A 53,468-nucleotide genomic window follows, 5' to 3' on the forward strand; every position below is an offset into this window, starting at 1 on the left:
GCCAGGGCATCGTCGATGCCGGTGTCTAGGTCCAGGATCAGCTTCGTGGTCATGCACCGAGAATATCGCGAGTGGTGTCCACATCGCGCGCCATGTGCTCAAGTAATTCCTCAACGGAGTCAAACTTGACCATGTCGCGAACCTTGCCCACGAACTCCACTCGGGCCATCCGCCCGTACAGGTCAGCGTCGCGGTCGAGCACAAACGACTCAACGCTGCGCCGGTTGTCGCCAAACGTGGGGTTCGTCCCCACGGAGATCGCCGCTGGGTAGCGCACGCCGGGTTCCATGTCGCCGTCGATGGGGGCGTCGTCGATGATGGTGAGCCAGCCCGCGTAGACACCGTCAGCCGGGATCGCAGCCGCATCGGATGCGTACTGGTTGGCCGTCGGGTATCCCAGTTCCTTGCCGCCACGGCCGGCACCACGTTCAATCGGTGCGATCACAGAGAACGGCCGTCCCATGTAGTCGGTCGCCGTTTGTACGTTTCCGCCGGAGAGTTCGTCGCGGATGGCGGTGGAGCAGACCTTGACGCCGCCGTCGGAAAGCAATCGCACAATCGTCACGTCGATGCCTGCGCGCTCCCCTAGCTGCGCCATGGTTGTAGCGGTACCTGCGGCATCTTTGCCAAAGGTGAAATTCTCCCCCACCAGCACGTGGCGGGCGCGCAGTTTGCCAACGAGGACATCCTCCACGTACCCCTCGGGCGAAACCCCGCCGAGCTCGTGCCGGAAATCAATGACAAGCAAGTAGTCCACGCCCAACTCAGCGATGTGGCGGGCGCGCTCCTCAAGCGACATCAGCGCCGCAGGCGTGTGACCTGGTGCGAATACCGTCACGGGGTGCGGGTCAAAGGTCATGACCACGCTCGGCACACCGAGTTCACGTGCGGTATCCACGGCCTTCGAGATCAGCAGTTGGTGGCCTCTGTGCACACCGTCAAAGACGCCGATAGTGACGACGGTGCCACCAGGCTCGCCAAATGTTTCCGGCACTGCGTCGAGGCCACGCAAAATATCCACGGAGGACACAGTACGGCATACTTCAAAAGCATGAACGATCCCCTCGAAAAGTCCGGCATTGTTGTCGTCGATAAGCCTCAGGGCTTGACGAGTCATGACGTGGTGGCGCGACTGCGCCGCTTCTTTGGCACGCGCAAGGTTGGCCACGCTGGCACGCTCGACCCGATGGCCACGGGCGTGCTTGTCGCAGGCATTGAGCGCGGCACGAAGCTGCTGGCGCACCTGGTCGCAGAGGACAAGGTCTACGAAACGACGATCCGCCTCGGTGCGTCCACGACCACAGACGATGCGGAGGGCGAGATCACCGAAACGCACGACGCGTCCGCGGTTACCGACGACGCGATCCACGAGCAGATCGCACTGCTGACCGGCGATATCATGCAGGTTCCGTCGAAGGTGTCCGCGATCAAGATCGATGGGCGCCGAGCCCACGAACTGGTGCGCGCCGGTGAGGAGGTCACCATTCCTCCCCGCCCCGTGACCGTCCACGCTTTCGATGTCAGCGAGATCCGCCACCACGATGGCGTCGTCGACATCGACGCCCGCGTGCATTGTTCCTCCGGCACCTATATCCGCTCGCTCGGCCGCGACCTCGGCGCGGCGTTGGGGGTTGGCGGGCATTTGATTGCTTTGCGACGAACCTCCGTCGGCCCGTTCTCCATCGACGACGCTCACACCCTCGACGCGTTGGAAGACAATGCTGTGTTGTCACTGACCATGGATGAGACACTGACCCGCTCGTGGCCGGTGCTTGATGTCAATACTGATGAATACGCGGCGCTCTCCATGGGCAAATGGCTCGAGCCGCGCGGTTTGAAGGGCGTGCACGCCGCCGTCGGACCAGACGGCAAAGCAGTCGCCCTAGTGAAAGAGCAGGGCAAGCGCCTAGCCACGGTGTTTGTGGCGCGGCCATCCACGCTTTAGCTCTTAGCGCACGTACGTGGAAGCCACCGCGTAGCCACCACGGACCACCCAGCGGCCCTCAAACACCGGCACCGGCGCGGGACGGGCGAGGAGCTGCGAGACAAACGTGCCGTCGGCGCGCAACTCAATTTCGGCTTCGTCGAAATCTAGCCAACGCCGTGTCATCGGAAACCAGCACTTGTAGGTCGCTTCCTTGGCGCAAAACAGCAGCCGGTCGGCCCATTGCTGCCCCTGCTCACGCATACCGTTGACCATCGCGATCTCAGTATCACTGGCGATCGACTCCAGCACCCCGTCTGGCAGCGATTCTGCCGGCTCCGCATCGAGCCCCATCGACAGTACGTACCGGGTTGGTGCTGCGACAGCGGCGCGCAGGCCATCGGTATGGGTCAGCGAGCCGGTAAACCCCTCTGGCCACAACGGCATACCGCGTTCCCCGCGCAGGATTGCGCCTGCAGATTCCACGCCCAGTTCGCGCAGTGCCTGGTGTGCGCACCAGCGGGCATCGCCGAACTCTCCCTTGCGCAGGTCCACCGCAGTCTTTACTTCCTGGCGCTCCGCCGGGTGGAGGTGGTCGTAGCGGGTGAGGTCGCCGGCGTCGTCGGTAAGTAAAAAGACGCAGCGTGCTTCTGGAGGAAACAGCGAAATATCTTGCATCACTATTCAACCTCCATGACCGGGTACGGGAATTGCCGCGTGGACGGGTGGTGGCGCCACTCGCGCGGATAGCCCAGGGAGACCTCAATGTGGTCGACGCCATCGACCTTGGTCACCCCCGGCATGTGCAGGTGACCGTACACCACTGCCTGCGCGTTGTAGCGCTTGGGCCATGTCCTGGTGTGCCGGGTCCCGCACCACAGGGCGATTTCGGACCACATCATGCGCTGCACCGGCTCCTGCACCAGCGGCCAGTGGTTGACCAGAATCGTCGGCCCGCTAATGCGGGATAAGCGTTTGGTGGTGTAGGCCAAACGGTCCCAGCACCAGCCACGGATATCCACAAATGGTGCGATGGCAAACTCGTCTGTCATCACCACGTTGTTGTCGTGGGCGGCCTGCAGGGCTTCGTCGACAGTCATTTCCCTGCTGCGGAACGAATAGTCGTACAGCGTAAATAGCGGCGCGATGGTCACTCCGCCGAACACCGGATAGCGATCTTCCGGGGTAATCACACCGATAGCGCGCATCGCTTGAACCAGCATGGCGTACTTTTCTCGGCCGCGGTACCTGTCCGCAGAACGGCAAAATAGCTCGTGGTTGCCGGGCACCCAGATGACGGTGTCGAACCGACTGGCCAGTTCTGTCATCACTTCAACGATGAGTTCGAACCGTTCGGCCACGTCGCCAGCGACGATGAGCCAGTCAGACGGGTCAGTAGGCTGGATGTCGTCGATTTTTGGGCCGTTGAGCTTCACTGCGGCGTGCAGGTCGCTGACTGCCCAGAGTGTCGTGGTCATGCGTCATTCCTACCATCACCGCTTGTCACTGCCCATCGCATGGAACGGAACCTGTGCACTACACCTACGAGGCGCACAAGGACTTGGCCGAGTTGTCCGACCCAAATACCGGTCAGGCCCCAGCCAAAGAAACCGGAAGCGATGATGATCGGCAGCGCAACCCCGAGCAGCGAAAACAGTGTCAGGTTGCGCAGGTACGCCGCATCCGCCGCACCAAGCAGCACCCCGTCGAGCGCAAACACTGCTCCTCCGGCGATGATCATGGCGATAAACAACAGCCACGGAAGCCGCAGCGTATCGACGACCGCCTGATCCTGCGTAAACAAACCCAGAATCGGCTCACGGAACAACGCGAACACCACGGCCAGCACGACCGCGAAGACCATCGAGTACTTCAGTGCGTGCTCACCAACGGCGCGTGCGTCCTGCGCCCCTGCCCGCCCCAAAGCCGAGCCGGTCAGGGTCTGCGCCGCAATAGCCAGCGAATCAAGCACGAGTGTGAGGAAGTTCCACAGCTGCAGCATCAACTGGTGAGCAGCAAGCGCAACCACGCCGAAGCGACCAGCAACTGCAGCAGCGGTCAGCAACGAGACTTGAAACGATAACGACCGCAAAATCAGGTCGCGGCCTAACACGAGCTGCTTGGAAATCACCGACCACTGCGGCGCCCAGCCCCGGCCCGACGTCCGGTGCTCCCTGATAAGAAACACCACGAACAACGTCGACGTGATCCCCATGCCAATCACGTTGGATATCGCGGAGCCCACAAGCCCGTACTGGTTCACCAATAACGGCAACGAGATCGCGCCGGGAATGAGGCCACACAACGTTAAGTAAAACGGCAATCGCGTATTTTGCACGCCGCGCATCCAGCCATTTCCGGCCATGACGATCAGCGTCATCGGGATGGCGAATGCGGATACACGCATCCAGGACGCAGCGCGCACACTCGTGTCAACGTCACCTGCAAGCGCCATCGCCAACGGCTGGGCGAACACCCACACAATCAGCGCCAAGATCGCGCCCACCCCGAGCGCTACCCAGGTAGCTTGTACACCTTCCTCGACTGCCTGATCGCGTTTTCCGGCACCATAAAACCGCGAGCTTCGCGCCGTCGTGCCATAGGACAAAAACGTTAATTGGGTTGTCACGGTCGACTGAATGGCAGCGCCTGCAGCGAGTGCAGCCAGCTGCGCGGTGCCGAGCCTGCCAACGACAGCGGTATCCAGCAGGAGATACAGCGGGTTGGCTGCCAGCACGCCGAGCGCGGGCAGCGCGAGCATCAAGATATCCCGCGCGGTTGGTGTGCGGGCAGCGTCCGCGCCCCTCATCGGTCGGCGGGTTCTGGCAACGCGTCGAGCAGGTCGCGGACGACCTCAGAGCGCGAACCGGTGGCCGAGTACCCCGCTGCTGCCTTGTGTCCGCCACCGCCAAGAGAGCGCGCGACGGTTGAAACGTTCAGCACCGTAGAACGCAGCGACATCGCCCAGTGCTTGCTGCTGTACTGCTTCAACACCACACCAACGTCGGTGCCTTCAAGGGCACGGGCGTAGTCGATGATCGCCTCGACCGTTGGCTGACTCATGCGCGCTAACAACCCCGTGGGGATGGTGAGCACTGCAACGGAGAGCCCCTTGACCGGAATGATCTGGGTTTCCGCCAACACCGCGCCCATGAGCTGGAGGTCAGTCGCACTCATCGTGTCCATCAGGTCCAGCGCAATCTGGCGAGTATTCAGGCCGTAGCCCATCAGCTCCGCGGCCAAACGGTGCATCCTCGGTGTGCCCCACCGGAAGCTGCCGGTGTCGGTGACCAAGCCCGCGTACAGGCAGTACGCGATGTCCTCGTCAAGCTCCACCCCAAGATGATCAAGCAACTCGCGGATCATCGTTGTGGTCGATTCGGACTCGACGATCAAATTCATGTCGCCGAAACCGGGGTTGGTGTTGTGGTGATCGATGACAACAACGCGCGACGGGTTATCCGTAACATCGACCAGGAATGCTCCTGTGCGATCTGCGGAGGCACAATCCACGGTGACAACAAGGCCATCCTCCGGCAAAGTTTCGCCGTAGATGATCTCATCGACTCCCGGGATAGTGCGCATATTCGCCGGGTGCGGCAACGGCTGGCCAATGTAAACGTCGTTGTCGATACCAAGCGCCGTGAGCCCCTTTGCGAGCGCACACGCCGACCCGATCGCATCCGCATCGGGGTTGATGTGTGCGACCACGTTGACGCGGTCCGCGGCGCGGATACGCTCGGCAACCTCGGCAAATAGCGGAGCATGCTCCGCAAACAGCTGGCTGTTCAGGGCACTACTCCCCTTCACCGGAGCGCTTGTACGGGTCAGCATCGCCAGCCGGCTTCGCATTTGCGCGCAGCTTTGCTAGCTCCTCATCACGCGCGCGTGCACGGTTGAGCAACTCCTCCATGTGCGCGGAAGCTTCCGGCACGGTATCGCGCTCAAACGAGATGGTCGGCGTGAACCGAACCGAAAGCTGATCTCCCACGATCTTGCGGATCTGCCCGCGAGCACGGTTGAGCGCCTCAGCGGCCTGCTCGTAGTCAGGTTCGTCGTCGATCTCTTGGCCACGCACTGTGTAATAAATGGTGGCGTCATGAAGGTCCCCGGTGACTCGGGTGTCGGTCACAGTGACCAACTCCAGCCGGCGGTCCTTAATCTCCCGCTCAATCGCGGAAGCAACAATCGTCTGAATCTGCTTCGCCAACCGCTGGGCGCGGGTGTTATCAGCCATGTCACTCCTCCTCAAAACTTCTGCATAGTGTAACCCCCGCCGAGCACGTGCGTGCGGGGCGGGGGTTTCGTCGATAAGCAATTGCTTTGCGACGACTAGTCGCGCGGGACCTCGACCATCTCGTAGGTCTGAATGATGTCGCCCACCTGGATATCCGGGTAGGACAGCACCATGCCGCACTCGTAGCCCTTGGCTACCTCGTTGACGTCGTCCTTCTCACGGCGCAGCGAATCGATCGACGCATCCGGAGTAATGACGTTGCCGTCGCGGACCAAGCGCAGCTTCGCACCGCGCTTGACCTTGCCCTCGGTAACCATGCAACCTGCGATGAGGCCGACTGCGGAAGCCTTGAAGATCTGACGGATCTCGGCTTCGCCCAGGTCGCGCTCTTCGTAGATCGGCTTGAGCATGCCCTTGAGCGCCTGCTCCACATCCTCGATCGCCTGGTAGATGACCGAGTAGTAGCGGATCTCCACGCCTTCGGCATTCGCCTCTTCCGTGGCCTTGCCGTCCGCGCGGACGTTGAAGCCAATGATGATGGCGTCGGATGCCGCCGCGAGGGTGACGTTGGTCTGGGTCACAGCACCGACGCCACGGTCGATGATGTTGACCTGCACCTCGTCGTCGACCTCGATCTTGAGCAGCGCCTCCTCGAGGGCTTCCACCGAACCGGCGTTGTCGCCCTTGAGGATGAGGTTGAGCTGGCTGCGCTCCTTGAGAGCCTGATCCAGGTTCTCCAAAGAGACACGCTTCTTACGACGTGCCTGCATCGCCGCACGCTGACGAGCGTCACGCTGCGCAGCAATCTGGCGAGCCACACGGTCATCCTCAACCACGAGCAAGTTGTCGCCCGGGCCAGGAACACCGTTGAGGCCCTGGACCTGAACCGGACGGGACGGGCCTGCCTCTTCCACGTCCTCGCCCCACTCGTCGACCATGCGACGCACGCGACCGAAGTTGCCGCCGACGACAATCGAGTCACCGACACGCAGGGTGCCGCGCTGCACGATGACGGTGGACACCGGGCCACGGCCACGGTCCAGGTGGGACTCGATGGCAATACCTTGTGCGTCCATGTCTGGGTTCGCCGTGAGCTCAAGCGCCGCATCTGCGGTCAGGAGCACAGCCTCCAGCAGGTTGTCGATACCGGTGCCCTGCTTCGCGGAGATGTCAATGAACATGGTGTCGCCGCCGTACTCTTCCGGCACGAGGCCGTACTCGGTGAGCTGACCACGGATCTTCTCCGGGGAAGCCTCCGGCTTATCCACCTTGTTCACTGCAACCACGATCGGCAGTTCCGCAGCCTTGGCGTGGTTAATCGCCTCAACGGTCTGCGGCATGACGCCGTCGTCCGCTGCCACCACGAGGATGGCCAAGTCGGTCGACTTCGCACCACGGGCACGCATGGCGGTAAACGCCTCGTGGCCCGGGGTATCCAGGAACGTGATCTTACGCGGGTGGCCGTCGAGGGTGACCTCGGTCTGGTATGCACCAATGCCCTGGGTAATACCGCCGGCCTCGCCACGACCCACGTTTGCCTTGCGGATGGAGTCCAACAGGCGGGTCTTACCGTGGTCGACGTGACCCATGACGGAGACCACTGGAGGACGCTGCTCGAGCTCCTCTTCGCCGCCTTCGTCCTCACCGAACTGCAGGTCGAAGGATTCGAGCAGTTCACGGTCCTCGTCCTCCGGCGAGACGATCTGGACCTCGTAGTTGATCTCAGCGCCGAGCAGCTGCAGGGTGTCCTCAGACACGGACTGCGTTGCCGTCACCATCTCACCGAGGTTGAACAGCGCCTGCACCAGCGACGATGCATCGGTGTTGATCTTCTCAGCGAGGTCAGACAGGGTCGCGCCTTGGCGCAAGCGAACGGTCTTGCCGCCGCCGTCGGGGAGACGAACGCCACCGATGACGTTCGGCTTGTGCATCTCCTCGTACTCAGCCCTCTTCTGGCCCTTGGACTTGCGGCGCTTGCCGGGTGCACCACCCGGACGGCCGAATGCACCTGCGGTACCGCCGCGACGTCCGCCGCGACCGCGGAAACCGCCACCCGGTCCGCCGAAACCGCCACGCTGTGGCCCGTTCTGGCCACCACGACCACGACCACGGCCACCGCCGCGGCCACCGGCCGGTGCAGCCTTCGCAGGCATTTGTGTCGGCGACGGACCTGCCGGCATATCCGCCGGGGACGGACGGTTGCCGCCACCCTGACGGGCACCACCCGGGCGTGGGCCGCCCTGGCCCTGGCCACCGCGACCCTGCCCCGGACGTCCACCCGGACGCGGCGGGCGCTGCCCACCGCCGGTGTTGGACGAGAACGGGTTGTTAGCAACGCGCGGGCGTCCACCAGGCTTCGGCATCGGGCGAGGCATACCGCCCGGAGTCGGGCCGTCCTTCTTCGCAGCAGCCGGCTTCGGCGCTGCAGGCTTTGGAGCTGCGGGTTTAGGTGCGCCCGGCTTTGGTGCGGAACCGGCAGGCTTCGGCGCTGCAGGCTTCGGCGCACCTGGTTTCGGTGCGCCCGGCTTCGGTGCCGACGCACCAGCAGGCTTCGCAGCCGGTGCCTTCGGAGCAGCCGGAGCCGGCTTCGGCTTCGCAGCCTCGCCCGGCTTTGGTGCGGAACCGGCGGGCTTCGGCGCTGCAGGCTTGGCACGGTTCTGGCCAGGCTTCTTCAGCGGCGGTTTCGCCGGAGTCGGTGCTTCCTTCTTTTCGTTGTCGTCTGCGCCACCGCCATTGAGCTTGGCGTAGTGCGCCTTCATCTTCTTGATGACAGGCGGCTCAATGGTCGACGACGCCGTCTTCACAAACTCACCCTGTTCTTTCAGGGTTGCGAGTAATTCCTTACTTGTTACGCCGAGCTGCTTAGCCAACTCGTGTACGCGTAGCTTTCCGGACACATGTCTCCTTGTTGTTCATGCTAGGAGCCCAGTGCCCTTCGGCTACCGGCCCCTAGACGTGGTCAGTGACTTTCATCGCTGATGCTGCTTCATGGTTGCGTACTCATCAGTGTTCGGTCTTTCCTTCATTCTCTGGGTCGACCGCCTCGGCGCTTCTGCTTTGCGACGAGGCGAGGTACGTACGTACATGACCTAGGTCTACTTTCGCAGACAGACGGAGCGCTCGCCCAAAGGCTCGGCGTTGTTCCGCCAGCTCGACTGCGTCCAACGACGGGGTAATCCATGCTCCCCGACCAGGCAGTTTCCGGTCCGGGTCGGCGAGGATCTTCCCCGGCACGTCCGGATCGGCGACCACGCGCAACAGTTCGACGTCGGGGTGAGTTTTTCGGGTAGCAATACAGGTACGTGTGCGGATGGGGTGCTTACGCATTCCGCTCATTCGCATCCTTCCCGCAACCTATCTGCCGTCTAACACTGTGCCGTTATGTCTCACACCGGCGCACTCGTGTGCGTGGTGGGCCGCCGCACCCAACGTGCGGACGCAAAGCCGTTAAACACTGTACGCGAAAACCCGCAGAATCTGTACTTCCTGCGGGTTTCATAAACGTTGGCAAAGACCTTATTCGTCGTCGGCGATATCAGCGTCGGAGCGGATGTCGATCTTCCAGCCGGTCAGGCGGGCGGCCAGGCGGGCGTTTTGGCCTTCCTTGCCGATAGCCAAGGAGAGCTGGTAGTCCGGCACCGTCACACGAGCCGCTTGCATATCCGCATCGAGCACCGTGACATCCACCACTTTCGAGGGGGCCAGGGAGTTACCGACGTACTTCGCCGGGTCCGCATCCCAATCGATGATGTCGATCTTCTCGCCGCCGAGCTGCTGCATGATGTTGGTCACGCGCGCTCCTCGAGGCCCGATGCACGCGCCCTTGGCGTTGACACCCTTGACGGTTGCACGCACCGCAACCTTGGAGCGGTGGCCTGCCTCGCGCGCGATGCTGACAATCTCTACCGAACCGTCGGCTACCTCCGGCACCTCGAGTGCGAACAGGCCTCGAACCAACTCGGGGTGCGTGCGCGACAGGTTGACCTGCACGCGCTTGTCGCCCTTGTTCACACCCACCACGTAAGCCTTGATGCGATCGCCGTGGCGCAACACTTCGCCCGGGATCTTCTCTGCCGGCAGCAGGATGCCGTCCTGCGGGTCTGCCTCCGTACCGAGCTGGACGATGCTGATGCCGCGCGCCTCTGCGTGGGCATCGCGCTGGATCAGCCCAGAGACAATCTGGCCCTCGAGTTCGGCGTACTCGCCGTAAACGCGGCCAGCCTCCGCTTGGCGCAGACGGCCCTTGATCGCGTCACGCACGGCGACGGAACCAATTCGGGAGAAGTTCACCGGCGTGTCGTCGTATTCGGAGATGACTTCGCCTTCGGCGTCGAGCTCGCTGACGATAACGGCAACGTCGCCCGTTTCGGTGTCAATGTCCACACGCGCCTTGGAACGCTCCGTACCGCTTTCCTCCTTGAACTCGCGGTATGAAAACAGCAACGCGTTTGCGATGGTGGTCAGCAGATCCTCCATCGAAATGCCTTGCTGCTCTTCGATGGTTTTCAGCGCGTTCAAGTCGATATTCACTTGTTTCCTTCCTGTGCCGCCGCTGCGGCTTCGAGCTCTGCAAACGTCTGATCCGCCAGCTCAACTTCTGCTGCTGGCGGCGCGTTGAACTCAATTTCTACCACTGCACCAGCAATTTCTGAAACCGGTGCAATTCGCACCTCATCGCCCTTTTTCGACGAACGCACCAGCGCAACATGCTCCTGCGCCTCATCCAGTGCGGCGATGCGCCACTTCTGCTCACCCGCCTTAATCAGACGGCCCTGGTTGCGACGGAAGTGTCGCGGCTGCGTCAGCGGCATATCCACACCAGGGGTGGTCAGTTCAAGCGTGTATCCGGCGCCGAAGTTGACTTCCCCGCGCTGCTCGAGGTCGTCGAAAAGCGTTGATAGCTCATTGGACACTTCCTCCAACTCATCCAGCGTCGGGTGCGTATCCGAGTCGAGCGCAATAACGACCTGCGATTTCTTCCCCGCCTTGACGGTGCGAATGTTCTCAATGTCCATCGCGTACGCCTTCACGACAGGGGCGACCAATTGTTCAAGTTCGTTATTTGTGGGAAATGCCATGCGTCAAACCTAGCGTGTAACGTGCAGCGGGTGAAGAAACTGCTTGTTTTGCCAGCTGTACTGCTCCTGACCAGTTGCACAGTGATGGATGTTGTCGGCCCTCGCGCCAACGGCGAGATCATGTCGCTGGCCAAGCAAGCCTCCGCTGATTGGGTGTTCGGGGAGCACCCCGAGTGGGCGGAACTGCGCAAGTTCCAGAGCGAGCAGCTTCAAGACGAAGCACTGCGCCTGTGCGGCACGGACGAAACTGGACAGACCCCGCAGTCCTGCAACGTCGGGTATGGCGACACCGACCTTCCGGCAGCCGCGGACGGCGCAGCCCTTTTGGAGCACACCGTCACCGCCGCCGACAAGGTGCCTGACGATTCGGTTGACCTCGTAGTAGCCCAAGCCATCGATGCGCTTGCGCTCACTCCAGTCGAGATCACTCTCGAGGGCCCGCTTGACGACGACGCCGCGACCCAATCCGCCGCCGACCTCCTCGCCCGCGAAAACGCGATGTATTACGGCCTCGGCCTCGCGCTCGCCCATGCCGACGAGGCTTTGCGCACCCGCATTAGCGAACTGCGCGAGGCATCCCACGAACGCACCGAGGCGCTTACGGAACTGCTCGGCGACACAGACGGCCAATCGTTAGTTCCCGCCGCCGGATACACCCTCGCGGACGGCTACAACGACCCCCAGACAACGCAAGAGGCCACCGCGCTCGTCGAAACGATGCACGGTGACCTTGTCAAACAGTGGCGCTACGCCGCCGCTCACGCAGAGACCAAGCAGTGGCGCAAGGCGGCAATCCAACTCGCCGCCCACGCCCAGCGGGCCTAGCCTTCACACCCAGATTTATCGCCTAGCCGCGGCGCTCTGCGACCAGCTCCTGGACCTTCGCCACGATCTCGTCGGCAGGGACTTCGAGAGTCTCACCACCGCGGATACGCAGCTCGACGATGCCGTCTGCGAATGCGCGGCCCAGGATCACGATGAACGGCATGCCGAGCAGTTCCGCATCCTTGAACTTGACGCCTGGGGAGACCTTCGGGCGGTCGTCGAAAAGCACCTCGAGCCCGGCGTCGGAGAGTTCTGCAGCGATGCGGTCGCCTGCCTCGAGCGCAGCAGCGTCCTTGTTCGCCACAGCCACATGCACCTGGTACGGGGCGATCTCCACCGGCCAGACCAGGCCCTTGTCGTCGTGGCGCTGCTCCGCCACCACAGCGAGCATGCGAGAGATACCGATGCCGTAGGAACCCATGGTCGGCACGGCACGCTTGCCGTTTTCGTCCAGGATCTGCACGTCCATGGCTTCGGTGTACTTGCGGCCCAGCTGGAAGATGTGGCCAAGCTCGATGCCGCGGGCGAGTTTCACGGTGCCGTTGCCGGACGGCGACGGGTCGCCTTCCTTGATCTCGGCGGCCTCGATGTAGCCGTCGACGGTGAAGTCGCGACCAGCGACCAGTCCGACGACGTGCTTCTGCGGAGCGTCCGCACCGGTGATCCACGCGGAGCCGTCAACCACACGCGGGTCCGCGAGGACACGCACACCGTTGGCCTGGAGCGCACGCGGGCCAACGTAGCCCTTGACCAGGAAATCACTCTTGGCAAAGTCCTCGTCGCTAGCCAACTCGAAGGTCGCCGGCTCGAGCGATGATTCCAGGCGCTTCTCGTCCAGTTCGCGGTCACCCGGGATGAGCACGCCGACCAACTGTGGGCCGACCGGCTTGCCGTCCTCATCCACGGCGCGCGGATCGTTGACCTTGATCATCATGCACTTGAGGGTGTCGGAGGCTTCGGCAGGGCGGTCGTCGATAAGCACTCCTGCGCTCTGCGCCCACTTAACGAGTGCTGCGATGGTCTCGGAATTCGGGGTGTCGTGCTCGACAGCCTCAGGCAGCCCTTCGACCGCACGGGCTTCCGGAGCAACCGTGGTCACAGCCTCAACGTTGGCTGCATAATCGCCCGCGGTGGAAACGACAAAAGTGTCCTCGCCGTTGTCGGAGTACGCGAGGAACTCCTCGGATGCGGAGCCACCCATGGCACCGGAGGTGGCCTGGCAGATCTCGTACTTCAGTCCCACACGGTCGAAGATGCGCTGGTAGGTCGCACGGTGGTTTGCATACGACTCATCCAGACCCTCGTCCGACATGTCGAAGGAGTAGGAATCCTTCATCACAAACTCACGCCCGCGAAGGATGCCCGCGCGCGGACGTGCCTCGTCGCGGTACTTCGTCTGAATCTGGTACAGCGTGACCGGGAAATCCTTGTACGACGAGTACAGGTCCTTCACCGCCGTAGTGAACATCTCCTCATGCGTCGGGCCGAGCAGCATGTCCGCACCCTTACGGTCCTTCAGACGGAACAGGTCATCGCCGTATTCGGTCCAGCGGTTCGTCGCCTCGTAGGGCTCGCGCGGCAGCAGTGCCGGAAACAGCAGTTCCTGGCCACCCATTGCGTCCATCTCCTCGCGCACCACACCCTCGATCTTGCGCAGCGCACGCAAACCAAGCGGCAGCCAGGAGTACACGCCCGGCGCGGCACGGCGGACGTAACCAGCACGGACAAGGAGTTTGTGGCTCGGCACTTCAGCGTCGGCCGGGTCTTCGCGCAGAGTGCGCAGGAACAGCGTGGACAGGCGAGTAATCATGCGGGGCAGTTTACCCGGTAGCTTGTTCGTCATGCTGATCGTCCTCCCTCCTTCCGAAACCAAAGCGCCCGGCGGCACCGACGCTGCGATGGCGTTGTCGTTTCCGTCGTTGGATCCCATTCGCAATTCGCTTCTCGACGAACTCACCCACACCCTCGTCGACGCCCCCGCCTCCAAGCAGGCAGAGGCGGAGGAGAACCTCACGTTGCGCTCGGCACCGGTGATGCCGCCCATCGAGCGCTACACGGGTGTGCTGTACGACTCGCTCGATGCCTCCACGTTGCCCGCCGATGCGCTATCGCGCCTTGCCGTTGGCTCCGCGCTGTTCGGCGTGGTTCGGGCAGGCGACCTCATCCCCCGCTACCGCCTGTCTGCCGGGATGAAACTGGGCGGCAAGACGTTGCGCGCCTGGTGGGGATCTGCCGTGACCGATGCTCTTGCAGACTGCGGCTTTGTCATCGACATGCGCTCCGGCGCCTACCAGAACCTCGGCCCTGTCCCCGGCGCGCTGACCATCCGTGTGGAGCAGGCTGATACCGGCAAGGTGGTCAGCCACTTCAACAAGAAGTACAAGGGCGAGCTGGCCCGGGTACTGGCGCCACACGACGCGTCGTCTGCTTCGGAGGTCGTGGACCTGTCCGTGGCTGCGGGCTTCGACGTCGCCGTTGACGGCACGCTGTTGACCATGCGTGTGTAGGTGTCACGCTGCCTGGGTGTGTACTGCCCCGTTGGCTGCTTCCCGCGCCTGGGCGAGGGCGAGCAGGGCGCGGGCGTCGTCGACAAACTCGTCTTCCTTAAACAACAGATCATGCGGCGACGCCCTGAGCAGATACACACCACGTTTGAGCAGATGTTTCTCCCGCTTGCGCTCTTGTCGCAGCGTCTCGTCGGTTTTCTTGAAGGTCACTCCGTCGTATTTGTAGTCCCCGTCGATCTCCAGGATCAGCGCCCCGAGGCGAAGATCTACCTCGTAGCCGGCGAACATGCCGTTGACGATCCAACCGTCAGCCACCCGCTCGATCAGCACCGCGCGTGCGTACGACTCGAACGGCGACCGCGAGTTACCCACCGCGTACCGCAGCACTTTCCGCAACACCCCGATCCCCTTGACCCGGCCGAGCTTGTCAACCTCCGCCTCCACGGTCGCACGATCGGTGTGGTGTTTGAGCACCCAGTCCATCGCCACCAGCCCCTCCCTGAACCCGTGGCGCAGAGCGATCTCGAACGCGGTGGTCAGCTCGTCGGTAACGCGCAATGTGTCAAAGTGCTTGATCACGGCCACGCGGTTACGCGCTTCGTGGTAGACGGTGTTTGCTGGCCATTGTTTCCTCGACGGCGCCTTGCCACTGGGCAGCACAAGCTCTACAGGTTCGTTTGAGTCCGTGGTCACCAGCCACATCCCCAGCACACGCGCCGCAGACCTGCCGGCGAGCGCCGCCTTCCTCGCTGCCTGACCTGCTGCAACCGCCTGCACCCAGCGCTTTTCGTAAAACGCCAACGCGTGAAAGTCGGCCTGTAGCATCGCATGCCTTGCCGACAACGCGACTGTCCTACCTGCTTGTGTATCTCTACGGTCGATCACCTTGCTCAGGATCTCCCGTTGCCTCCCCATATCCATGCCACAACGATTGCAGAGATCCCGTGTCGGCGGAAGACCCCGCCCGTTTTTGTGGATAACTTCGGGTAACTCCGGATACTTTCGCGCCGGTTATCCACAGCCTAAAAGACGATATCATCTTTTAGCATTTGCGCGGATCTAAAACCCCAGGTCGCGGCTCCATCGCCGGCACAAAAGACGATATCGTCTTTTGGGCTGTGTCTAAGATCGCCTACATGCCTGCCCATTACCGTCGCTATGCCCTCGCTGCCCTGGCCTACGCAGCCGCGTTCGCGTATATCCTCCTGCGCTGGGATGCGATCCCCGACCCGGTGCCGGTCCATTTCAACGTCAACGGCGACGCGGACGGATTCGAACCGAAAACCCTGCTTCACGCGACGTTCTTGATCACAATCGGCATCGTCATCTCCATATCGATGCTGGCGTGCCTGCCGCCGAAAACCCTCGCCCGAGTGACCGCGGACGTACCGGAGGACAACGCGTTGCCGTTTTCGGAGACGGCGGCGGCGCGCGTCGAGAAGCTTTGCGATGCCACAGCCGATTTCATGTCGAAGACCATCCTCGCTATGGCGGTCTTGTTCGCGCTGACCAACGTCTCGATGATGCTGCCGGACATCTCGCTGCCGTTCTGGCTGGAGATCGCACTGTGGATCGCCTTCACCGTCTACGTCGTCGTCATCGCAATCCGCATGACCACGGCCAAGGACGGCATCGAGCCCGACGAAGCCGAGCAAAAACGCAACCACCTGCTACGGATGCAGGGCGGCATGGGCACCTACAAGGAGCCCAACGACCCAATGCTCGCCGCGGTGTTGCCGCAGAACCCGAGCAAGATCTCGGTCAATACGGCACACGCGCCGGGCAAGCGTTACCTGTGGCGTGTGGCGACAAGCGTCGTCGCAGTCCTGATTGTCGGTCTCCTGTTTGTGTTTCTCTAACGGCTACAGCACGTTGAGAAACACCGTCACCACGAGGATGTTGACGAAGTCGATGAACATCCCACCGACGATTGGCAAAACGAAAAACGCTAGGCGCGACGGCGAGTACTTCTGCACCACCGACTCCATGTTGGCCACACCGTTGGGGGTTGCGCCCATGCCAAAACCGCAGTGGCCGGCGGACAGGACGGCGGCGTCATAGTCGCTGCCCATCGCTCGGAATGTGACAAAGCGGGCGAAGAGGAGCATCAGCACGGTCTGGGCGATGAGCAAAATGACAAGCGGGATGGCAAGGTCTGCCAGTTCCCAAAGTTTGATCGTCATCAGTGCTTGCGCGAGGAAAAGTGCGAGCGCAACACTGCCGATGATCTCCACCTCTTGTGTGGGCACAAACTCGTGGTACTGGCGCTGGTTGCGCGTGTCTGAGATGTAACGGAACAGAATGCCAACGAGCATGGCACCCAGGTAGTTCGGGAAGGCGGCTTTGTCGGTGAACTGGCTAATGATCCAGTTGATGCCGTCGGTGATGTAGGTGCCGATAAACATCGCGATGAGGATGACGATGAAGGCTTGCATGACCTGGTCGCTGCGCAGGTCTCGTCGATACGCAGTGAGCAAATTATCGTCCACGTCGACATTACGGGTGCCACTGGATTGGAGGCGGTTGCGTTTGATCAGACGGTCGCCGACAGGCCCGCCTATGAGGGAGCCCATCAGCAGGCCGAACGTTGCTGCGGTGTAGGCGACGGTTTCTGCGCGCTCCACGCCCTGCGCCTCCACGAGCGGGGCCATACCACCGGAAACACCGTGGCCGCCGGTCATGGAAACGGATCCGGTCATCAGCGCGAGCGCGGACGGGATGTCCACAATCGGCGCGAGCAGCACCGCAAGAAGGTTCTGTAGCACCACCAGCACAGAGGCGACGAGAAGGAAGCGGGTGACCATTTTGCCGGCTTTGCCAAGAAGCGCGACACTGGCGCCGAAGCCGACGGTGGTGAAGAACATCGTCATGAAGAAGCCCTGCAGGGTGGTGTCGAAGGTGATGTCCACCCAACCGGTGAGTTTGAACACCAGGTTGAACAGGGCGAAAAGGAACCCGCCGATCACCGGCGCTGGGATGGCGAAGCGCTCAAAGAACGCCACGTTGTTGCGCAGCCAGCGTCCAACGACGAGCAGGAGCACGGCGAAGCCGATGGTTTGGATCATGTTGAATTCAATCGCCATCGGCGGCCACCTCTCTGTTAGATGTCTGTCGATCTCGAAGAGTCTAAAGCGCACACACGGTTTGTGACAAAGAACACGCTCCTTTGCTTCTCCCGGTAGCGTTTAAACCATGACCACAATCGACAACGCCCGCGCACTACTCGCCGACGCCAGCCGTATCGAGGTCTTCACCGGCGCCGGCATGAGCGCCGACAGTGGCCTTGTGACCTATCGCGACGCACAAACCGGGTTGTGGGAGAACGTGGACCCACAGGCCATGGCGTCTATCGGCGCCTGGCACACCGACCCGGACACAATGCTCGCCTGGTACCTCTGGCGCGCCCAACTCGCCCAGCGCGCCGAGCCGAATGCAGGACATCTCGCCATCGCGCAATCGCCGAAGACGACGGTAACCACGCAAAACATCGACAACCTTCACGAGCGTGCTGGCAGCGACAATGTCGTCCACCTGCACGGCTCGCTCTTCGCGTTTCGCTGTTCGCTTTGCGACGAGCCCTACACCGACCCAATCCCACTGCCCGAGGAGCCTGTCCCGACGATCACTCCGCCCCAGTGCTCGTTATGTGGCGGGCCGGTGCGTCCCGGCGTGGTGTGGTTCGGCGAGATGTTGCCCCAAGCTGAGTGGAAGGAGGCGGAGCGTCGCATGCGCACCGCTGACGCGTTGATCATCGTCGGCACTTCTGGCGTGGTCTACCCCGCCGCTGGCCTGCCTCTAATGGCGCACGCGCGCGAAATCCCCATCATTGAGGTCACCCCGATGCGCACGGACCTGTCGCATATCGCCGACGTGGTCATCGAGGACACCGCCGCCAACGCCCTGCCGAAGCTGCTGGGTTAGTAGTGGTACCGGGCTTGGAGAATCACCAAATCTGTCCCAGCGACCGTATAGACCAAGCGGTGTTCTTGCGTGATCCTCCTCGACCACGCCCCTTCAGCTCCGTACTTCAGCGGTTCGGGTTTCCCTATGCCTTCAAACGGATCCCTTAAGGTGTCGCGCAGAAGCTGGTTGACTCGCCTCAGCGTTTTCTTGTCGTTGCCCTGCCAGTACAGGTAGTCCTCCCACGCGTTGGTGGTCCACACAAGCCGCATTACGCGTCCAGGTCGATGTCGTGTTCGGCCACCGCCCCGTTGAGTGCTTCCTCGTAGGCCTGAGTCAGGCGTCGAGCATTCTCTGGCGACTTAAACAGGTAGGCAGTCTCAACCCATGCCGCGTAGTCATCTGCAGCCATCAATACTGCATTACCGTGACGCGACACGATTTCAACGGGATCGCGATCATTGTTCACACGCTCGATGAGCGGATATAGCGTGCGCCGCGCTTCAGATGCACTGATAGACATCACAACCTCCTCCGTGTGGTACCGCAATACGGTACCACACTCTAGAGTGAAGCACGCAGGACCGTGAAGGTCTTATCGCGGGTGACCTGCTCCACGGCGCCGAACCTTTGCTCCACCTCGCCACGGTAACGCAGGTGCGAATTGTGGACCAGGTAGAGCGTGCCGCCCGGCGCGAGTAGTCGCTTGGAGGCGTCGAGGAGGTGCTGGACGAGGGTTGCGTCGACCGTGGTCCCGTCGTGGAACGGTGGGTTGAGCGCAATGGTGTCGAAGGAGCCGTCCGGGAACTGTGAGCCGGCGTCATCCCAGGTCGCTTCCAGCCCGATGGCGCGGGCGGAGAGCACCGCGTCTGCGTCAGCGTCTGTGGCCACTGCCTCCAAGCCACGCGTGACAGAGCCGTTGCCACACCCAAGGTCCAACAGTCGTCCGGGCTCTGCCGGCAGGCAGGAGCGCAGCAGTTCCCCACCACGGTCGGGCTTCGCCCCTGAGAACACGCCTCCGATGGCGACAAGTCCATCGCCGCGTACGGGCTCATAGGACACCTCGCGCGGCCCAGACGCCACAAGACAGCGAAACTTCCCGCGCCCACGGGAGGCCGCCACCTGGTCGAACGATTCTCCCAGCACCACATTCATGCCACGAGACAGGTGTTTATTGTTCGCGCCGAACACCACCCGCGCCGAAGCAAACCCAGCTCCCGCAATCGAGCGTGCCAGGTAGTCCAGCCGCGCCAGGGACTTCGGCATCTCCCCAATCGCAACGGCTGTGCCTGAAGAGCCGGCAAGGTAGTCGTCGATACGCATATCGCCCGCAATCTCCGCACCGAGCGACGCTGCTTCCTGGCAGCGTGAGTAGTCGGAGTCCAAAAACACGACCTTCGCCCCAGCAGCGAGTGCGGTGCGGGTGAGATCGAGTGTCGGGTCGTTGCACACGAGGACGACCTCTCCCGCAGCAACATCGGCCGTGTCCCAAATCAGACTATCCAGTGTGCGCAAGGCCTGCGACCTCCCCAAACACGTACACGGCAGGTGAGGTCACATCGTTGTTCTCCATCACATCCGGCAGGGTGGCCGCGGTAGCGAAGAACACGCGCTGCGCGTCGGTTTCGCCTTCCTGGATCACCGCTGCAGGAGTGTCCCGCGCGAGTGATGCCTCCAGCAGCTTCTCGACGATCGCACGCACGTTTCGCACCCCCATCACCACCACGATGGTGCCGCCGACCTGTGCAAGCGCGGACCAATCCACGAGCGACTTGGGATGCTCCGGCGGCAAGTGTCCCGACACCACGGTGAACGCATGCGTCACCCCGCGTTGCGTCACGGGCACGTTTGCCGCCGCAGGAACGGACACCGCGGACGTCACGCCCGGGATTACCGAGCACTCAAGACCGGCAGCCGCGCATGCCTGCAGCTCCTCAAAGCCGCGACCGAACACGTACGGGTCGCCGCCTTTGAGCCGCACGACCTGCTTGCCCTCACGCGCATAGGACACCAGCATCTCGTTGATACGCTCCTGCGCGACCTGGCGCGCGTAGGGCAACTTGGCCACGTCCACGACTTCTTTGCCGGTCAGATCCAGAAAATCCTCAAGCTCCGCGGCCGGCCCAAGGTGGTCCGCGAGGATCACGTCCGCTGCCTCCAGCGCGCGCAAACCTCGGATGGTGAGCAGGTCCCATGCGCCTGGGCCGCCGCCGACAAGAGTGATGTGGCCAATCGTCATAGCGACACAGTCTAGGGTGGCACCATGACACGACCCCAGCTCGACCACACATTCGCCGAGAACCTGCCCGAGCTCGCCCACCCTGAACCAGGCAGAAGTTTTGAGAACCCGCAGATGGTTGCCCTCAACGAGCCTCTCGCAGTAGAACTTGGGCTCGATGTCGCTTGGTTGCGTAGCAGCGACGGCCTCGCCTGTCTCACCGGCGCCCAGGGCGGGCACGCATTGGCATATGCGGGCCATCAGTTCGGTCAGTTTGTGCCATTGCTTGGCGACGGCCGCGCGTTGCTGCTCGGCAACATCGCCGGCCACGAAATCCAACTCAAAGGATCTGGTCTGACAGTGTTCTCGCGGCGCGGCTCTGACGGTGTGGGCGCAATCGGCCCAATGCTGCGCGAACATCTCGTCTCCACGTTCATGCACGCGGTCGGCGTACCGACGACACGCTCGCTGGCCGTGCTGACCACCGGAGAAAAGGTCATACGCCAAAACGGCGCGGTGCCGGGTGGGGTTGTGGTCCGCGTTGCGAAAAGCCACCTTCGTGTCGGCAGCGTCCAGTACGCGGCAACGCAGTCCGAGGACCTTGTACGCCAGATCGTCACCGCTGCCGGTTTCGACAATGCAGCCAGCCTGCTCGAAACCGTCACCCGCCGCCACTTCGACCTGGTTGCGCACTGGATGCGCATCGGTTTCGTCCACGGGGTGATGAACACCGACAACGTGACACTCTCAGGCGAAACGATCGACTACGGGCCATGCGCGTTCACTGAGCGCTTCGATGCCGCAGCGTCGTTTTCATCTATCGACAGGCAAGGCCGCTACGCCTTTGGCAACCAACCGAGCATCATCGCCTGGAACATGGCTCGCCTGGCAGAGGCGCTTTACCCCTTACTGGGCCAGGATTATGTTGACGCCTACATCAAAACAGTCCAGCCAACCTGGGACGAGGCGTGGCAGCGTTGGATCGGCGACGACCACGAAGGCCTCAACAACGCCACCGACATCACCACCTACAACCGCGAACACGGCATCAACGGCGATCCAGGACCGATCTTCGTCCCGCGCAACCACATGCTGCAGGATGCGATAGACACCGCTGAGTTGCACGGTGATTACGCGAAGTACAACGAACTGCTCGCGGCAGTATCCGACCCGTACAACGAGCAGGCCGGGCCCGAATGGATGGCCCGGCCGGAAGGACAACTGCCCTACGTCACCTTCTGCGGGACGTAGGGCAGCCAGTTCAGTGAAGCGAGCGGATTAATCCTCGAGCTTCAGCGTCTTCTGAGTCCATGCCCACTGCTCCTCGTACGCCTTCTTGTCGTGCTTGAGCGACTTGCCGTACGTCGGGAACATCTCGTGGAGCTTGTCAGCCCACTCAATCATGCGCTCACCGAAGCAACGCTCCAACAGCTCGAGCATCGCAGCTGGGGTAATCGACGCGCCCGGGGATGCGCCGAGGATGCCCGCGATGGTGCCGTTCTGGTCGTTGACCAGAGCGGTACCGAACTCCAAGGTGCCGAAACGCGGGAATGCTGCCGGCTTGATCACCTGCACGCGCTGGCCGGCGACGACAACGTCCCAGTCCTTGCCGTCTGCCATCGGGTAGTACTCGTGCAGCACGTCCATCTTGCCGTCGAAGTTACGGAAAACCTCTTCAACCAGGTACTTGACCAGGCCGATATTGGTTGCCGCGACACCAAGGTAGGACGGGATGTTGTCCAGACGGATGGACTTGAACAGGTCCAGGTAGGAGCCTTGCTTCAAGAACTTCGGGGTCCAGCCGCCGTATGGGCCGAAGAGCAGGGACTCTTCGCCATCGACGACGCGCAGGTCCAGGTGCGGAACGGACATCGGCGGGGCACCAACCTTGGCCTTGCCGTACACCTTTGCCTTGTGCTGCTGGACGAGTTCCGGGTTGGTGGTCTTGAGCCACAAACCGGAGATCGGGAAGCCCGCGTAGCCGTGAACCTCTGGAACGCCTGCCTTGCGCAGCAGGTCCAGGGCGTAGCCGCCAGCGCCGATGAACACGAAGCGTGCACGGACGACCTGCTTGTCACCGGTGCGAACGTTCTTCACGGTGACCTTCCAGAAGTTGCCCTCACGCTTGAGGTTGAGCACTTCGTGGCCGTAGCGGATCTTGGTGCCGCTTTCCTGAGCGGACTCCAGGAACTGCTTGGTCAGGGAACCGTAGTTGATGTCAGTGCCGGCATCAGTCCAGGAAATTGCGACCGGCTCAGCGTCGAAGTCGCGGCCTTGCGCCATCAGCGGCAGCTTCTCAGCGAACTTCTCGCGGTCATCGGTGAACTGCATCTCCGGGAACATGTGGTTCGCAGAAAGCTTGTCGTAGCGCTTACGCAGGTATGCAATCTGGTCTTCGCCCTGGGCGAAGGAAACGTGCGGCACCGGGTTGATAAAGGCGCGCGGGTCCTTGATCACACCGTTTTCTACCTGGTGGGACCAAAACTGGCGGGCGACCTGGAACTTCTCGTTGATCGCCATCGCCTTAGAGACGTCGATTCGACCGTTCTTTTCCGGGGTGTAGTTCAGTTCGCAGAGAGCGGAGTGACCCGTACCAGCGTTGTTGAACGCGTACGAGGATTCCTCGGCGGGACCATCGAGGCGCTCGAAGATCACCTGGCTCCACTCGGGCTCCAGTTCGTGCAACATCGAGCACAGGGTGGCGCTCATAATGCCAGCGCCAACGTGCAGGATGTCCACCTCGTCCGCGTACTTATTACCACCGTTGTCAGACATGCGTAGTCATCCTTATAGTGTTTCGACAATTTTTGGAGTACAGACATTCTACGTCTATCTGCACCGGAACGTGCATAGGCCCGAATTATGACACGGCCCACACCCGCTTTCGGGTCAGTATCATCAGCCCCATGAATCAAACAGAAGAAGCATCCCTCGACACACTTACCTGGAAACCGGACGTGCTCGGTAAAAATTACGAGCATGCGCGTCTGCAATTAGATAAGGACCCCGACACGGGACATGCACCGGAGGCGGTGTTGGTCCGGGACGTGAGGTCGTCGACAAGCAATAAGCCCGCGGTGCTGTGGGTCCACGGCATGTCGGACTACTTCTTCCACAACCATGTTGCCGACGAGTTCGTGGAACGCGGTTACCCCTTTTACGCGCTGGATCTGCGCCGTTGTGGCCGCGCGCACACGAAGGGCCAGCGCTTCCACTTCACGCTGGATATGCGTCGTTACTTCGAGGAACTCACGACGGCGCTGCGGCTCATCGCGCGCGAGCATGGCTCGGTCGTTGTGCTCGCACACTCCACTGGAGGGTTGATTGTTCCGCTGTGGGCGGATCATTTACGACGAGAATCGCCCGCGGATCATGCACTGCTTCAAGGAATCGCGCTCAACAGCCCGTGGTTGGACCTGCAGTACCCGACCTGGCAGGTGAAGCTCCTGCGCCCAGTACTGAACACGCTTGGAGCCATTCTCCCGTCTATCCCACTGCCGGGCGGCGGGCTGGGCACCTATGGCACCTCTATCCACGAGAGCAAACACGGCGAATGGAGCTTCAACACCACCTGGAAACCGCTGGTCGGTCACCGCAAGTACTTCGGCTGGATCCGGGCAGTACTTAAAGGACAGGAACAAATCCACAAGGGCAACGTTGATACTGGCGTGCCAACGCTGACCCTGTGCTCCTCGCACTCATACCTGGGCAAGGAGTACTCCCCCGCTGCCGACACGGCCGATACCGTGCTTGATGTCGACCAGATCCAGCGTTGGGCCCCGACACTTGGGAAAGATTCACAAGTGCGAGTTATCGACGGCGCCCGCCACGACGTTTTCCTCTCCGAACGCCATGCCCGCGAGTCCGCGTTCAAGGCGACGTTTACGTGGCTAGACGATCTCACCGGGGCGCAGTAACGTCTAAACCCAATCCATACATATATATAGAGGAGACGAGCATGTCTGCTGTGGCGACAAATTCCACCCACTACGACCTCATTATCGTGGGCACCGGTTCCGGCAACTCGATCCTGACCCCGGACTTCGACGACAAGAAGGTCGCTATCGTCGAAAAGGGCAAATTCGGTGGAACGTGCCTGAACGTGGGTTGCATCCCGACGAAGATGTACGTCCTGGCCGCCGAGCATGCCTTTGCTGCACGCGAGGCCGGCAAACTCGGTGTTGATCTTGAGTTCCATGGCGCCGACTGGGATGCCATCAAGGAACGTGTCTTTGATAACCGGATCGACCTCATCGCCAAGGGCGGCGAAAACTACCGTCGCAACGAGTGCGACAACGTCACCGTCTACGACATGGAGGCCTCCTTTGTCGGGCCGAAGACCCTAAAGACGGGTCGCGGCGGCGTAGAGGAAACGATTACCGCAGACACGATCATTCTCGCCGCCGGTGCGCGTCCGTTTATCCCCGAGTGGGCCAAGGGCGTCACCTATCACACCAACGAGGACGTCATGCGCCTCGACGAACTGCCAAAGTCGATGACCATCGTTGGCGGCGGCTTTATCGCGATGGAGTTTGCTCACGTCTTCGATGCCCTGGGCACCGACGTAACCATCATCAGCCGCTCTCCCCTGCTGCGTCCGCTCGACGAGGATCTGCGCGATCCATTCAACGAGATCGCCACACAGCGCTACACCACCCACATCGGCCACACGGTCGCATCCGCCACTGAGGATGGCAGCCAGGTGACGCTCACGCTTGACGACGACACCCAGGTGACCTCCGACGCCCTCCTCATCGCCACCGGTCGCATCCCGAACAGTGACACCCTCAACGTTGCAGCGGGTGGCATCGAAACGCATGACGACGGTCGCGTAAAAGTCGACGAGTTCGGCCGCACGACCGCTGAGGGTGTGTGGTCGCTTGGTGATCTCTCTTCCCCCTACCAACTCAAGCACGTTGCCAACGCCGAGATGCGTGCGGTGACCCACAACGTCCTTGCCACCTGGCGTGACAACGGCGCGCTCGTCCCGATGCCGCACGACCACGTGCCGTCGGCGATCTTCACCCACCCGCAGATCGCCACCGTCGGCCTGACCGAGCAGCAAGCAATCGAGGCCAGCCACGATGTCACCGTCAAGGTCCAGAACTATGGCGACGTTGCATACGGCTGGGCGCTGGAGGACAGCACCGGACTGGTGAAGCTCATAGCGGATCGCACCACCGGCAAACTGCTTGGCGCGCACTATATGGGCCCACAGGCTTCCACCCTGATACAGCAAATGATCACCGTCATGGCCTACGACCTTGACCTTCGAGAGTTCCCTCGCGGCCAGTACTGGATCCACCCAGCACTGGCTGAAGTGACGGAAAACGCGATCCTGGGCCTCGACCTGACCTTCAAAGAAGTCTAAACCTATCCTTTACCCCCTAATTTGGGGGCCGTTCATCAAAAGCGCTGGGACAACTGCCCAAGACGCGAAAAGCGCACGTTGCGATTGTTATCAACCCGCAATCATCCCCAGCGGACACACAGAGACTCCAACCTTTTGATGATCTTTGCATCAAATCGCACACCAAACTTGCACGATGCTGGAAACGATCGGCTATTGTCGTTGCAGACACCGGGACCGAGCCTCTAAGGCTTGCTATCGGTCCTAGGAGCTCAATGCCCCTGGACTTCTTTGAATTCCACCCGGACGTCGTGCAAGAACTATCAGAGAAGGATTTCGTTTCATGCGTAATTTCCGTAAGGCAGCCCTCGCCGGCGCAACCGCCGTCGCTGTGGCATTCGGCTCCACCGCAGTCGCAACCGCTCAGACCGAGGAGGACACCAAGGCGGCAGAGAACACCTATGTCGCACCGTCCCGTCCGGTCGAAGACAAGGACGGCAAGGACGGCGTCAAGCCTGGTTCCTCCGAGAAGATCACCCACTCCAAGTGGCTCGAGTTCCGTGACAAGGACGGCAACCTGCGCGGCACCGATGGCACCGCGATCTTCGGTAAGAAGGACAACTTCGACGCACAGCCGACCTACGCCAAGGTTGGTTACGGCCTGACCATCTTCACCGCTGTTTCTGCTGTCATCGGCCTCATCGTCGGCCCGCTGTACAACTTCATTGTTCACGGCCCGGTCAAGTTCTAATAACGCGGATTTCCGCTAACCACTTCCAACTCACATTTCGAAAGAAGGAAAAAGATGCGTAACTTCCGCACCGCTGCAGTTGCTTCCGCAACCGCTCTGACCGTCTTCGTTGGCGGCACCGCTATCGCTTCCGCTCAGGATGCGGACAAGCCGGCGACCCCGAACACCAACGCTTCTAGCCAGGAGAACGGCCAGGACAACACCAAGCAGGACGACAAGAAGAAGGGTGACAAGCAGGTCATCTTCGTCGGCAAGCAGGAGGGCGACAAGTCCTTCGGTGAGGTCATCTCCGACGGCACCAAGGGTCTCTTCGACGGCAAGGGTTCCTCCAAGTACTTCAACCAGGAAGTTGATGGTACGCCGGATGCTGAGAGGCCGTTCTACCCGACCGATGCTTTCGGCAAGAAGACCAACCCTGAGGCTGTCCCGCAGTGGGCACGCTACTGGATCGACGGCACCATCGTCGCTGGTATCGGTGCTCTCGTCGGCCTCGTGATCGCTGGCATCAACTTCGCTTCCTACAACGGCTTCATCCAGCTGCCGAAGTTCTAAGTCAACTTCGTCGTAGGACGATAGAAACCCGCTGCTCCGGCAGCGGGTTTTTGCTTTGGCCGGTGCTGGCCCTTGCAGCATACAAAAGTGTGCCCCGCAGGGAACGTTCCCTGCGGGGCACATATGCATCTACCAGTGCGACGCCTACTCCCCCAGCATGTGCTGGCCTGCTGCTACATCGGCGTCCGGGATCGTGAGAATCTCGTTGCCATCGTCAGTGATCACGATGGTGTGCTCGAACTGCGCGGTGTACTCACCATCGACGTTCTGTACCGTCCAGCCGTCGTCCCACACGGTGTACGGCAACTCACCCAAGTTGATCATTGGCTCGACGGTCAGCGTCATTCCCGGCTCGAGAACATCCGTGTATGCATCCGAGTCATAGTGCAGGACGACGAGACCGTTGTGGAACGTCGTACCCACACCGTGTCCGGTGAAGTCGGTGACCACGTTGTAGCCGAAACGCTTCGCGTACGCCTCGATGACGCGCCCGATGACGTTGATCTCGCGGCCCGGCTTCGCCGCCTTGATGCCGCGCATCATGGCCTGGTAGGTACGGTTCACAAGGTCCTTGTGCTCCTGGGCAACCTCGCCCGCGAAGAACGTGGCGTTGGTGTCGCCGTGCACACCGTTCTTGTATGCGGTGACGTCAATATTGACGATGTCGCCCTCCTGGATCACAGTCGTATCCGGGATGCCGTGGCACACAATCTCATTGAGCGACACGCAGGAAGACTTTGTAAAGCCTCGGTAGCCAAGCGTGGAGGGGTATGCGCCGTGCTCGATCAGGTAGTCGTGCACAATGCCGTCGATCTCATCGGTGGTTTTGCCCGGCGCAACCGCCGCACCGGCAAGGGCAAGGGCGTTCGCGGCGATCTTGGATGCCTCGCGCATAGCCTCAATCGTCTCGGGCGTTTGGATGACGGGTTCGCCGACGTTTTCTTGGACGTCGTCTTTCCAGGCGTACTCCGGACGCTCAATGTGGTCCGGGACCTTACGCACTGGGGTTGGTTTACCTGGTGTAAGTAGTCCTCTTGGATTCATAAAGGCCATGGTAGTACCGCGAGCAAATTGGCCCTGCGGCAGCTAGCCAGCTTTCTGATCTACCCCAGCGGCAAGTTGGCAAGCATCGTGTTCGTCAGCGCGACTGCCGCTTCAGAACCACCGCCGAGGACCACCAGGGTTGCAAACGCGATGTCGTCTTCCACGCGGTAGCCGGTGAACCAGGAGTGGGACCCACCGTTGATTTCGGCCTCGCCGGTTTTGCCGCGAATATCGCCGCCGGCACTCATGCCGCCTGCGGTACCGCCCGGCCCGGTCACGGCAGCCATGATCTGGCGCAGCTGATCGATCGCTTCCGGTGGAAGGGGCTGCACGTCCTCGCTGAGTTTCGTTTCCTCGCCCTGCACCAGGTACGGCACCGGCAATGACCCACGCGCGGCCGTCGCAGAAACCAGTGCCATGCCGAAAGGGCTGGCAAGGTCGAGGCCCTGGCCGTAGCCGGCCTCAGTGCGGTCGAGGGGCTCCTCCCCGACCGGGATCGAGCCAGTGATTGTCTCTACCCCTGGGATCTGCATATCGACCCCGAGACCAAACTGCTTACCCACGTCCTGCAACTCACCTGGGGCGAGACGCGTCGACATGTCCGCAAACGTGGTGTTGCACGAACGCGCAAACGCCGTCTCCAACGGCACGGTGCCGAGGCTGAAGCCTCCGTAGTTGGTCACGATGCGCCCATACAGGTTCATCGGGCCCGGACACGGCACCGGCGAGCCTGGTGTGAGCCCTTGCCGTGCAAGCCCCGCCGCTGCGGTGATGATCTTAAATGTCGAGCCAGGCGGGTACTGGCCCATCGTCGCCAGATTGCCTTGCGCATCCGCAGCCGGGGTCTGCGCAATAGCCAGAATCCCGCCCGTAGACGGCCTGATGGCCACAATCATGGCCTGCTGCCCGGCAACGGGTTCGAGCGCACGCTCAGCGGCTTCCTGGACGCGGTGATCCAAGCTGATGTGCACCGCCGGCGCCGGTGCGGGATCCTGACGGGTGATCTCCTCGTACGACGCACCATTTTCGTTGACAATGTCGACGCTCCAGCCGGAATCACCAACCAGATCATCGCGCACCAACTCGCCCACGCGCGCCATAATGTCGGGCGCGAAACCCGGCTTTGCGTTGACCATGGCGGCTTCTTCGTTGAGCCGGACACCGGGTTCGTCGCTAAGCGCTGCTTCAACAGCATCTCGCGCTGCTGCCGGCACCACCGCCACCGAATACACACCGGAGGCGCGCTCGAGCTCGTCCTTCAACGTGTCTGCATCGCGGAGCGGCACGCCACGGTCCTGCTCGTGCGCCCGGGCGAGAGCACCGCTGATCGCAGATGCCGCAGCACCGGCGGTGCGCATCTCGTTGGTATCCACCAACACCCGATACGCGATGCCGGGCTTTAACAACTCCACCCCATCAGAGGACACGACACTCGCCTGTGCGGGAGCGATCGCGCGCAGCTCCAAATGCTGGTGCGCACCCAGACGCGGGTGCAACACCGACGGCTGCCAGCGCACCGTCCACTTCTCGCCAGATTGTGTCAGCGTCATCTGCGCGTCGTACTTCAACTCACGGTCACGCGGCAATTGCCACGCCAACTCGTACGTCGCGGTGGCTAGATTCTCCTCCTGGCGCACATCTTTCAGCGTCGCCGTGACGTCTTCTGCCTGCAAACCATCCCAGGTCGCGTTCGTGGAATCAGCCGCGGACGTCGGATTGTCAATCGCAGACGACTCGACGTCGCGACGCTCCAGCGCCTCCAAAAACGCACTCGCTGCTGGCTCAGCATCATTGGGGCGCGGGGTGCATGCGCTTATCGACGACGCAAGCACCACCCCGGCAACAACTGCGACGACACGACGCATACTAGCGGGTGACCTTGACCTCAGCCTTGGCGCCAGCGACCTCCTCGAGGCCCTGCTCCTCAGCAATACGCAGCGCGTGAGCAATCAGCGTTTCCACAATCTTCGACTCCGGCACGGTCTCCACAACCTCGCCCTTGACAAAGATCTGGCCCTTACCGTTGCCGGAAGCCACACCAAGGTCAGCGTCGCGCGCCTCGCCCGGACCGTTGACAACACAGCCCATGACGGCCACACGCAGCGGGAACTCCATACCATCCAGGCCAGCGGTGACCTCTTCGGCCAACTTGTACACGTCCACCTGGGCGCGACCACAGGACGGGCAGGAAACGATCTCTAACTTGCGCGGACGCAAGTTCATCGACTGCAGAATCTGGTCACCGACCTTGATCTCTTCCACCGGGTCAGCGGAAAGAGACACACGAATCGTGTCGCCGATACCCTGCGACAACAGGGCACCGAAGGCGACGGACGACTTAATCGTGCCCATGAACTTCGGACCAGCTTCCGTCACACCGAGGTGCAACGGGTAATCCGTCTTCTCTGCCAACTGGCGGTACGCCTCGACCATCAGCACCGGGTCCGAGTGCTTTACGGAAATCGCAATATCGCCGTAGCCGTACTCTTCGAACAAGCCAGCCTCGTAGATCGCGGACTCCACCAGCGCTTCTGGCGTGGCCTTGCCGTACTTCTCCAGCAGGCGCTTATCCAGCGAGCCACCGTTGACGCCGATACGGATCGGGATGCCTGCGTCACCGGCTGCCTTTGCAACCTCCTTGACGCGGCCGTCGAACTCCTTGATGTTGCCCGGGTTCACACGCACAGCTGCGCAACCGGCGTCGATCGCAGCGAAGATGTACTTCGGCTGGAAGTGAATATCGGCGATCACCGGGATCGGCGACTTTGCAGCAATTGCTGGCAACGCTTCCGCATCGACCGTCTTCGGGCACGCGACACGCACAATGTCGCAGCCAGCCGTGGTCAACTGCGCAATCTGCTGCAAGGTGGCGTTGATGTCGTGCGTCTTCGTCGTGGTCATCGACTGCACCGTGATCGGGTGATCGGAGCCAACACCGACACCTCCAACCATCAGTTGGCGGGTCTTACGACGTGGGGCCAGGGTGGGTGCCGGACCTTCAGGGATGCCTAATCCGATGGGGGTACTCATGGTGGATAACTCTAGCACCGTCACCCAAAAAGATTGACGGGGTTGACCACGTCTGCCGCCATCACCAACACACCGACAACAAGCAGCAGCGCCGCCATGAAATAGGTCAGTGGCATCAGCTTCTCGTAGTTTGCCGGGCCGACTGGTGGCAGGCCACGGAGTCGTCGCAAAGCATTGCGAATCTTCTCGTAAATAACCACCGCAATATGGCCACCATCAAGCGGTGGAAGCGGCACGAGATTAAACAACGCCAGGAAGAAGTTCAGGCTGGCCAGCATCATCCAAAACGCCGGCCACTGGTCGCGTTCCACCAGCTCGCCGCCGGTGCGCGAGGCCCCAATCACACTGATGGGGCCCTCAATGTCGCGCTCCCCGCCGAAGATCGATGCGACAACCCCCGGGATCTTGCCCGGAAACGCCATCAACCCGTCAACGGACGCACGAAGCATCTGACCGGTAAACTTGGCCGTCGCCGGCACCGCCTCGACAGGCCCGAATTGCTTCACCGCATCCTTGACCGGAGCTGCGGCGATGCCCACCGCGCCGACGTCGATACGCTCGCCCGTCGAAGGATCGATGCGCTCGACCCGCGCCACGGGGACATCAATGCTTTGCGACGACCCACCGCGCTCCACCTCAAGCGCGACCATCTCCCCCGGACGCTGCGCAACATAAGTACGCAGATCCGCGAATGTCTCGATTGGTTCGTCGTCGACCGCAACCAACGTGTCGCCCACCTGTACACCCGCTTGGCCCGCAGGACCAGGTCCGCTGCACTCCGCCAGAGTTTTCTCATCCACCTGGTCGGCAACACAGACGACCTGGCCCACCTTCGGGGTGAAATCCGCGTACGGGTTCCGGATACCTGATGAGACAGCAACCCCAAAAATGATCACGACGCCGATCAAGATGTTCATCACGATCCCGCCGGAGAGCACCGCAATACGCTGCCACGCAGGCTTTTTCACCATCGCGTGCGGCGCTTCCTCCTCGGTGACCGGATCCATCGCCGTCATCCCCGCAATGTCACAGAACCCACCGAACGGCAGCGCAGCAATCCCATACTCTGTTCCGCCCCGTTTCACCGACCACAACGTTGGCCCGAAACCGACAAAAAACCGGCGCACTCGCATGCCAAACGCACGCGCAGTGAACATGTGGCCTGCTTCGTGCAGCGCAATCGAAGCAGTGATTGCAAGCGCGAAAAGCACAATCCCCAACACACTCATCGCGCTTCACCCCACAGCACACACAGCGAAGAGGTGCGGGCACACCGCCCGCACCTCAAGGGTCTAACGCTCAATGCGCGCAATCGCCGCGGCGACTCGCTCACGCGTACGGGACTCAACCCGCATCACATCAAACACATCGCTCGGGACTGCGGCGAACTCGTCGGCCTCGTCCAGGACCTCCCCGATAATGTCCACGATCTCCGGGAACTTAATGCGACCCGCGAAGAACGCCTCTACCGCTGCTTCGTTAGCAGCGTTGTAAATAACCGGGTACGGATCACCCTTCTTGGCCACCTCACGGGCCAGACACACAGCAGGGAACACCTCGTTGTCCAGCGGCTCAAACTCCCACGAGAATGCCTGCGAGAAATCCAACGGCTCCTGCACATCCGGCACACGGTTCGGCCAATCCAGCGCGTGCGCGATAGGCAGCTTCATCGACGGCGGCGAAGCCTGTGCAAGCGTTGCACCGTCCGTAAACGTGACCAACGAGTGAATCACGGACTGCGGGTGAATCGTGACGTCGATCTTGTCCGGATCCATGTCGAACAACATGGCCGCCTCAATCAGCTCAAGGCCCTTGTTCACCAGAGTCGAAGAGTTAATGGTGTTCATCGTTCCCATCGACCAGGTCGGGTGTACCACGGCTTCTTCCGTGGTCACCTCCATGAGACCCTCGCGCTCCCAGCCACGGAACGGACCACCCGATGCGGTAAGAACAAGGCGAGCGATTTCGCTACGGCGAGTGCCGCGCATGCACTGCGCCATTGCCGAGTGCTCCGAATCAACCGGAACAATCTGACCCGGCTTTGCAGCGTCGAGCACGATACGGCCACCCGCTACAAGCGATTCTTTGTTAGCCAACGCAAGTGTCGCATCCGAGCGCAGCGCAGCCATGGTTGCCGGCAGGCCCGAGGCACCAACGAGTGCGTTGAGCACCACGTCAGCTTCCTGCGATTCAACGAGCGCAGCAGCGGAGTTCTCGCCAGTGATCACGTAACCGCCAAGCGCACGGGAGACTTCCTTCGCACCCTCAATATTGCGCACGGCAATCTGGTCGGCGCTCAGGCCAAACTCCTGCGCCTGCTCAATAGCAGCCTTAGGATTGGCGCCACCAATGGCAATCCCGACAATGTTGAACTTGTCGCGGTTTTCGCGGATCACCTCCACAGCCTGTGAGCCAATGGAACCGGTCGAACCTAAAATTACAACGTTTCGCACGCAACCATTGTGACACGTTTTGATTCATTTCGGCACTTGAACTGGATTAAACCCCCGAGGTGGTGCGAAAGTTTGAACACATTGGGGGCTATTGTCACCTTTTTCGCGCTCTGTGTGCGATGATGGGCAGCGATAGTTTCATCATTTCCAGGTGATCGTGTTTGCGATCGATCCCGTGTTAACAAGGAGCGTTGCAGTGGCCCACGCAAAGGAAAGCGCACCCCAGGTGTACAACGGTGTATCCGAGGCTGACGTCCCGTCCGCCAAATTTGGTTGGAGTGCGCTGAGCGACCGCGCCATCCAGCTGGCAGGTTGGATTTCCGTCGCGTTCCTCGTCGCCTACAACTTTGGCAACCACCAGGGCCACGTTGAGACCATTTGGCTCATCGCACTGGCCGTCCTCATTGCTCTCGCACTGATCCTTCTGGCTACCAAGCCGAAGCTCAACCAGGTGCGCACCGTGACGTCGCACAACAAGCCGGTCGGCTACGTGGAGCGTGACTGGACCTACGACCAGGCCACCCTCTCCGGCGACGTCTACGAGTCGCTGACCGATAGCCAGCTGCGCGCCCTCAACATCGAGCCGAGCCGTGTTGCACACCTGCGCAACACTGCACCGGCGCAGGCACGCGAAAACGTAGAGGTCATCGAGGTCGAATCCAAGACCGGCAAGCACGCCCTCTAAAATCTTTTCGACGAAATACCGCCGCACCTTCCAACGAAGGTGCGGCGGTATTTTCATGCCGTCTGCCTGAGCGGACTAGCCAGTTTTTTCGTCGGCTGCCAACTGCCCGCAGGCAGCCGCGATCTCCTGGCCCTTGGTGTCGCGCACCGTGCAAGGCACGCCTTGGGCGATCACACGGCGGACGAACTCGTCCTGCCGATCCTTCGGCGACGCATCCCACTTCGATCCCGGTGTCGGGTTGAGCGGAATGAGATTGACGTGCACCAGCGAACCCAACGCGCTGTGAAGCTTCTTGCCCAACATGTCAGCGCGGAAGTTCTGATCGTTCATGTCGCGAATCAAGGCGTACTCAATGGAGACACGGCGCCCCGTCTGGTCCGCGTAGTAGCGGGCCGCATCAAGCACTTCGGCTACCTCGAAGCGGTTGTTGATCGGGACCAACTCGTCGCGCAATTCATCGTCCGGTGTGTGCAGACTCACTGCGAGTGTGCAGGACAGCCCTTCATCCGCGAGCATACGAATCTGCGGTGCAAGTCCGACAGTGGATACCGTCACGTTGCGCTGGGAGATGCCGAAGCCAGCAGGCGACGGCTGCGTAATCTGGCGAACAGCAGAGACCACACGCTTGTAGTTAGCCAGTGGCTCCCCCATCCCCATAAACACAATGTTGGATAGGCGGGAGCCTTCTGCCTCCATCATTGCGGCCGCAGCGCGCACCTGGTCCACGATCTCCGCGGTGGACAGGTTACGGTCCAGGCCACCCTGACCGGTCGCACAGAACGGGCATGCCATGCCGCAGCCAGCCTGCGAGGAGATGCACAACGTCGCGCGACCTGGGTAACGCATCAGCACCGATTCCAACAAGATGCCATCGTGCAGGCGCCACAGCGTCTTCGTGGTATCACCGTTGTCGGTCTCCACGGTGCGCACGGGAGTCAACAACGTGGGAAAAAGTGCGTCCTTGACAAGCTGACGCTGGTTCTCGGGCAGATCCGTCATCGTCAGCGGATCTGCCTCAAACTTGCCGTAATAGTGTCGCGCGATCTGATCAGCACGGAACTTCGGCAGCCCGAGTTCCTTCAACGCGTCGATTCGCTCCTGTGCCGACAAATCAGCGAAGTGCTTCGGCGGCATGCCACGCTTTGGGGCGAGCAGTTTGATCTCGGGAAAATCACTCATAGTGCGCCCCATCTTTGCATGTCGCACGAATGTTTTCGAATTACTAGGTCTGTGCTTAGGCACTCATAAGCGTGATGGTCGTGAGCAGGATGTAGGTCGCCGCTGCTGCGGGAAGCATCCCGTCAAGTCGATCCATGATGCCACCATGCCCTGGCAGCAGGTTGGACATGTCTTTGATGCCCAGTTCACGCTTGAACTGGCTTTCCACCAAATCGCCCATCGTCGCGCAAATCACTAAAGCGATGCCGAGCACTACGCCCATCCACCACGGGCCGTGAATGAGCAGCGTGACCACCAAGATGCCGGTAATACTTCCGGCAACGATCGACCCAGCGAAGCCTTCCCAGGACTTGTTCGGGCTAATTGCCGGCGCCATCGGGTGCGAGCCAAACATCACGCCTGCAGCAAAACCACCCACATCACTGGCAACAACGCACAGCATGAACGCCACAATGTAGGCGGAACCATCCACCCCACCTTGGCTAATCAAGGAAATCATTGCGGCGAACGTGCCAAACAGCGGAATCCACGCAAGCACGAACAGACTCACTGCCGTGTCGCGCAGGTAATTCTCTGGTCGCTTATTCCTGCCCTGGTGGAACATCCCCCAGAACATGACAACGAGAACGGTGAAGGCAAAACCCGCCACGAGCCCTGTAGTGCCATACGGCACGGAGGACCACAGCATGAGTTGGGCCATGATGATCAGCAGTGTGCGCGGCTGCTGGTAACCAGCTTCCCGCAGCCGGGTCATCACCTCCCACATCGCTCCTGCTACAGCGACGGCGACAAGTGGGTACCAGGCTTTGGGCCCCACCCATACGGCGGCAATGACAATCGCGCCGAGCACAACACCGGTCGTAATGGCGGTCGGCAGATCACGCCCCGGGTTGTTCTTCGGCTTCGGCGCATGCACCGGCCAGCGGCTCGGCGTGGCGCGCTCCTCCTGATCAGCAGCAGGCACGCTAGACCTCCAGCAGTTCGGCTTCCTTACGCTGAACGATCTCATCGACCTGAGCAACGTAGGACTGGGTGGTCTTGTCCAGCGCCTTCTCGGCGGTCACGACCTCATCCTCACCAGCGTCGCCGTCTTTCTGAATCTTCTTCAGCGCTTCCATGCCCTGGCGACGGATATTACGGATGGCAATCTTGCCGTCCTCGCCCTTCTGCTTCGCCTGCTTGACCAGGTCACGGCGGCGTTCCTCGGTGAGCTGCGGGATAGACACACGGATGACCTGGCCGTCATCCGTCGGGTTCACACCGAGATCAGAGTTACGGATTGCGTTCTCGATCTCACCCATGGTGGACATGTCGTACGGCTTGATCAGCAGCATGCGCGGCTCCGGCACGGAAATCGTCGCCATCTGGTTAATCGGCGTCGGTGCACCGTAGAAGTCAGCCATCACACCGTTGAACATCGCCGGGTTCGCACGTCCGGTACGAATCGTGGCCAACTCGTCACGAGCGTGCTCAACAGAGGCGGTCATGCGCTCTTCGGCATCCAGCAATACGTCATCAATCATGGGAAAACCCTACCTTTTCTCTATTCGGCGTCCCTACTAACCTACCAGCGCGACTGGCACCTACACTGGCGCCATGCTGCATCCCGCGTTCACGTTGCCCCCAAGCACACACACGCGGCCGCGCCCAAACGTTGGACGTCTGGCTGGTTGGCAGATTCCGGTCAAAGACGGCACCGACGTTGCTGGCATGACCACTACCCACGGCAGCCCTGCACGCGCCTACACCGCAACAGCAACCGATCCGTTTATCTCCAATCTTTTGGCGCACGGCGTCGCCATCCACGGCAAGACGCTGACCTCGGAGCTGGGCGCGACCTGCTACGCAGAACGCCCTGACGTTCCCGTGCTCGAGTCGCCGGCCTACCCCGGCTGCACCCCAGGTGGCTCTTCTACTGGCGCCGCAGTTGTGGTGGCCGACGGCACCGTTCGCGCCGCACACGGCACCGATGCCGGCGGATCCATACGCGTGCCAGCTGCAGCGTGCGAGATCGTCGGCTTCAAACCCGCAAGCAAAGGTATCGCCGCACATGGGTTTCTCACCCAGGACGTCGCGGACCAATTCACGTTGTGGGGTTGGCACCGCCGCATCAAAGGCAAGCGGCTCCGAATCGGTGTGCTTACCGACGGTATCTTCGCGCGGCCGGATGTGGAGGATCGGCGAGGTGCGCTCGTCGAAAAGCTTGCGAGTGCTCTCGACTTTGAAGTGGTGCAGCTCAAGCCGTATCGCGAATCGCTGGAAACCTACGCCCACTTCACGACCACAATCACCGCGAGTTTCAACCTGACGGATCCGCTCGACAGCGAATACATCGGCTGGCTCGTCGAGCAATCCCACAAGCTGACCAACAGCGACCTTGACGCCGCCGAGCAACACCGCCGGGATTTGCCTCACCTCATCGCCTCCCAATGGGACGTCGATGTAGTACTCTCCCCCACGCTCGCATTCGCACCACCCCGGATCGGCTATTTCCCCTCTCTCACGCCAGAAGCGAGCTTCCACGCGCAAACCGAATGGTCACCGTGGTGCTCGCTGTACAACATGCTCGGCACCCCTGCGATTGCACTCGGCGGGGTGCACCTTGGCAGCCTTACGCTCACCGGGCCGGAACTGCTCACGGTGGCGCAGCATATTGAGACGCTGTTAGGCGACTAGCGTACCTACCTGCTCGCCGCCAACCGCGCGGGCGATGTTTCCTTCCTTGAGCAGATTAAACACCAGGATCGGCATGTTGTTGTCCATACAGAGACTAAATGCGGTGGCATCCGCAACCTTGAGGCCAAGTTCAATGACCTCGCGAGGGGAAATCTCGGAGTAGAGCTTCGCATCGGGGTTCTCGCGCGGGTCGGAGTCGTAGACACCGTCCACACCCTTAGCCATGAGCAGCACCTCGCAGCCGATCTCCAGCGCACGCTGCGCGGCCGTGGTGTCCGTGGAGAAGTACGGCATACCCATACCCGCACCGAAGATGACCACGCGGCCCTTCTCCAGGTGGCGTGCTGCACGCAGTGGCAGGTACGGCTCTGCAATCTGCGCCATGTTGATCGAAGTTTGGACGCGGCAATCGATGCCCATCTGCTGCAAGAAGTCCTGCAGCGCAAGGCAGTTCATGACAGTGCCGAGCATGCCCATGTAGTCCGAGCGCGCACGGTCCATGCCGCGCTGCTGCAGCTGAGCGCCGCGGAAGAAGTTGCCGCCACCGATCACGACAGCGACCTCGGTGCCGGAGCGCGCGACATCTGCGATCTGGCGGGCGACGGACTCGACTACGTCGGGGTCGATGCCAACCTTGCCGCCGCCGAACATCTCACCCCCCAGCTTCAGCATGACTCGCTTGAAACCTGTGCGGTTGGGGTTGAGGTCAGTCACCGAAAACGCTCCTTTGCGCGGATCAGCCAATTGCAAAATGTTCGGAACCGATCTTAGCCACGCAACGCGTTGAGTTCAGAACTGCTTGCTTAACGACGACAACCCCGCACCACCCGTCCCCCTAATCGGGACAGACAGTACGGGGTTGCACCGCGTGTGAGGCTATGAAACCTCTCGCCTGGCTTATGCCTGGCCGACCTCGAAGCGGACGAAGTCGGTGATCTCGATGCCGTTCTCGTCAGCGAACTGCTTCACGGTCTTCTTGGAGTCAGCCAGCGACGGCTGGTCGAGCAGGACAACGTCCTTGAAGAAGCCACCCATGCGGCCCTCGACAATCTTCTCGATGGCAGCTTCCGGCTTGCCCTCGTTGCGGGTGATCTCTTCCTGAACCGCACGCTCCTTCTCAACAACGTCGGCCGGGACAGCCTCCTTGTTGAGGTAACGAGCCTTCATTGCAGCGATCTGCAGAGCCACCTGGTGTGCAGCCTCAGCGTTGTCACCGTTGTAGGCAACGAGTACGCCAACTGCCGGCGGAAGGTCAGCAGCCTTCTGGTGCAGGTACTTGGCAATGTTGTCGCCTTCGATGGTGGCAGCGCGACGCAGCTCGAGCTTCTCGCCGATCTTTGCGGAGAGGCGCTCCAGCACCTCGTGTGCGGTCTCACCGTTGACGTCGGCCTTTGCCAGCTCCTCCTGGGAGTTCGCCTTCACTGCAGCAGCAGCCTCAGCGATCTGGCTGGCGATGTCCTTGAACTCCTGGTTCTTCGCCACGAAGTCGGTCTCGGAGTTGATCTCCACGATAGTGTTGCCGGAAACAGCAACGAGGCCCTCGAGGGCGTTGCGCTCAGCGCGCTTGCCCACGTCCTTCGCACCCTTGATGCGGAGGTTCTCAACGGCCTTGTCGAAGTCGCCGTCGGTTTCCTCGAGTGCCTTCTTGCAGTCGAGCATGCCGGAGCCGGTGATCTCGCGGAGCTTCTTGACGTCAGCAGCAGTGTAGTTCGCCATATTGGGCGATCCTCCTCGTGAAAGTTTTACGTAAAGGTATTCAACCGTTTCAAGCGTAGCCGACGATCTGGCCGGCGGCATGACTTGCCACGTGTGGAAAATACGAACACCCCGGTCCGCCGCGTCCCGGCCGGTAATCGGCGGACGTGAGCGGAACGCGGGGTGTGCGTGAATCCTGGCCGAAGCCAGGCGGCTTACGCCTGGGTTGCGGACTTGCAGTGTCCTTGAGACTTAGGCGTCCTTGCCCTCAGCCTGCTCAGCAGCGCGGACGGCTGCCGGCTGCTCGACCTCTGCAACTTCCTGCGGAGCAGCGGTCTCTGCAGCAACAGCGGCCTTAGCAGCATCGGCTGCGGAAACCTCGTCGGAAGCAGCGGCCTGTGCAGCAGCCTCGGCTGCCTCAGCCTGACGCTTCGCGTCGGTGTCGCCTGCAGCGTCACGTGCAGCTGCGAGCTGACGCTCTTCGCGCTGCTGCTTACCAGCGATGACAGCCTCGCCCACGACGTGGGTGAGCAGCTTGACAGCGCCGATGGCGTCGTCGTTGCCCGGGATCGGGAAATCGACAACATCCGGGTCGCAGTTCGTGTCCAGAACAGCGACGACCGGGATGCGGAGCTTCTGCGCCTCGTTGACGGCGATGTGCTCCTTGTTGGTGTCCACGATCCAGAGAGCGGACGGAGCCTTGGTCATCTCAGAGATGCCACCCAGGACACGCTCGAGCTTCACGCGCTCGCGGGTCAGCATGAGGATTTCCTTCTTGCCGCGACCTGCGTAGCCGTCCTCGGCTGCGTCCATCGCCTGAAGTTCCTTCATGCGACCGATACGCTTGGATACGGTCTGGAAGTTGGTGAGCATGCCACCCAGCCAGCGGTGCGTGACGTACGGCATGCCGACGCGCTGCGCCTCTTCCTGGATCGGCTCCTGTGCCTGCTTCTTGGTGCCGACGAACAGGATGGTGCCGCCGTGTGCGACGGTTTCCTTGACAAACTCGTATGCCTCATCGATGTAGGTCAGCGTCTGCTGCAGGTCGATGATGTAGATGCCGTTGCGCTCCGTGAAGATGAAGCGACGCATCTTCGGGTTCCAGCGACGCGTCTGGTGACCAAAGTGGACACCTGCGTCGAGGAGTTCACGCATGGTTACAACTGCCATGGGAATGTCTCCTTCGGAGAAAGTAGTTCGGTTACTTATAAGTCTCACGTGCGGGTTTTTATCCCTCACCCTGGCACCGTGCCTGCCCCGCACCCCTGTGAGAGGGACCGTTGCTGAGCAGCCATTGTTCGGCGCGCGTAGTCAATTTATGCAGCGCTCTACGGTGCTGCACAAACTGCCCCGGCAACCTTACCCGCATGAGCCCTAAAAACCTAAACTCATCTGCGACGTTGTGGATGACTTCCCCTGGAGTCACACTAACCACTCCCGTTATCCACAGATTTTGCGCGAACCCTGGTTTTTTCCGCGCCGCAATGGTCCTTTGAGAGCATGCATTGCCTATCGACGACGCCACGCACCACCACAGCCACCATCCTGCTCGGAGCCCTACTGTGGTGCTCCCCCGCCACCGCCCTTGCCTGGGTCGATCCCGCGGCAGGCACACCGTATCCCCGCGCGGTATCCCGTCCTGCGTCAATCCCGGAGGAAAATTGGAAGCCTGGCCACCGTGGCGTGGATCTGCCTTTGAAGCTCAACGCGCCTGTGCTCGCTGCGGGCGACGGGGTTGTGGCGTTCGTCGGCACTGTCGCGGGCACTCCTGTGATCTCGATTGACCACCCAGGGGGCATTCGCACGACCTACCAGCCAGTGCGCTCAGACCTCAAGGCTGGCGACAACGTTACGGAAGGCCACATCATTGGCAGACTTGCGCGCGCCACAAGCCACTTTGCTGGCGAACACGACGGACTGCACTGGGGTGCGCTTACAGGACCTGACAAGTACATCGATCCGCTCACACTGCTGGAGCCACCGAGAATACGACTTAAGCCCGTGGATGCGCCTGGTCGTAGACGTTTTTGAGCCGCTGCGCCGAGACGTGTGTGTAAATTTGCGTGGTTTGCAGGCTTGAGTGCCCAAGCATTTCCTGCACAACACGCAGATCCGCTCCGCCTTCGAGCATGTGCGTCGCGGCCGTGTGGCGAAGGGTGTGCGGACTGATGTCGCTGACACCGGCACGTTGCCCGGCGCGCTCGACAACGCGGCGCACTTGGCGTTGGCCGATGCGCCCGCCACGGGATCCGACGAATACCGCATCCTCTGCTTTGCCATTGGCCAGTTCGGAGCGCCCGAACTCGAGCCACTCGTTGAGCGCCAGTGTTGCTTCGCGCCCGAATGGGACCACGCGTTGTTTGTTGCCTTTGCCGGTCACGCGGGCAAGCCCGCGAGCCAGGTCAATGTCGGCGAGGTTGAGACCGGTGAGTTCGCCAACACGCATGCCGGTGGCGTAGAGCAGCTCGAGCATGGCTCGGTCACGGAGGTGTTCGGCGGGGTGGGCGTCGTCGGCGGTATCCGCCTCGACGAGTTCTGTGGCACGCTCTCCTCGCACGACGTTTGGCAGCGCGCGATTCACTTTTGGTGCTTTGAGGCGGGCTGCTGCGTCGTGGTCGATGTAGCCCTGGCGGTACGCCCAGGTAGAGAATGCGCGCGCGGCTGCGGTACGGCGCGCAAGGGTGGCTCGGCTGCGCCCGGCGGTCAGTGCGTCGGCCAGCCAGGTGCGAAGCGCCTCCAGGGTGAACGCGTCGAAGGTGTCTGCGTACCCGGCGAGTGTCGCCAGGTCGGAGACATACCCCTTCACTGTGTTTGGGGAGCGCCCGAGCACAAGCGAGGCGTAGTCGGCGAAATCGCCGACGCCCGCTTGCACTTGCCCTACGCTTTCACTCATGTCGCAGGAGTTTACTCGCTAACCAATATTCACTTGGTTATTCACTCGGTGCGGGACCATTCCTTCCGCTCGCGCTGCACCACTCCCCGCTTGGCCAGGTCCATCAGAATGTGCACCGTCAGTCCGATGGAAAGGCCAGCGTCTGCCGCGATCTCTTCAGCCGTTCGCGATCCTTCGCCTGCTCGTGGCAGTGCGTCGTAAATGCGCAGTTCGTTGTGGCTGAGTTGCTGCGTCAATGTCGGCGGGTACTTCATTTCCATCTGCTCGCCCGCATCGAAATCCCCCGTATGCACGATGTGCTCGTGAATCTGGTCGGCGTTGAGCACCATCGCCGCCTGCTTGTTCTGAATGGCGAGGTTCGTGCCGAGCGACTCCGTTGCAGTTATGGGGCCCGGCACTGCCATCGTTTGTTTATTCATTGCATTGGCCCACTTCAGCGTGTTTAACGCACCTGAGCGAAACGCCGCTTCCACCAGCAGGGTGCCCTGGGTCAGCCCTGCTACGAGACGGTTACGGGTGAGGAACCGGTGCCGGTCCGGGGTCGTGCCGGGTGGGTACTCGGTGACAATGGCTCCCCCGGCGCGCACAACCCGATCGAAGAGTGGCTCGTTGCTCAGCGGGTAGACGTACCCCGGCCCGCAGGCGGCGACCACCACAGTTGGCGCTCCACAGTCGAGGGCCGCCTGGTGTGCGATCGTGTCGATGCCCAGTGCACCACCAGAGACGATCGTGTACTGGTGTTTTGCCAAACCCCGCACAAGGTCATCGGTAGCGTGACGTCCATACTGCGTTGCTGTTCGTGTACCGACAACGCCGACCGACTGTGCAAGTAGCTTCGCAAGGTCTGCTTCACCTTTTACCCACAGCGCGTGTGGTGCAACCGCTTCTTCGTTCAGGGAAAGTTTTCGATCATCGTCCGGATACTCACAGTGGAACGTGGGCTTGATGTTCTCTCCAGGCCAGCCTGGCGAGTCTGGAGTCAGCAACGTATATCCGGCGGCCCTAGCACGCGCGAGATCCTGCGCAGGTTGGTCCCAGGTATAGCGGTTTTGCGTCTGCGGTCCTAGGGCCCCGATCCAGCTTGCACGCGTGCGCACACCGTGGGCAATCTCGTCCGCGCTTCGCCCGTTGGTAATGAACTCCTGAATGTGGATCGAGGGTCCCTCGACAACACGGCTGAGATACGCCCAGGATTCTGGCGAACTTACATTCCTCATGCCGCCACCTCCTCTGGTGCGGTGCGCATATCGACGGCGCGAGCCACATGGTCGATATCCGGTTGCGCCACGCCTTCCAGATCCGCAAGCGTCCACGCCACCTTCAGGCTCCGATCCACGCCACGCTGCGTGATACTTCCGGTGCGCAGCAGCGAGGACAGGTAGGCCATCGCTGCTTCGTCCGCGGGAAATTGCTTGCGGATCAAAGTTGGGGCAACGCGAGCGTTGACGGACTCGTCGATACCAGCCTGCGACCAGCGCTCTTGGGCACGCTCGCGCGCCTGCATGACACGCTCGGCGATGACTGCCGACGACTCCGCGTCACCCGGGGTAACCACCGTGGAATCCGCTGAGGTCTGGATGAACACATCCAGCCGGTCGAGCAACGGGCCGGAAACGTTGGATAAGTGCCGGGCCCGCTCAGCCACCCGACACGTGCAATTGCCGTTGACCCGCTGGCACGCACACGGGTTCGCAGCCAGAACGATTTGCGTATCAGCCGGGTAGACAACTTCCCGGCGCGAGCGCGTCAGGCGCACCTCACGCTTTTCTAGCGGGATCCGAAGCGCGTCGAGAACGTGCGCAGAAATCTCCGAGGCTTCGTCGAGGAACAGCACCCCATGGTGGGCCTGGCTGACCACCCCGGGGCGAGGCACTCCTGAACCGCCGCCGATGAGCGCCGCCCTGGTCAACGACGGATGTGGGGCGATAAACGGCCGGTTGGACACAATGCCGCCACTGGAAATTCCCGCAGCCGAGTGCAGCGCCGTGACTTCCACCATCTCCTCGATGTTCAGCGGCGGCAAGATAGAAGGCAGCCGCTCTGCCAGCATCGACTTGCCGGAGCCAGGCGGGCCGATCATCATCACGTGGTGCCCACCGGCTGCGGCGACCTCGAGGGCCTCGCGCTCCACAGTCATTCCGGCGATGTCACTGAAGTCCGCGACCGCTGCAGCGTGTTGGACCTCCGGCTCGCCGACGGTATCCAGCGTTGTCTCCCCGATGAGCCACTGCCACACCTGCGCCAGCGAATCTGCCACAAGGATGTTCTTCATGCCGAGCAGTGAGGCTTCTGCGGCGTTCTCTCGTGGAACGACGACGATGTCGGGTCCGGTGGTGGAGTCGTCGTGAAGCATTGCAATCAGCATCGGCAACACGCCGTCCACTCGGCGCAACGAACCATCCAACGCCAGCTCTCCGAGCAGCATTGTGCTCTCTAGTCTGCGCTGCACCCGCGGATCCAAACTGCCCAAGACGGCAGCTGCAATCGGTAAGTCGAAGTGCGAGCCCGTCTTCGGCAAATGCGCCGGCGACAACGACACCATGATCTTCGTACGTGGCCAAGGAAGCTGCGAGTTGGAGATCGCAGTGCGAATCCGGTCGCGCGACTCTTTCACCGCAGCATCGCCCAACCCCACCATGTGGATCCCCGGAAGACCCGGGCCGACGTTGGCCTCCACAGTGACAAGCCGAGCCGTGATGCCCTCAACTGTTGCGCTGATCGTGCTAGCAAGCGGCATCTTCCACCCCCAAGTAACGACGAAGGACGAAATCATCGCCATCGGTGACGCACTCCACGACGTCGAAACGGATAGCGCGAACCCCCAACGCAGGATGCTCTCGCATCCACTGCGCAGCGCAACGACGCATCGTGCGCAACTTCTTCGCAGTGACCGCCTCCGCAGCACCGAACGCGCCACCCCTGCGCGACTTCACCTCGACGAACACAATCGTGCCGTCTTCGTCTTCAACGACTGCGTCAATCTCCCCCGCAGCAACGCGTTCTCGCTGACCAAGGACGGTATACCCTTGCTCCGCGTACCAGCGAGCCGCAGCACGTTCCCCCAATACGCCCAACTCCTGTTGGGCCGCATACCTGGCGTGCATACATTCCCCCTTATTGTCTTTTAGGACCAAAACATCTGGTGCCTATTAGACGGGCAAATGCACGCCCCGGTTCCCTACTCCGGGAATGTCAGCTCAGGTTTATCCAACTCTTCAATGTTGACGTCCTTGTAGGTGATCACACGCACGTAACGCACAAAGCGCACCGCACGGTACATGTCCCACACCCACGCATCCGACATGAGGACCTCGTAGTAGACGTCGCCACCCTCCGTGTGCGGAATCAGCTTCACCGCATTAGCCAGGTAGAAGCGGCGGTCCGTCTCCACAACGTAGGAGAACTGGCTCGCCACGTCGCGGTACTCGCGGTACAGGGACAGCTCAACTTCTGCCTCGTAGTTGTCAAGATCCTCGGCGCTCATACATGACCCCTTAGCTCAGTGTGAAACCTGTCAGCGTCCCTGACGTTCGCATAACTATAACGATGTTCCGGGCTCGCCCCGTGGCGGCGCACCGCGTCCATATGCACCTTTGTTGAATAGCCCTTGTGGCCCTCCAACCCGTACTGCGGATAGTCCCGAGCCATCTCCACAACGAGCCTGTCGCGGCTCACCTTTGCCAGCACACTCGCCGCAGCGATACAACGCGCGGTGTAGTCACCGCCGACAACTGGCAGTTGCGGTGCGCGAAGCCCCGGCACACGAAACGCGTCCACGAGCACGTAACCCGGATCGACATCCAAGCCTGCGACGGCGCGCCGGGCCCCATCCAGGTTGGCGTGTTGGATCCCGCGCCGATCAATCTCTGCCGCAGGGATATGAATGACGTGGTAGGAGACGGCGGCGTTGCGGATTTCGTCGAAAAGCAACTCGCGCTTTTTCGCCGAGAGTTTCTTCGAATCCGTCAACCCCTCAAGCGCAGCAATCGGCTTGATGGGCAAGACGCACGCAGCGATGGTCACAGGGCCGAAGCACGCGCCCCGGCCAGCCTCATCGACCCCCGCCACCGGCCCCAGCCCGGCCTTGTCCAACGCGACCTCGTAGGTGCGTAACTGCTTAAGACGGCGCACTACCCTACTGCTGAATGTCCGGGTCCGACACACCCTGAAGGCGGTTCAGCGGGAAGACAACCGCCTGCACCTTGCCGCGGATATTCTCCTCCGGAATAGTTCCCTGGAACTGATCCCCCAAGTGGTAGCGAGAGTCCAGCGAGTTGGTGCGGTTATCGCCCATCATGAAGTAGTGGCCTTCCGGCACCGTCACCGGGCCGAAGTACGGACCACCACACGCATCCGATCCGGTCTCCTCATCCACCGGGTAGAAGTTCGGCTGCAAGATGTACGACTGATCGATCGGCTTACCATCAACCATGACCGCCGGGTCGCCCGCCTGACACGAGACAGTCTGTCCGCCGGTAGCGATGATGCGCTTGACCAACGTGTTTTCATCCTTGGGCACCAAACCAACCCAGGAACCCACCTCCTGCAACCCACGAATCGCAGGGTTCGAAGAACGGTTGGAGGAAAAACCCGTGTTCCACGAATCCGTACCGGCGAACACGATGACATCACCCGGCTCAGGGTCCGAGAAGTAATAGCTGACCTTCTCCACAAAAATGCGGTCGCCCGAACCGTCCTCGCCGTGCAGCGTTGGCTCCATCGACGCCGACGGAATGACATACAGCCGGCCGATAAACGTTTGCAGCACGAACATGATCACCAACGTGAGCACAACTACCACCGGGATCTCGACGTACCAGGGAAGGTTCTGCTTCTCGTCGCTGCTGTCAGCGCCATTTGCAGCGCCGTTTGCAGGGCGGTCTGCAGCGTTCACCTCATACGATGCATCCTCGGCAGCGTACGGGTTGTGCGGCTTAGGGGTCTGGGGCTGCCCGTTGGCGGGCACATTCGCGTTGGTCACGCCGGATAGGTTAGCACCGCACCCCGACACCCTGAGAACGCAACGTGCCCCGCCCGAGAAACTCGGACGGGGCACGTGGTGCGGCTAAAACTAGCGACGCTCCTTAATACGAGCAGCCTTACCGCGCAGATCGCGCATGTAGTACAGCTTCGCACGACGGACGTCACCCTTGCGGACGACCTCAATCTTCTCCAGGTTCGGGGAGTGCACCGGGAAGGTACGCTCAACGCCGATGCCGAAGGAAACCTTGCGGACGGTGAAGGTCTCGCGGATACCGCTGCCCTGGCGACGCACAACGAAGCCAGTGAACACCTGAGTACGGGTCACAGAACCCTCGATAACCTTAACGTGAACGTCGAGGGTATCGCCCGGGCGGAAGTCCGGGATATCGTCACGGAGCTGGCCTGCGTCAACCAGATCAATAATGCCGTTGCTCATGAAAGCAATCCTTTTCGTTTTCGGACAGAGGACCCTGGCGGCACTTCCCTAATCAGGGCGCTCGGCCGGTTCGTGTCGATTACAACAACCTGCAGCATTCTACATACTGCCCGGTCACTTCCCAAATCCGGCACGCTTGAGCGCGTCCGCCATCGAGCCAGATGCTTGACGACGATCACCGCCCCGGTTCTGGTTTCGCCCCTGGCGCTGCTTCTGACCGCCACGGTTCTGGCCACGGTTCTGGCCACTGCGCTGTTTCTGGCTGTTGGGCTGGCCGGGCTGGCCGGGCTCGTCGTCAAGCCGCAGGCTCAACCCGATGCGGTTGCGAGCGACATCCACATCCATCACCTTGACCTTGACTACTTCGCCGGAGCGCACCACCTCGTGAGGGTCGGAAACAAACTTGTGGCTCATCGCGGAGACGTGAACCAGACCATCCTGGTGCACACCCACATCCACGAACGCGCCAAAAGCCGCAACATTGGTCACGGTTCCCTCGAGGATCATGCCGGGCTTGAGATCCTTGACCTCGTTGACGCCTTCCTTGAACTCCGCAGTTTTAAACTCAGGGCGCGGGTCGCGCCCCGGCTTGTCCAGCTCGGCGAGAATGTCGGTCACGGTAGGCACACCGAAGGTGTCGTCAGCGAAATCCGCCGGCTTGAGTTTGGTGAGTACCGCCGTGTTGCCAATGAGTTGCTCGGTGTTCAGACCCGTCGCCTGGGCGACGCGCTCCACCACCGGGTAAGCCTCCGGGTGTACCGCTGAGCCATCGAGCGGGTTCGTCCCGCCCTGGATACGCAGGAAGCCAGCGGCCTGCTCGAAAGCCTTCGGCCCCAGACGCGGAACCTTGCCCAACTCCTTGCGGGTAGCAAAACTGCCGTGCTCGTCGCGGTACGCCACGATGTTCTTCGCCACCGTGCCGGACAGACCAGCGACACGCTCAAGCAGCGGTGCCGAAGCGGTATTGACGTCCACGCCAACTGAGTTCACCGCATCCTCCACCACAGCGTCCAACGTCTGTGCGAGCGCCGTTTGATTCACGTCGTGCTGGTACTGGCCTACGCCGATCGACTTCGGGTCAACCTTGACCAGTTCCGCCAAAGGGTCCTGCAGGCGGCGCGCAATGGACACTGCGGAGCGCAGCGAGACATCCATGTCTGGGAACTCTTCGGCTGCGATTGGGCTTGCCGAATAGACCGACGCGCCTGATTCGGACACAACCACCGGAGTCGGGCGCTTGCCGCCAGCCTGTGCGATGAGGTCCGCTACCTCGCCGGCGAGCTTCTCCGATTCGCGCGAAGCGGTGCCGTTGCCAATAGCGATGAGCTCGACTCCGTGCTGGGCAGCCAGCGACGCTAACTCGGCACGCGACGCGTCCCAACGGTTCTGCGGCTGGTGCGGGTAGACGATTGTCGTGGCCAGCACCTTGCCGGTGCCGTCCACAACCGCGCACTTCACGCCGTTGCGATAGCCCGGGTCAAGCGCGAGCGTTGCGCGCTGACCTGCGGGGGCGGCGAGCAACACGTCACGCAGGTTGGTCTTGAACACCTGCAGCGCGCCCTCCTCGGCCTTTTCCTTCAGACGCATGCGGGTATCTAGGTTGGCCGACACCTGCAGTTTCGTGCGCCAACCCCACTGCACCGCCTTGGCCAGCCAGGCGGAGTCTTTCACCGGAAGATCGAAACGATCCGCAATCATGCCCTCAAAAACAGACTCGTCGCCCGGGTCAAGGTTGAGCGTGAGCACGCCCTCGTTCTCCCCGCGAAGCAGCGCCAAAATGCGGTGGCTGGGCAGTTTGTCGAACGGCTCCGAGAAGTCGAAGTAGTCCGCGAACTTCGCACCTTCCTGTTCTTTGCCCTCAACGACCGAGGAGCGCATGGTGCCCTGCTCGTACACGCGGTCACGCACCGCACCGACCAGGTCGGCGTCGGTGGCGAACCGGTCCACCAGAATCGCGCGGGCACCGTCGAGTGCAGCCTTCGTGTCCGGGAATCCTTCGGAGAGGTACCTCTCGGCGAGGGTCTCGGGGGTGGCGGTGGGGTCGTCGATAAGCAACTGCGTCAAATCCTCAAGACCTGCCTCGCGGGCGATATCCGCCTTAGTCTTGCGACGCTTCTTGTACGGCAGGTACAGGTCTTCGACGCGCGCCTTCGTGTCGGCTGCGAGAATCTCGCGTTTGAGATCGTCGGTAAGTTTGCCCTGCTCCTCAATACTTTCGAGCACCGCGGTCTTGCGCTCAGCGAGCTCGACGAGGTAGATGTTGCGCTCCTCAATGTGGCGCAACTGCCCGTCGTCGAGCCCACCGGTGGCTTCCTTGCGGTAGCGGGAAATGAACGGCACGGTGTTGCCCTCGGCGAGCAGTTTCAGCGCCTGCTCGACCTGAGATTCCCGAATGTTGAGTTCGTTCGCGATGGTGACTGCGATTGATGTCATTCGGGCGATCTTAGTCGCGCCGTTGTTGTGCCAGCTTTACAGCAGCACCTGCGCCAGAATCGAGCCCACCACGCACGAAGTGAACACCGAGATCGCACCCGGAATCAGGAACGAGTGGTTGATCACGAACTTGCCAATTCGGGTGGTGCCGGTGCGGTCGAAGCCGATGCAAGCCAGGTCGGACGGGTAGGTGGGCAGGATCCAGTAGCCATACGCCGCGCCGTAGAAGCCGACAATGACCTTCGGGTCGATGCCCAAGGCAAGCCCGATCGGGGCAATAGCGACCAGCGCCGCAGCCTGGGAGTTCACCAACTTGGACACAATCAGCAACACGATGGCATACGCCCACGGGGCAGCTTCCACAACAGAACCGAGGCTGGATTCGAGCTGGTCGATGTGCGCCGCGAAGAACGTATCCGCCATCCAGGCCACGCCAAACACGGAGAACACCGCGGTCATGCCTGCCTTGAACACCGGTGTCGAGGCGATCTTCTTGTGATCTACCTTGCAGAACAGCAAGATGATCGCACCGGCAAAGAGCATCACCATCTGGATGGCGAGGTTCATGGACAGCGGCTTCATGCCACCGTCACCGTCGTCGAACGCGGGACGCAGGCCCTCAAACGCGCCGAGAACAACCACGAACGCGATCGCACCGAGGAAGATCCACACCGCGTTGCGGGCGGACTTTGGAAAGACCTCATCCAAAAGCGAGTGGCTGGACCGCTTGATGGACTCCGCAAACTCCGGGTCCTTCATGCGCTCCTGGAACGCCGGGTCTTTGTCCAGGTCCTTGCCACGACGCAGCGACCACAGCGCGGCCAAGATCACGCCGGAAAGCGAAGCCGGAATGGCAACCATAAGAATCTGCGGGATCGAGTACGCCTTATCGATGACACCGGCGTGTTCCGCCAAAATCGACGCAAGCGACACAGTGGCCACCGACACCGGCGAGGCTGTAATACCCATCTGCGCAGAAGTGGAAGCCACCGCCATAGGACGCTCTGGGCGAATCCCTTTCTTCACCGCAATGTCCTCGATAATCGGGAACATGGTGTACACCACGTGGCCGGTACCGCACAGCACGGTGAGGAACCATGTGGTCACCGGAGCCAGCAGGGTGATCCGTTCGGGGTGGGCGCGAAGGAGCTTCTCGGCTTGCTGCATCATCACCTCCAATCCGCGCGATTGTTGGAGGGTCGCCGCACAGCCGATGACTGCGATGATGGTGAGCATAACGCCCACCGGTGGTTCGCCCGGCTCCAGACCGAAGACGAAGACCATGAGCATAAGGCCAATGCCAGAGATCAGACCGAGCCCAAGGCCCCCGTACCGCGTGCCGAGCAGAAGAGCGCCAAGAATAACGGCGATTTGAAGGACAATTGCGAGCCCCGAGGTGGGGTCGAGCACTGACGCGAGCATGGGTGTCCTTTCGTTTTGCAACGCGTGTAACACACCCAACTCTAAGCGAACAATGATCTGACCTTTAAATTATTGTGGGGTGATTTTCACCACCTCAGCAGGCATTACCCTGCCGTGTACCCGCTCCACTGCGTACCCTTCGGCAACGCATCCGCAACCGCTTGCGTCGCATCCTCCAGCGACAGCGCGGTTCGCCCTTTTACCGTAAGCGTCGTTTCGTTCCGCTCGATCGTCTCCGCGCGGTAGCCTGCCTGTTTCAGCGCCCGTCGCAGTTGCTTTGCGACGACCCGCTGTCCGCCCACCTCGAACACCGACACAACCTCACGCGAATCCAGCATGAACCGGTCCTCTTCACTGAGCTCCACCTGTTCGAGCAATTCGGGCCTGACGGCACGGGTGCGTTTCAGCGACTGCTCACGGCGCCACGCTTCAACCTTCTTGTGGTCGCCAGAGGTAAGCACCTCCGGAGCCTCGATCCCCCGCCATACTCGTGGTTTTGTATAACTCGGGCCCTCAAGCAACCCATCCGAGAAGCTGTCCTCCTCGTGGCTTTCAGTGTTGCCAAGCACTCCGGGGATCAACCGGGTGACTGCCTCCGCGATGACCAGTACGGCGACCTCGCCACCAATGAGTACATAGTCACCAATGGACACCTCACGCACCCGGTAGCGCTGCTTCGCATCCTCGAAGACACGCTGGTCGATTCCCTCGTAGCGCCCGCAAGCGAACACAATGTGTTCCTCGCGCGACCAGGCACGGGCATCCGCCTGCGTAAATGGCTTTCCGGCCGGTGTGGGAACGAGCAACAGCGGCTTTGAGGCGTCATCGCCTGCCACTGGGGATTCGTACGGGCGCGGTGCAACGTTTGCGACATCGTCGTGACGCAACTTGTCATTCCGGTGCTTGGCCGCCGAGTCCAGCTCCGTGCCTGTGCGTCCCGCAGCAACATCGTCGAGCGCCGGCCCCCACACTTCCGGCTTCATCACCATGCCAGGACCACCGCCCAGCGGGGGCGCGTCTACCGACTTGTGGTTACCCGTCGCCCAATCACGCAGGTCATGCACTCCGACAGACAGGATGCCCTGCTCAATCGCCTTGCCCAGCAGCGCGTGGCGCAACGGGTCCAAGTACTCCGGGAAAATGGTGACGACATCGAGGCGAAGCACCGGCTTCGGGTTAGACATCAAGCAGTCCCTC

General features: G+C 61.5%; 54 protein-coding genes (1 of these 54 only partly in view). 13 read left to right on the forward strand and 41 right to left on the reverse strand.

The window, feature by feature from the left end:
• Together HMPREF2690_RS05110 and HMPREF2690_RS05115 are read right to left on the reverse strand one after the other, a co-directional pair.
• Positions 1 to 53, reverse strand: the 5' portion of a protein-coding gene (locus tag HMPREF2690_RS05110; protein WP_070820320.1) for a nucleoside hydrolase. The gene continues 910 nt to the left of window position 1, outside the view; only the first 53 of its 963 coding nucleotides appear in the window; the start codon lies at positions 51 to 53; its stop codon lies off the left edge, out of view.
• The gene (locus tag HMPREF2690_RS05115) at positions 50 to 1,030 is read right to left on the reverse strand and encodes a bifunctional riboflavin kinase/FAD synthetase (RefSeq protein WP_141761205.1); all 981 of its coding nucleotides are present in this window, start codon (positions 1,028 to 1,030) and stop codon (positions 50 to 52) included. Before HMPREF2690_RS05115 ends, HMPREF2690_RS05110 begins: the two co-directional genes overlap by 4 nt.
• A gap of 21 nt (positions 1,031 to 1,051) precedes the next feature.
• Here HMPREF2690_RS05115 and truB point away from each other — a divergent pair, with 21 nt between their 5' ends.
• Positions 1,052 to 1,945 (forward strand): tRNA pseudouridine(55) synthase TruB, encoded by an 894-nt coding sequence (truB, locus tag HMPREF2690_RS05120; RefSeq protein WP_070820321.1) that lies wholly within the window; start codon positions 1,052 to 1,054, stop codon positions 1,943 to 1,945.
• Positions 1,946 to 1,948: 3 nt separating this feature from the next.
• Here truB and HMPREF2690_RS05125 read toward each other — a convergent pair whose 3' ends face one another.
• The 9 genes from HMPREF2690_RS05125 to rimP all read right to left on the reverse strand — a co-directional run bounded on the left by HMPREF2690_RS05125 (position 1,949) and on the right by rimP (position 11,239).
• A complete protein-coding gene (locus HMPREF2690_RS05125; protein WP_070422295.1) occupies positions 1,949 to 2,602 on the reverse strand; it encodes a 4'-phosphopantetheinyl transferase family protein in 654 nt (217 codons plus the stop codon).
• Between the two features lie 2 nt (positions 2,603 to 2,604).
• Positions 2,605 to 3,402 carry a metallophosphoesterase family protein gene (locus HMPREF2690_RS05130; RefSeq protein ID WP_070422294.1) on the reverse strand — a complete coding sequence of 266 codons (798 nt, stop codon included), beginning with the start codon at positions 3,400 to 3,402 and terminating at the stop codon, positions 2,605 to 2,607.
• Complete coding sequence (locus tag HMPREF2690_RS05135) at positions 3,399 to 4,733, reverse strand: MATE family efflux transporter (RefSeq protein WP_070820322.1); 1,335 nt, start codon at positions 4,731 to 4,733, stop codon at positions 3,399 to 3,401. Before HMPREF2690_RS05135 ends, HMPREF2690_RS05130 begins: the two co-directional genes overlap by 4 nt.
• Positions 4,730 to 5,734, reverse strand: coding sequence for a DHH family phosphoesterase (locus HMPREF2690_RS05140; protein ID WP_224213814.1), 1,005 nt, complete (start codon positions 5,732 to 5,734; stop codon positions 4,730 to 4,732). The genes HMPREF2690_RS05135 and HMPREF2690_RS05140 overlap by 4 nt, the downstream gene beginning before the upstream one ends.
• Positions 5,721 to 6,161, reverse strand: coding sequence for a 30S ribosome-binding factor RbfA (gene rbfA / locus HMPREF2690_RS05145; RefSeq protein ID WP_070422292.1), 441 nt, complete (start codon positions 6,159 to 6,161; stop codon positions 5,721 to 5,723). Before rbfA ends, HMPREF2690_RS05140 begins: the two co-directional genes overlap by 14 nt.
• 95 nt (positions 6,162 to 6,256) lie before the next feature.
• Complete coding sequence (infB, locus tag HMPREF2690_RS05150; RefSeq protein WP_070820323.1) at positions 6,257 to 9,058, reverse strand: translation initiation factor IF-2; 2,802 nt, start codon at positions 9,056 to 9,058, stop codon at positions 6,257 to 6,259.
• 106 nt (positions 9,059 to 9,164) lie between these two features.
• Entirely contained in the window at positions 9,165 to 9,488 is a 324-nt protein-coding gene (locus HMPREF2690_RS05155) for a YlxR family protein (RefSeq protein WP_070451066.1), read from the reverse strand.
• A 189-nt stretch (positions 9,489 to 9,677) separates the two neighbouring features.
• Complete coding sequence (gene nusA, locus HMPREF2690_RS05160) at positions 9,678 to 10,691, reverse strand: transcription termination factor NusA (protein WP_070820324.1); 1,014 nt, start codon at positions 10,689 to 10,691, stop codon at positions 9,678 to 9,680.
• The gene (rimP, locus tag HMPREF2690_RS05165; protein WP_070820325.1) at positions 10,688 to 11,239 is read right to left on the reverse strand and encodes a ribosome maturation factor RimP; all 552 of its coding nucleotides are present in this window, start codon (positions 11,237 to 11,239) and stop codon (positions 10,688 to 10,690) included. The genes nusA and rimP overlap by 4 nt, the downstream gene beginning before the upstream one ends.
• A 30-nt stretch (positions 11,240 to 11,269) precedes the next feature.
• Here rimP and HMPREF2690_RS05170 point away from each other — a divergent pair, with 30 nt between their 5' ends.
• On the forward strand, positions 11,270 to 12,064 hold the full coding sequence (locus tag HMPREF2690_RS05170; protein WP_246819511.1) for a DUF4439 domain-containing protein: 795 nt from the start codon (positions 11,270 to 11,272) through the stop codon (positions 12,062 to 12,064).
• 22 nt (positions 12,065 to 12,086) lie between these two features.
• On the opposite strand, the gene HMPREF2690_RS05175 is transcribed toward HMPREF2690_RS05170, so the two are convergent.
• Positions 12,087 to 13,874 carry a proline--tRNA ligase gene (locus HMPREF2690_RS05175; protein WP_070820416.1) on the reverse strand — a complete coding sequence of 596 codons (1,788 nt, stop codon included), beginning with the start codon at positions 13,872 to 13,874 and terminating at the stop codon, positions 12,087 to 12,089.
• Positions 13,875 to 13,905: 31 nt separating this feature from the next.
• Between HMPREF2690_RS05175 and HMPREF2690_RS05180 the strand changes: the two genes are divergently transcribed.
• Complete coding sequence (locus tag HMPREF2690_RS05180; protein ID WP_070820326.1) at positions 13,906 to 14,571, forward strand: YaaA family protein; 666 nt, start codon at positions 13,906 to 13,908, stop codon at positions 14,569 to 14,571.
• A 3-nt stretch (positions 14,572 to 14,574) separates the two neighbouring features.
• Here the strand turns inward: HMPREF2690_RS05180 and HMPREF2690_RS05185 are convergent, their stop codons facing one another.
• Positions 14,575 to 15,396 (reverse strand): hypothetical protein, encoded by an 822-nt coding sequence (locus tag HMPREF2690_RS05185; RefSeq protein WP_070820327.1) that lies wholly within the window; start codon positions 15,394 to 15,396, stop codon positions 14,575 to 14,577.
• 311 nt (positions 15,397 to 15,707) lie between these two features.
• On the opposite strand from HMPREF2690_RS05185, the gene HMPREF2690_RS05190 reads away from it, so the two are divergent.
• Positions 15,708 to 16,430 (forward strand): DUF1648 domain-containing protein, encoded by a 723-nt coding sequence (locus HMPREF2690_RS05190; RefSeq protein ID WP_070820417.1) that lies wholly within the window; start codon positions 15,708 to 15,710, stop codon positions 16,428 to 16,430.
• A 3-nt stretch (positions 16,431 to 16,433) separates the two neighbouring features.
• Here HMPREF2690_RS05190 and gltS read toward each other — a convergent pair whose 3' ends face one another.
• Positions 16,434 to 17,654 (reverse strand): sodium/glutamate symporter, encoded by a 1,221-nt coding sequence (gltS, locus tag HMPREF2690_RS05195; protein WP_070820328.1) that lies wholly within the window; start codon positions 17,652 to 17,654, stop codon positions 16,434 to 16,436.
• 109 nt (positions 17,655 to 17,763) lie between these two features.
• Here gltS and HMPREF2690_RS05200 point away from each other — a divergent pair, with 109 nt between their 5' ends.
• Positions 17,764 to 18,492, forward strand: a complete 729-nt coding sequence (locus tag HMPREF2690_RS05200; RefSeq protein ID WP_070820329.1) for an NAD-dependent deacylase — start codon at positions 17,764 to 17,766, stop codon at positions 18,490 to 18,492.
• On the opposite strand, the gene HMPREF2690_RS05205 is transcribed toward HMPREF2690_RS05200, so the two are convergent.
• Genes HMPREF2690_RS05205 through cobA form a run of 4 tightly spaced genes read right to left on the reverse strand, consistent with a single transcriptional unit; the run spans position 18,489 to position 20,710 of the window.
• Positions 18,489 to 18,743 carry a Txe/YoeB family addiction module toxin gene (locus tag HMPREF2690_RS05205; RefSeq protein WP_070422282.1) on the reverse strand — a complete coding sequence of 85 codons (255 nt, stop codon included), beginning with the start codon at positions 18,741 to 18,743 and terminating at the stop codon, positions 18,489 to 18,491. The genes HMPREF2690_RS05200 and HMPREF2690_RS05205 overlap by 4 nt on opposite strands.
• Positions 18,743 to 18,994, reverse strand: a complete 252-nt coding sequence (locus tag HMPREF2690_RS05210) for a type II toxin-antitoxin system Phd/YefM family antitoxin (protein WP_070422281.1) — start codon at positions 18,992 to 18,994, stop codon at positions 18,743 to 18,745. Before HMPREF2690_RS05210 ends, HMPREF2690_RS05205 begins: the two co-directional genes overlap by 1 nt.
• 41 nt (positions 18,995 to 19,035) lie before the next feature.
• Positions 19,036 to 19,986 (reverse strand): class I SAM-dependent methyltransferase, encoded by a 951-nt coding sequence (locus HMPREF2690_RS05215; RefSeq protein ID WP_070451002.1) that lies wholly within the window; start codon positions 19,984 to 19,986, stop codon positions 19,036 to 19,038.
• Complete coding sequence (gene cobA / locus HMPREF2690_RS05220) at positions 19,970 to 20,710, reverse strand: uroporphyrinogen-III C-methyltransferase (protein WP_070820330.1); 741 nt, start codon at positions 20,708 to 20,710, stop codon at positions 19,970 to 19,972. The genes HMPREF2690_RS05215 and cobA overlap by 17 nt, the downstream gene beginning before the upstream one ends.
• A 24-nt stretch (positions 20,711 to 20,734) precedes the next feature.
• On the opposite strand from cobA, the gene HMPREF2690_RS05225 reads away from it, so the two are divergent.
• Positions 20,735 to 21,940 (forward strand): protein adenylyltransferase SelO family protein, encoded by a 1,206-nt coding sequence (locus HMPREF2690_RS05225; RefSeq protein WP_070820331.1) that lies wholly within the window; start codon positions 20,735 to 20,737, stop codon positions 21,938 to 21,940.
• A gap of 27 nt (positions 21,941 to 21,967) precedes the next feature.
• On the opposite strand, the gene mqo is transcribed toward HMPREF2690_RS05225, so the two are convergent.
• The gene (gene mqo / locus HMPREF2690_RS05230) at positions 21,968 to 23,464 is read right to left on the reverse strand and encodes a malate dehydrogenase (quinone) (protein WP_070820332.1); all 1,497 of its coding nucleotides are present in this window, start codon (positions 23,462 to 23,464) and stop codon (positions 21,968 to 21,970) included.
• 131 nt (positions 23,465 to 23,595) lie between these two features.
• On the opposite strand from mqo, the gene HMPREF2690_RS05235 reads away from it, so the two are divergent.
• The 4 genes from HMPREF2690_RS05235 (at position 23,596) to HMPREF2690_RS05250 (ending at position 27,342) form a co-directional block, all read left to right on the forward strand.
• Complete coding sequence (locus HMPREF2690_RS05235) at positions 23,596 to 24,606, forward strand: alpha/beta hydrolase (protein ID WP_070820333.1); 1,011 nt, start codon at positions 23,596 to 23,598, stop codon at positions 24,604 to 24,606.
• 41 nt (positions 24,607 to 24,647) lie between these two features.
• Positions 24,648 to 26,060, forward strand: coding sequence for a mycothione reductase (mtr, locus tag HMPREF2690_RS05240; protein ID WP_070820334.1), 1,413 nt, complete (start codon positions 24,648 to 24,650; stop codon positions 26,058 to 26,060).
• 322 nt (positions 26,061 to 26,382) lie between these two features.
• Positions 26,383 to 26,790, forward strand: a complete 408-nt coding sequence (locus tag HMPREF2690_RS05245) for a hypothetical protein (protein ID WP_070820335.1) — start codon at positions 26,383 to 26,385, stop codon at positions 26,788 to 26,790.
• 54 nt (positions 26,791 to 26,844) lie between these two features.
• Positions 26,845 to 27,342, forward strand: coding sequence for a hypothetical protein (locus HMPREF2690_RS05250; protein ID WP_070422273.1), 498 nt, complete (start codon positions 26,845 to 26,847; stop codon positions 27,340 to 27,342).
• A gap of 144 nt (positions 27,343 to 27,486) precedes the next feature.
• Here the strand turns inward: HMPREF2690_RS05250 and map are convergent, their stop codons facing one another.
• The 5 genes from map to dxr form a co-directional block, all read right to left on the reverse strand.
• Positions 27,487 to 28,386 (reverse strand): type I methionyl aminopeptidase, encoded by a 900-nt coding sequence (gene map / locus HMPREF2690_RS05255; RefSeq protein ID WP_167594451.1) that lies wholly within the window; start codon positions 28,384 to 28,386, stop codon positions 27,487 to 27,489.
• Positions 28,387 to 28,445: 59 nt separating this feature from the next.
• A complete protein-coding gene (locus tag HMPREF2690_RS05260; RefSeq protein ID WP_070483889.1) occupies positions 28,446 to 30,251 on the reverse strand; it encodes a penicillin-binding transpeptidase domain-containing protein in 1,806 nt (601 codons plus the stop codon).
• A 1-nt stretch (position 30,252) separates the two neighbouring features.
• Positions 30,253 to 31,416 carry a flavodoxin-dependent (E)-4-hydroxy-3-methylbut-2-enyl-diphosphate synthase gene (gene ispG, locus HMPREF2690_RS05265; RefSeq protein ID WP_070422393.1) on the reverse strand — a complete coding sequence of 388 codons (1,164 nt, stop codon included), beginning with the start codon at positions 31,414 to 31,416 and terminating at the stop codon, positions 30,253 to 30,255.
• A gap of 20 nt (positions 31,417 to 31,436) precedes the next feature.
• Complete coding sequence (locus tag HMPREF2690_RS05270) at positions 31,437 to 32,645, reverse strand: M50 family metallopeptidase (protein ID WP_070483891.1); 1,209 nt, start codon at positions 32,643 to 32,645, stop codon at positions 31,437 to 31,439.
• A gap of 63 nt (positions 32,646 to 32,708) precedes the next feature.
• Entirely contained in the window at positions 32,709 to 33,869 is a 1,161-nt protein-coding gene (gene dxr / locus HMPREF2690_RS05275; RefSeq protein ID WP_070820336.1) for a 1-deoxy-D-xylulose-5-phosphate reductoisomerase, read from the reverse strand.
• A gap of 196 nt (positions 33,870 to 34,065) precedes the next feature.
• On the opposite strand from dxr, the gene HMPREF2690_RS05280 reads away from it, so the two are divergent.
• Positions 34,066 to 34,554, forward strand: coding sequence for a DUF2631 domain-containing protein (locus tag HMPREF2690_RS05280; protein ID WP_083292009.1), 489 nt, complete (start codon positions 34,066 to 34,068; stop codon positions 34,552 to 34,554).
• A 75-nt stretch (positions 34,555 to 34,629) separates the two neighbouring features.
• Here the strand turns inward: HMPREF2690_RS05280 and rlmN are convergent, their stop codons facing one another.
• The 3 genes from rlmN to frr are packed head-to-tail and all read right to left on the reverse strand — an operon-like array spanning position 34,630 to position 37,256.
• Positions 34,630 to 35,733: a dual-specificity RNA methyltransferase RlmN gene (gene rlmN, locus HMPREF2690_RS05285; RefSeq protein WP_070450991.1), complete on the reverse strand. Its 1,104-nt coding sequence runs from the start codon at positions 35,731 to 35,733 to the stop codon at positions 34,630 to 34,632.
• Between the two features lie 55 nt (positions 35,734 to 35,788).
• Positions 35,789 to 36,697: a phosphatidate cytidylyltransferase gene (locus HMPREF2690_RS05290; protein WP_070422267.1), complete on the reverse strand. Its 909-nt coding sequence runs from the start codon at positions 36,695 to 36,697 to the stop codon at positions 35,789 to 35,791.
• 1 nt (position 36,698) lies between these two features.
• Positions 36,699 to 37,256 (reverse strand): ribosome recycling factor, encoded by a 558-nt coding sequence (frr, locus tag HMPREF2690_RS05295; protein ID WP_070422266.1) that lies wholly within the window; start codon positions 37,254 to 37,256, stop codon positions 36,699 to 36,701.
• A 73-nt stretch (positions 37,257 to 37,329) separates the two neighbouring features.
• On the opposite strand from frr, the gene HMPREF2690_RS05300 reads away from it, so the two are divergent.
• A complete protein-coding gene (locus HMPREF2690_RS05300) occupies positions 37,330 to 38,409 on the forward strand; it encodes an amidase family protein (RefSeq protein WP_141761206.1) in 1,080 nt (359 codons plus the stop codon).
• Here the strand turns inward: HMPREF2690_RS05300 and pyrH are convergent.
• From pyrH to rpsB, 3 genes are all read right to left on the reverse strand, one after another.
• Positions 38,398 to 39,081, reverse strand: coding sequence for a UMP kinase (gene pyrH, locus HMPREF2690_RS05305; protein ID WP_070422390.1), 684 nt, complete (start codon positions 39,079 to 39,081; stop codon positions 38,398 to 38,400). The two genes, HMPREF2690_RS05300 and pyrH, sit on opposite strands and share 12 nt — an antisense overlap.
• A gap of 225 nt (positions 39,082 to 39,306) precedes the next feature.
• Positions 39,307 to 40,125, reverse strand: a complete 819-nt coding sequence (gene tsf, locus HMPREF2690_RS05310; RefSeq protein ID WP_070450990.1) for a translation elongation factor Ts — start codon at positions 40,123 to 40,125, stop codon at positions 39,307 to 39,309.
• Between the two features lie 231 nt (positions 40,126 to 40,356).
• Positions 40,357 to 41,274 (reverse strand): 30S ribosomal protein S2, encoded by a 918-nt coding sequence (rpsB, locus tag HMPREF2690_RS05315; protein ID WP_070422264.1) that lies wholly within the window; start codon positions 41,272 to 41,274, stop codon positions 40,357 to 40,359.
• 330 nt (positions 41,275 to 41,604) lie between these two features.
• Between rpsB and HMPREF2690_RS05320 the strand changes: the two genes are divergently transcribed.
• A complete protein-coding gene (locus HMPREF2690_RS05320) occupies positions 41,605 to 42,135 on the forward strand; it encodes a M23 family metallopeptidase (protein ID WP_083279399.1) in 531 nt (176 codons plus the stop codon).
• On the opposite strand, the gene HMPREF2690_RS05325 is transcribed toward HMPREF2690_RS05320, so the two are convergent.
• The 11 genes from HMPREF2690_RS05325 to trmD all read right to left on the reverse strand — a co-directional run bounded on the left by HMPREF2690_RS05325 (position 42,098) and on the right by trmD (position 53,455).
• Complete coding sequence (locus HMPREF2690_RS05325) at positions 42,098 to 42,997, reverse strand: tyrosine recombinase XerC (RefSeq protein WP_070483897.1); 900 nt, start codon at positions 42,995 to 42,997, stop codon at positions 42,098 to 42,100. The genes HMPREF2690_RS05320 and HMPREF2690_RS05325 overlap by 38 nt on opposite strands.
• A 41-nt stretch (positions 42,998 to 43,038) precedes the next feature.
• A complete protein-coding gene (locus tag HMPREF2690_RS05330) occupies positions 43,039 to 44,214 on the reverse strand; it encodes a DNA-processing protein DprA (protein ID WP_070820337.1) in 1,176 nt (391 codons plus the stop codon).
• Positions 44,211 to 45,734, reverse strand: a complete 1,524-nt coding sequence (locus HMPREF2690_RS05335; protein WP_070483901.1) for a YifB family Mg chelatase-like AAA ATPase — start codon at positions 45,732 to 45,734, stop codon at positions 44,211 to 44,213. The genes HMPREF2690_RS05330 and HMPREF2690_RS05335 overlap by 4 nt, the downstream gene beginning before the upstream one ends.
• Positions 45,721 to 46,101 (reverse strand): YraN family protein, encoded by a 381-nt coding sequence (locus HMPREF2690_RS05340; protein WP_070422259.1) that lies wholly within the window; start codon positions 46,099 to 46,101, stop codon positions 45,721 to 45,723. The genes HMPREF2690_RS05335 and HMPREF2690_RS05340 overlap by 14 nt, the downstream gene beginning before the upstream one ends.
• Positions 46,102 to 46,175: 74 nt before the next feature.
• Positions 46,176 to 46,481: a DUF2469 domain-containing protein gene (locus tag HMPREF2690_RS05345; RefSeq protein ID WP_070422258.1), complete on the reverse strand. Its 306-nt coding sequence runs from the start codon at positions 46,479 to 46,481 to the stop codon at positions 46,176 to 46,178.
• Positions 46,478 to 47,128, reverse strand: coding sequence for a ribonuclease HII (locus HMPREF2690_RS05350; protein WP_070450984.1), 651 nt, complete (start codon positions 47,126 to 47,128; stop codon positions 46,478 to 46,480). The genes HMPREF2690_RS05345 and HMPREF2690_RS05350 overlap by 4 nt, the downstream gene beginning before the upstream one ends.
• Before the next feature lie 4 nt (positions 47,129 to 47,132).
• Positions 47,133 to 47,891: a signal peptidase I gene (lepB, locus tag HMPREF2690_RS05355; protein ID WP_070771591.1), complete on the reverse strand. Its 759-nt coding sequence runs from the start codon at positions 47,889 to 47,891 to the stop codon at positions 47,133 to 47,135.
• A 177-nt stretch (positions 47,892 to 48,068) separates the two neighbouring features.
• Positions 48,069 to 48,416, reverse strand: coding sequence for a 50S ribosomal protein L19 (gene rplS, locus HMPREF2690_RS05360; RefSeq protein ID WP_070422256.1), 348 nt, complete (start codon positions 48,414 to 48,416; stop codon positions 48,069 to 48,071).
• A gap of 114 nt (positions 48,417 to 48,530) precedes the next feature.
• Positions 48,531 to 50,849: a Tex family protein gene (locus tag HMPREF2690_RS05365; protein ID WP_070820338.1), complete on the reverse strand. Its 2,319-nt coding sequence runs from the start codon at positions 50,847 to 50,849 to the stop codon at positions 48,531 to 48,533.
• A gap of 36 nt (positions 50,850 to 50,885) precedes the next feature.
• Positions 50,886 to 52,271 (reverse strand): anaerobic C4-dicarboxylate transporter, encoded by a 1,386-nt coding sequence (locus HMPREF2690_RS05370; RefSeq protein WP_070820339.1) that lies wholly within the window; start codon positions 52,269 to 52,271, stop codon positions 50,886 to 50,888.
• A 104-nt stretch (positions 52,272 to 52,375) separates the two neighbouring features.
• Positions 52,376 to 53,455: a tRNA (guanosine(37)-N1)-methyltransferase TrmD gene (gene trmD, locus HMPREF2690_RS05375; protein ID WP_070820340.1), complete on the reverse strand. Its 1,080-nt coding sequence runs from the start codon at positions 53,453 to 53,455 to the stop codon at positions 52,376 to 52,378.
• Between the last annotated feature and the right edge of the window lie 13 nt (positions 53,456 to 53,468).

Source organism: Corynebacterium sp. HMSC034E11 (genome assembly GCF_001835905.1).
In the GTDB taxonomy this organism is placed as follows: Bacteria; Actinomycetota; Actinomycetes; order Mycobacteriales; family Mycobacteriaceae; genus Corynebacterium; species Corynebacterium coyleae.

Excerpts from the sequence above, each read along its gene's own strand:
- truB (WP_070820321.1), top strand. The coding sequence starts at position 1,052 with ATGAACGATCCCCTCGAAAAGTCCGGCATTGTTGTCGTCGATAAGCCT.
- HMPREF2690_RS05125 (WP_070422295.1), bottom strand. The coding sequence starts at position 2,602 with ATGCAAGATATTTCGCTGTTTCCTCCAGAAGCACGCTGCGTCTTTTTA.
- HMPREF2690_RS05130 (WP_070422294.1), bottom strand. The coding sequence starts at position 3,402 with ATGACCACGACACTCTGGGCAGTCAGCGACCTGCACGCCGCAGTGAAG.
- HMPREF2690_RS05135 (WP_070820322.1), bottom strand. The coding sequence starts at position 4,733 with ATGAGGGGCGCGGACGCTGCCCGCACACCAACCGCGCGGGATATCTTG.
- rbfA (WP_070422292.1), bottom strand. The coding sequence starts at position 6,161 with ATGGCTGATAACACCCGCGCCCAGCGGTTGGCGAAGCAGATTCAGACG.
- HMPREF2690_RS05155 (WP_070451066.1), bottom strand. The coding sequence starts at position 9,488 with ATGCGTAAGCACCCCATCCGCACACGTACCTGTATTGCTACCCGAAAA.
- rimP (WP_070820325.1), bottom strand. The coding sequence starts at position 11,239 with ATGGCATTTCCCACAAATAACGAACTTGAACAATTGGTCGCCCCTGTC.
- HMPREF2690_RS05175 (WP_070820416.1), bottom strand. The coding sequence starts at position 13,874 with ATGATTACTCGCCTGTCCACGCTGTTCCTGCGCACTCTGCGCGAAGAC.
- HMPREF2690_RS05180 (WP_070820326.1), top strand. The coding sequence starts at position 13,906 with ATGCTGATCGTCCTCCCTCCTTCCGAAACCAAAGCGCCCGGCGGCACC.
- HMPREF2690_RS05185 (WP_070820327.1), bottom strand. The coding sequence starts at position 15,396 with ATGCTACAGGCCGACTTTCACGCGTTGGCGTTTTACGAAAAGCGCTGG.
- HMPREF2690_RS05190 (WP_070820417.1), top strand. The coding sequence starts at position 15,708 with ATGCCTGCCCATTACCGTCGCTATGCCCTCGCTGCCCTGGCCTACGCA.
- gltS (WP_070820328.1), bottom strand. The coding sequence starts at position 17,654 with ATGGCGATTGAATTCAACATGATCCAAACCATCGGCTTCGCCGTGCTC.
- HMPREF2690_RS05200 (WP_070820329.1), top strand. The coding sequence starts at position 17,764 with ATGACCACAATCGACAACGCCCGCGCACTACTCGCCGACGCCAGCCGT.
- HMPREF2690_RS05205 (WP_070422282.1), bottom strand. The coding sequence starts at position 18,743 with ATGCGGCTTGTGTGGACCACCAACGCGTGGGAGGACTACCTGTACTGG.
- HMPREF2690_RS05210 (WP_070422281.1), bottom strand. The coding sequence starts at position 18,994 with ATGTCTATCAGTGCATCTGAAGCGCGGCGCACGCTATATCCGCTCATC.
- cobA (WP_070820330.1), bottom strand. The coding sequence starts at position 20,710 with ATGACGATTGGCCACATCACTCTTGTCGGCGGCGGCCCAGGCGCATGG.
- HMPREF2690_RS05225 (WP_070820331.1), top strand. The coding sequence starts at position 20,735 with ATGACACGACCCCAGCTCGACCACACATTCGCCGAGAACCTGCCCGAG.
- mqo (WP_070820332.1), bottom strand. The coding sequence starts at position 23,464 with ATGTCTGACAACGGTGGTAATAAGTACGCGGACGAGGTGGACATCCTG.
- HMPREF2690_RS05235 (WP_070820333.1), top strand. The coding sequence starts at position 23,596 with ATGAATCAAACAGAAGAAGCATCCCTCGACACACTTACCTGGAAACCG.
- mtr (WP_070820334.1), top strand. The coding sequence starts at position 24,648 with ATGTCTGCTGTGGCGACAAATTCCACCCACTACGACCTCATTATCGTG.
- HMPREF2690_RS05245 (WP_070820335.1), top strand. The coding sequence starts at position 26,383 with ATGCGTAATTTCCGTAAGGCAGCCCTCGCCGGCGCAACCGCCGTCGCT.
- HMPREF2690_RS05250 (WP_070422273.1), top strand. The coding sequence starts at position 26,845 with ATGCGTAACTTCCGCACCGCTGCAGTTGCTTCCGCAACCGCTCTGACC.
- map (WP_167594451.1), bottom strand. The coding sequence starts at position 28,386 with ATGAATCCAAGAGGACTACTTACACCAGGTAAACCAACCCCAGTGCGT.
- HMPREF2690_RS05260 (WP_070483889.1), bottom strand. The coding sequence starts at position 30,251 with ATGCGTCGTGTCGTCGCAGTTGTTGCCGGGGTGGTGCTTGCGTCGTCG.
- ispG (WP_070422393.1), bottom strand. The coding sequence starts at position 31,416 with ATGAGTACCCCCATCGGATTAGGCATCCCTGAAGGTCCGGCACCCACC.
- HMPREF2690_RS05270 (WP_070483891.1), bottom strand. The coding sequence starts at position 32,645 with ATGAGTGTGTTGGGGATTGTGCTTTTCGCGCTTGCAATCACTGCTTCG.
- rlmN (WP_070450991.1), bottom strand. The coding sequence starts at position 35,733 with ATGAGTGATTTTCCCGAGATCAAACTGCTCGCCCCAAAGCGTGGCATG.
- frr (WP_070422266.1), bottom strand. The coding sequence starts at position 37,256 with ATGATTGATGACGTATTGCTGGATGCCGAAGAGCGCATGACCGCCTCT.
- HMPREF2690_RS05300 (WP_141761206.1), top strand. The coding sequence starts at position 37,330 with ATGCTGCATCCCGCGTTCACGTTGCCCCCAAGCACACACACGCGGCCG.
- pyrH (WP_070422390.1), bottom strand. The coding sequence starts at position 39,081 with ATGCTGAAGCTGGGGGGTGAGATGTTCGGCGGCGGCAAGGTTGGCATC.
- tsf (WP_070450990.1), bottom strand. The coding sequence starts at position 40,125 with ATGGCGAACTACACTGCTGCTGACGTCAAGAAGCTCCGCGAGATCACC.
- rpsB (WP_070422264.1), bottom strand. The coding sequence starts at position 41,274 with ATGGCAGTTGTAACCATGCGTGAACTCCTCGACGCAGGTGTCCACTTT.
- HMPREF2690_RS05320 (WP_083279399.1), top strand. The coding sequence starts at position 41,605 with ATGCATTGCCTATCGACGACGCCACGCACCACCACAGCCACCATCCTG.
- HMPREF2690_RS05325 (WP_070483897.1), bottom strand. The coding sequence starts at position 42,997 with ATGAGTGAAAGCGTAGGGCAAGTGCAAGCGGGCGTCGGCGATTTCGCC.
- HMPREF2690_RS05330 (WP_070820337.1), bottom strand. The coding sequence starts at position 44,214 with ATGAGGAATGTAAGTTCGCCAGAATCCTGGGCGTATCTCAGCCGTGTT.
- HMPREF2690_RS05335 (WP_070483901.1), bottom strand. The coding sequence starts at position 45,734 with ATGCCGCTTGCTAGCACGATCAGCGCAACAGTTGAGGGCATCACGGCT.
- HMPREF2690_RS05340 (WP_070422259.1), bottom strand. The coding sequence starts at position 46,101 with ATGCACGCCAGGTATGCGGCCCAACAGGAGTTGGGCGTATTGGGGGAA.
- HMPREF2690_RS05345 (WP_070422258.1), bottom strand. The coding sequence starts at position 46,481 with ATGAGCGCCGAGGATCTTGACAACTACGAGGCAGAAGTTGAGCTGTCC.
- rplS (WP_070422256.1), bottom strand. The coding sequence starts at position 48,416 with ATGAGCAACGGCATTATTGATCTGGTTGACGCAGGCCAGCTCCGTGAC.
- HMPREF2690_RS05365 (WP_070820338.1), bottom strand. The coding sequence starts at position 50,849 with ATGACATCAATCGCAGTCACCATCGCGAACGAACTCAACATTCGGGAA.
- HMPREF2690_RS05370 (WP_070820339.1), bottom strand. The coding sequence starts at position 52,271 with ATGCTCGCGTCAGTGCTCGACCCCACCTCGGGGCTCGCAATTGTCCTT.
- trmD (WP_070820340.1), bottom strand. The coding sequence starts at position 53,455 with ATGTCTAACCCGAAGCCGGTGCTTCGCCTCGATGTCGTCACCATTTTC.